50 protein-coding genes and 6 pseudogenes (1 of these 56 running past the window's edge) are annotated in these 56,015 nt (G+C 70.9%); 28 read left to right on the top strand and 28 right to left on the bottom strand.

What is annotated here, in order from left to right:
* Window positions 1-77: 77 nt before the first annotated feature.
* Window positions 78-197: pseudogene (locus tag ACFZDK_RS49580) on the bottom strand (IS5/IS1182 family transposase); the annotation flags it as partial.
* 260 nt (window positions 198-457) lie between these two features.
* On the opposite strand from ACFZDK_RS49580, the gene ACFZDK_RS49585 reads away from it, so the two are divergent.
* From ACFZDK_RS49585 to ACFZDK_RS49600, 4 genes and pseudogenes are all read left to right on the top strand, one after another.
* Entirely contained in the window at window positions 458-1,600 is a 1,143-nt protein-coding gene (locus tag ACFZDK_RS49585) for an ABC transporter substrate-binding protein (protein WP_390984262.1), read from the top strand.
* A 95-nt stretch (window positions 1,601-1,695) separates the two neighbouring features.
* Complete coding sequence (locus tag ACFZDK_RS49590; RefSeq protein ID WP_390984264.1) at window positions 1,696-2,892, top strand: histidine kinase; 1,197 nt, start codon at window positions 1,696-1,698, stop codon at window positions 2,890-2,892.
* A complete protein-coding gene (locus ACFZDK_RS49595) occupies window positions 2,889-3,551 on the top strand; it encodes a response regulator (protein ID WP_390984266.1) in 663 nt (220 codons plus the stop codon). The genes ACFZDK_RS49590 and ACFZDK_RS49595 overlap by 4 nt, the downstream gene beginning before the upstream one ends.
* 156 nt (window positions 3,552-3,707) lie before the next feature.
* Window positions 3,708-3,848 (top strand): annotated as a pseudogene (locus tag ACFZDK_RS49600) (cellulase); the annotation flags it as partial.
* A 367-nt stretch (window positions 3,849-4,215) separates the two neighbouring features.
* On the opposite strand, the gene ACFZDK_RS49605 reads toward ACFZDK_RS49600, so the two are convergent.
* On the bottom strand, window positions 4,216-5,412 hold the full coding sequence (locus ACFZDK_RS49605) for a peptidase S8 (protein WP_390984269.1): 1,197 nt from the start codon (window positions 5,410-5,412) through the stop codon (window positions 4,216-4,218).
* Window positions 5,413-6,092: 680 nt separating this feature from the next.
* On the opposite strand from ACFZDK_RS49605, the pseudogene ACFZDK_RS49610 reads away from it, so the two are divergent.
* Window positions 6,093-6,248, top strand: a pseudogene (locus ACFZDK_RS49610) (integrase core domain-containing protein); the annotation flags it as partial.
* Here the strand turns inward: ACFZDK_RS49610 and ACFZDK_RS49615 are convergent.
* Window positions 6,213-6,887: pseudogene (locus ACFZDK_RS49615) on the bottom strand (FAD-binding oxidoreductase); the annotation flags it as partial. The pseudogenes ACFZDK_RS49610 and ACFZDK_RS49615 overlap by 36 nt on opposite strands.
* A 649-nt stretch (window positions 6,888-7,536) precedes the next feature.
* Between ACFZDK_RS49615 and ACFZDK_RS49620 the strand changes: the two are divergent.
* The 7 genes from ACFZDK_RS49620 to ACFZDK_RS49650 all read left to right on the top strand — a co-directional run bounded on the left by ACFZDK_RS49620 (window position 7,537) and on the right by ACFZDK_RS49650 (window position 12,400).
* Window positions 7,537-7,896, top strand: coding sequence for a zinc ribbon domain-containing protein YjdM (locus ACFZDK_RS49620; RefSeq protein ID WP_390984272.1), 360 nt, complete (start codon window positions 7,537-7,539; stop codon window positions 7,894-7,896).
* Between the two features lie 179 nt (window positions 7,897-8,075).
* Window positions 8,076-8,417, top strand: coding sequence for a metalloregulator ArsR/SmtB family transcription factor (locus ACFZDK_RS49625; protein WP_390984274.1), 342 nt, complete (start codon window positions 8,076-8,078; stop codon window positions 8,415-8,417).
* A complete protein-coding gene (locus ACFZDK_RS49630) occupies window positions 8,414-10,147 on the top strand; it encodes a SulP family inorganic anion transporter (protein ID WP_390984277.1) in 1,734 nt (577 codons plus the stop codon). The genes ACFZDK_RS49625 and ACFZDK_RS49630 overlap by 4 nt, the downstream gene beginning before the upstream one ends.
* Complete coding sequence (locus ACFZDK_RS49635; RefSeq protein ID WP_390984279.1) at window positions 10,144-10,554, top strand: pyridoxamine 5'-phosphate oxidase family protein; 411 nt, start codon at window positions 10,144-10,146, stop codon at window positions 10,552-10,554. Before ACFZDK_RS49630 ends, ACFZDK_RS49635 begins: the two co-directional genes overlap by 4 nt.
* On the top strand, window positions 10,554-10,979 hold the full coding sequence (locus ACFZDK_RS49640; protein ID WP_390984282.1) for an ATP-binding protein: 426 nt from the start codon (window positions 10,554-10,556) through the stop codon (window positions 10,977-10,979). The genes ACFZDK_RS49635 and ACFZDK_RS49640 overlap by 1 nt, the downstream gene beginning before the upstream one ends.
* Window positions 10,980-11,014: 35 nt before the next feature.
* On the top strand, window positions 11,015-11,428 hold the full coding sequence (locus ACFZDK_RS49645) for an anti-sigma factor antagonist (RefSeq protein ID WP_390984285.1): 414 nt from the start codon (window positions 11,015-11,017) through the stop codon (window positions 11,426-11,428).
* A 375-nt stretch (window positions 11,429-11,803) separates the two neighbouring features.
* A complete protein-coding gene (locus ACFZDK_RS49650; protein WP_390984480.1) occupies window positions 11,804-12,400 on the top strand; it encodes a right-handed parallel beta-helix repeat-containing protein in 597 nt (198 codons plus the stop codon).
* Between the two features lie 366 nt (window positions 12,401-12,766).
* Here ACFZDK_RS49650 and ACFZDK_RS49655 read toward each other — a convergent pair whose 3' ends face one another.
* Complete coding sequence (locus ACFZDK_RS49655; protein WP_390984288.1) at window positions 12,767-13,687, bottom strand: LysR substrate-binding domain-containing protein; 921 nt, start codon at window positions 13,685-13,687, stop codon at window positions 12,767-12,769.
* Window positions 13,688-13,789: 102 nt separating this feature from the next.
* On the opposite strand from ACFZDK_RS49655, the gene ACFZDK_RS49660 reads away from it, so the two are divergent.
* Entirely contained in the window at window positions 13,790-14,281 is a 492-nt protein-coding gene (locus ACFZDK_RS49660; RefSeq protein ID WP_390984290.1) for a GNAT family N-acetyltransferase, read from the top strand.
* 159 nt (window positions 14,282-14,440) lie between these two features.
* Window positions 14,441-15,214: a hypothetical protein gene (locus tag ACFZDK_RS49665; protein WP_390984293.1), complete on the top strand. Its 774-nt coding sequence runs from the start codon at window positions 14,441-14,443 to the stop codon at window positions 15,212-15,214.
* An 898-nt stretch (window positions 15,215-16,112) separates the two neighbouring features.
* On the opposite strand, the gene ACFZDK_RS49670 is transcribed toward ACFZDK_RS49665, so the two are convergent.
* Complete coding sequence (locus ACFZDK_RS49670) at window positions 16,113-16,601, bottom strand: MarR family transcriptional regulator (RefSeq protein WP_390984296.1); 489 nt, start codon at window positions 16,599-16,601, stop codon at window positions 16,113-16,115.
* Here ACFZDK_RS49670 and ACFZDK_RS49675 point away from each other — a divergent pair.
* Window positions 16,594-17,046, top strand: coding sequence for a tautomerase family protein (locus ACFZDK_RS49675; RefSeq protein WP_390984298.1), 453 nt, complete (start codon window positions 16,594-16,596; stop codon window positions 17,044-17,046). The two genes, ACFZDK_RS49670 and ACFZDK_RS49675, sit on opposite strands and share 8 nt — an antisense overlap.
* 560 nt (window positions 17,047-17,606) lie before the next feature.
* Here ACFZDK_RS49675 and ACFZDK_RS49680 read toward each other — a convergent pair.
* Entirely contained in the window at window positions 17,607-17,885 is a 279-nt protein-coding gene (locus ACFZDK_RS49680; RefSeq protein WP_390984301.1) for a DUF6191 domain-containing protein, read from the bottom strand.
* Window positions 17,886-18,306: 421 nt separating this feature from the next.
* On the opposite strand from ACFZDK_RS49680, the gene ACFZDK_RS49685 reads away from it, so the two are divergent.
* From ACFZDK_RS49685 to ACFZDK_RS49700, 4 genes are read left to right on the top strand one after another with little or no spacing between them, the layout of a single operon-like run.
* Window positions 18,307-18,564: a YlcI/YnfO family protein gene (locus ACFZDK_RS49685; protein WP_390984304.1), complete on the top strand. Its 258-nt coding sequence runs from the start codon at window positions 18,307-18,309 to the stop codon at window positions 18,562-18,564.
* Between the two features lies 1 nt (window position 18,565).
* A complete protein-coding gene (locus ACFZDK_RS49690; RefSeq protein ID WP_390984306.1) occupies window positions 18,566-18,937 on the top strand; it encodes a toxin Doc in 372 nt (123 codons plus the stop codon).
* Between the two features lie 34 nt (window positions 18,938-18,971).
* A complete protein-coding gene (locus ACFZDK_RS49695; protein ID WP_390984309.1) occupies window positions 18,972-19,262 on the top strand; it encodes a hypothetical protein in 291 nt (96 codons plus the stop codon).
* 22 nt (window positions 19,263-19,284) lie between these two features.
* Window positions 19,285-19,443, top strand: coding sequence for a hypothetical protein (locus ACFZDK_RS49700; protein ID WP_390984311.1), 159 nt, complete (start codon window positions 19,285-19,287; stop codon window positions 19,441-19,443).
* Between the two features lie 543 nt (window positions 19,444-19,986).
* Here ACFZDK_RS49700 and ACFZDK_RS49705 read toward each other — a convergent pair.
* The 7 genes and pseudogenes from ACFZDK_RS49705 to ACFZDK_RS49735 all read right to left on the bottom strand — a co-directional run bounded on the left by ACFZDK_RS49705 (window position 19,987) and on the right by ACFZDK_RS49735 (window position 29,186).
* On the bottom strand, window positions 19,987-21,267 hold the full coding sequence (locus ACFZDK_RS49705; protein ID WP_390984314.1) for an alpha/beta hydrolase family protein: 1,281 nt from the start codon (window positions 21,265-21,267) through the stop codon (window positions 19,987-19,989).
* Window positions 21,264-21,464: a DUF6191 domain-containing protein gene (locus tag ACFZDK_RS49710; RefSeq protein ID WP_390984316.1), complete on the bottom strand. Its 201-nt coding sequence runs from the start codon at window positions 21,462-21,464 to the stop codon at window positions 21,264-21,266. Before ACFZDK_RS49710 ends, ACFZDK_RS49705 begins: the two co-directional genes overlap by 4 nt.
* A gap of 185 nt (window positions 21,465-21,649) precedes the next feature.
* Window positions 21,650-23,902, bottom strand: a complete 2,253-nt coding sequence (locus ACFZDK_RS49715) for an FtsX-like permease family protein (protein ID WP_390984319.1) — start codon at window positions 23,900-23,902, stop codon at window positions 21,650-21,652.
* Window positions 23,899-24,585, bottom strand: a complete 687-nt coding sequence (locus ACFZDK_RS49720; protein ID WP_390984322.1) for an ATP-binding cassette domain-containing protein — start codon at window positions 24,583-24,585, stop codon at window positions 23,899-23,901. The genes ACFZDK_RS49715 and ACFZDK_RS49720 overlap by 4 nt, the downstream gene beginning before the upstream one ends.
* The gene (locus ACFZDK_RS49725; protein ID WP_390984325.1) at window positions 24,582-25,106 is read right to left on the bottom strand and encodes a helix-turn-helix transcriptional regulator; all 525 of its coding nucleotides are present in this window, start codon (window positions 25,104-25,106) and stop codon (window positions 24,582-24,584) included. The genes ACFZDK_RS49720 and ACFZDK_RS49725 overlap by 4 nt, the downstream gene beginning before the upstream one ends.
* 566 nt (window positions 25,107-25,672) lie before the next feature.
* Window positions 25,673-27,638: pseudogene (locus ACFZDK_RS49730) on the bottom strand (SpoIIE family protein phosphatase).
* 270 nt (window positions 27,639-27,908) lie between these two features.
* Entirely contained in the window at window positions 27,909-29,186 is a 1,278-nt protein-coding gene (locus ACFZDK_RS49735; RefSeq protein ID WP_390984328.1) for a site-2 protease family protein, read from the bottom strand.
* A 118-nt stretch (window positions 29,187-29,304) separates the two neighbouring features.
* Between ACFZDK_RS49735 and ACFZDK_RS49740 the strand changes: the two genes are divergently transcribed.
* On the top strand, window positions 29,305-29,601 hold the full coding sequence (locus tag ACFZDK_RS49740) for a hypothetical protein (protein ID WP_390984331.1): 297 nt from the start codon (window positions 29,305-29,307) through the stop codon (window positions 29,599-29,601).
* A 651-nt stretch (window positions 29,602-30,252) separates the two neighbouring features.
* The gene (locus tag ACFZDK_RS49745) at window positions 30,253-30,741 is read left to right on the top strand and encodes an SDR family NAD(P)-dependent oxidoreductase (protein WP_390984333.1); all 489 of its coding nucleotides are present in this window, start codon (window positions 30,253-30,255) and stop codon (window positions 30,739-30,741) included.
* Window positions 30,742-31,059: 318 nt separating this feature from the next.
* Here ACFZDK_RS49745 and ACFZDK_RS49750 read toward each other — a convergent pair whose 3' ends face one another.
* A complete protein-coding gene (locus ACFZDK_RS49750) occupies window positions 31,060-31,821 on the bottom strand; it encodes a maleylpyruvate isomerase family mycothiol-dependent enzyme (RefSeq protein ID WP_390984336.1) in 762 nt (253 codons plus the stop codon).
* Between the two features lie 159 nt (window positions 31,822-31,980).
* Here ACFZDK_RS49750 and ACFZDK_RS49755 point away from each other — a divergent pair.
* From ACFZDK_RS49755 to ACFZDK_RS49770, 4 genes and pseudogenes are all read left to right on the top strand, one after another.
* A pseudogene (locus ACFZDK_RS49755) lies at window positions 31,981-32,758 on the top strand (IS5 family transposase); the annotation flags it as partial.
* A gap of 315 nt (window positions 32,759-33,073) precedes the next feature.
* Complete coding sequence (locus tag ACFZDK_RS49760) at window positions 33,074-34,054, top strand: S8 family serine peptidase (RefSeq protein WP_390984483.1); 981 nt, start codon at window positions 33,074-33,076, stop codon at window positions 34,052-34,054.
* A gap of 542 nt (window positions 34,055-34,596) precedes the next feature.
* On the top strand, window positions 34,597-35,847 hold the full coding sequence (locus ACFZDK_RS49765; protein WP_390984339.1) for a tetratricopeptide repeat protein: 1,251 nt from the start codon (window positions 34,597-34,599) through the stop codon (window positions 35,845-35,847).
* Window positions 35,844-36,461: a flavin reductase gene (locus ACFZDK_RS49770; RefSeq protein ID WP_390984341.1), complete on the top strand. Its 618-nt coding sequence runs from the start codon at window positions 35,844-35,846 to the stop codon at window positions 36,459-36,461. Before ACFZDK_RS49765 ends, ACFZDK_RS49770 begins: the two co-directional genes overlap by 4 nt.
* A 115-nt stretch (window positions 36,462-36,576) precedes the next feature.
* Here ACFZDK_RS49770 and ACFZDK_RS49775 read toward each other — a convergent pair whose 3' ends face one another.
* Both ACFZDK_RS49775 and ACFZDK_RS49780 read right to left on the bottom strand, forming a co-directional pair.
* Window positions 36,577-37,833, bottom strand: coding sequence for a glycoside hydrolase family 88 protein (locus tag ACFZDK_RS49775; protein ID WP_390984343.1), 1,257 nt, complete (start codon window positions 37,831-37,833; stop codon window positions 36,577-36,579).
* A 331-nt stretch (window positions 37,834-38,164) separates the two neighbouring features.
* Window positions 38,165-38,560 carry a contact-dependent growth inhibition system immunity protein gene (locus ACFZDK_RS49780; RefSeq protein WP_390984346.1) on the bottom strand — a complete coding sequence of 132 codons (396 nt, stop codon included), beginning with the start codon at window positions 38,558-38,560 and terminating at the stop codon, window positions 38,165-38,167.
* 483 nt (window positions 38,561-39,043) lie between these two features.
* Here ACFZDK_RS49780 and ACFZDK_RS49785 point away from each other — a divergent pair, with 483 nt between their 5' ends.
* Entirely contained in the window at window positions 39,044-39,715 is a 672-nt protein-coding gene (locus tag ACFZDK_RS49785) for an ATP-binding cassette domain-containing protein (protein WP_390984485.1), read from the top strand.
* Between the two features lie 149 nt (window positions 39,716-39,864).
* Window positions 39,865-40,830: an ATP-binding cassette domain-containing protein gene (locus ACFZDK_RS49790; protein ID WP_390984487.1), complete on the top strand. Its 966-nt coding sequence runs from the start codon at window positions 39,865-39,867 to the stop codon at window positions 40,828-40,830.
* Window positions 40,831-40,927: 97 nt separating this feature from the next.
* Here the strand turns inward: ACFZDK_RS49790 and ACFZDK_RS49795 are convergent, their stop codons facing one another.
* The 4 genes from ACFZDK_RS49795 to ACFZDK_RS49810 form a co-directional block, all read right to left on the bottom strand.
* Entirely contained in the window at window positions 40,928-44,629 is a 3,702-nt protein-coding gene (locus ACFZDK_RS49795) for a 2Fe-2S iron-sulfur cluster-binding protein (RefSeq protein WP_390984349.1), read from the bottom strand.
* A gap of 367 nt (window positions 44,630-44,996) precedes the next feature.
* On the bottom strand, window positions 44,997-45,188 hold the full coding sequence (locus ACFZDK_RS49800) for a hypothetical protein (RefSeq protein ID WP_390984352.1): 192 nt from the start codon (window positions 45,186-45,188) through the stop codon (window positions 44,997-44,999).
* A 94-nt stretch (window positions 45,189-45,282) separates the two neighbouring features.
* A complete protein-coding gene (locus tag ACFZDK_RS49805; RefSeq protein ID WP_390984355.1) occupies window positions 45,283-45,411 on the bottom strand; it encodes a hypothetical protein in 129 nt (42 codons plus the stop codon).
* A 132-nt stretch (window positions 45,412-45,543) separates the two neighbouring features.
* Window positions 45,544-46,944, bottom strand: coding sequence for a protein kinase (locus tag ACFZDK_RS49810; RefSeq protein WP_390984359.1), 1,401 nt, complete (start codon window positions 46,942-46,944; stop codon window positions 45,544-45,546).
* 339 nt (window positions 46,945-47,283) lie between these two features.
* Between ACFZDK_RS49810 and ACFZDK_RS49815 the strand changes: the two genes are divergently transcribed.
* Complete coding sequence (locus ACFZDK_RS49815; protein WP_390984362.1) at window positions 47,284-47,475, top strand: hypothetical protein; 192 nt, start codon at window positions 47,284-47,286, stop codon at window positions 47,473-47,475.
* A 389-nt stretch (window positions 47,476-47,864) separates the two neighbouring features.
* On the opposite strand, the gene ACFZDK_RS49820 is transcribed toward ACFZDK_RS49815, so the two are convergent.
* From ACFZDK_RS49820 to ACFZDK_RS49855, 8 genes are all read right to left on the bottom strand, one after another.
* Window positions 47,865-49,271, bottom strand: a complete 1,407-nt coding sequence (locus tag ACFZDK_RS49820) for a DUF2637 domain-containing protein (RefSeq protein WP_390984365.1) — start codon at window positions 49,269-49,271, stop codon at window positions 47,865-47,867.
* Window positions 49,268-52,759 carry a hypothetical protein gene (locus ACFZDK_RS49825; protein ID WP_390984368.1) on the bottom strand — a complete coding sequence of 1,164 codons (3,492 nt, stop codon included), beginning with the start codon at window positions 52,757-52,759 and terminating at the stop codon, window positions 49,268-49,270. The genes ACFZDK_RS49820 and ACFZDK_RS49825 overlap by 4 nt, the downstream gene beginning before the upstream one ends.
* On the bottom strand, window positions 52,759-53,211 hold the full coding sequence (locus tag ACFZDK_RS49830) for a pilus assembly protein TadG-related protein (RefSeq protein ID WP_390984371.1): 453 nt from the start codon (window positions 53,209-53,211) through the stop codon (window positions 52,759-52,761). Before ACFZDK_RS49830 ends, ACFZDK_RS49825 begins: the two co-directional genes overlap by 1 nt.
* Complete coding sequence (locus ACFZDK_RS49835; RefSeq protein WP_390984373.1) at window positions 53,211-53,663, bottom strand: TadE/TadG family type IV pilus assembly protein; 453 nt, start codon at window positions 53,661-53,663, stop codon at window positions 53,211-53,213. Before ACFZDK_RS49835 ends, ACFZDK_RS49830 begins: the two co-directional genes overlap by 1 nt.
* Window positions 53,664-53,990: 327 nt before the next feature.
* Window positions 53,991-54,470, bottom strand: coding sequence for a TadE/TadG family type IV pilus assembly protein (locus ACFZDK_RS49840; protein ID WP_390984376.1), 480 nt, complete (start codon window positions 54,468-54,470; stop codon window positions 53,991-53,993).
* Window positions 54,470-54,709 (bottom strand): hypothetical protein, encoded by a 240-nt coding sequence (locus ACFZDK_RS49845; protein WP_390984378.1) that lies wholly within the window; start codon window positions 54,707-54,709, stop codon window positions 54,470-54,472. Before ACFZDK_RS49845 ends, ACFZDK_RS49840 begins: the two co-directional genes overlap by 1 nt.
* Window positions 54,710-54,751: 42 nt before the next feature.
* Window positions 54,752-55,636 (bottom strand): type II secretion system F family protein, encoded by an 885-nt coding sequence (locus tag ACFZDK_RS49850; protein ID WP_390984380.1) that lies wholly within the window; start codon window positions 55,634-55,636, stop codon window positions 54,752-54,754.
* A protein-coding gene (locus ACFZDK_RS49855) for a type II secretion system F family protein (RefSeq protein WP_390984383.1) crosses the window boundary here: on the bottom strand, window positions 55,633-56,015 show its final stretch. 571 nt of this gene lie beyond the right edge of the window; the window shows 383 of its 954 coding nt (coding positions 572-954); the start codon falls outside the window, past its right edge; the stop codon is at window positions 55,633-55,635. The genes ACFZDK_RS49850 and ACFZDK_RS49855 overlap by 4 nt, the downstream gene beginning before the upstream one ends.

Genomic DNA, 56,015 nt, shown 5'->3' on the forward strand with positions numbered 1-56,015 from the left:
CCCCGGCCGAGCACGCCCGCATCCCAACGAGCAGCAGGAAGGACCCGGACAAGCACCGCACTTGACCGGCCCCGCCCCTTCATGGATGACGTCATTCGATTCGGGCTGCATCGGGACCTGCGGAAGATGCGCCAGGACTTCAAGCGCGCGACGCCGCGTTCGACCGGCGCTCGGGCAGCGGCCAGTGCCCGGGTGAGGTCTGCTTGGTCTCGGTACTTTTGCCCTTCCGGTGACCGGCTGATGGCGCACGAATGCCGAAGGCGCCGGACCGTCGCAGACACAGTCACTACCGGTTACGGCTGTAACGTCTGTGAGCCTCTGAGTCCATCGAACGGTTGAATCCGGTCTCGGCGTACGGGCGACGCGGAACAGGACTGCGCCCGGCGAGACTTGGCGGGCCGTGGCGCCCGAGTCGCCGACGGCATCGCAGATGAGGCACGAGGAGAGGATTCCCACCATGTCCACGGACTTCAGCAGGCGTCGGCTGCTCGCCGCAGGCGCGGGCGTCGCGATCGCCGGGGCTGCCGCCGGCCAGGCGTCAGCCGCACCGGGCGCCCGGAGTTCCGGGGCTTCCCTGCTCGGCGCCCGCGAGGAGACGCGGTCGCTGGAGGAGCTGTACGAGGCCGCGGTAGCCGAGGGCGGCAAGCTCGTCCTCTACCAGGGTGGTGACGTCGACAGCCAGGCCGTGGGCGTTCGGGCCGCCTGGGCCGCCGCCTTCCCCGAGGTCGACCTCACGGTCGTCGTGGACTACAGCAAGTACCACGATGTCCGCGTCGACAACCAGCTCGCGACCGGCACCCTGGTCCCGGACGTCGTGCAGCTGCAGACCCTCCAGGACTTCACCCGCTGGAAGCGCCAGGGCAAGCTGCTGAGCTATAAGCCCGCCGGGTTCTCCGAGGTCCACAAGGGCTTCAAGGATCCCGAAGGCGCGTGGACGGCGTTGATGGTCATTGCCTTCAGCTTCATGTACGACATCCAGGTCGCCGGTGCGAACGCGCCCAGGACCCCGGCGGACCTGGTCGACGCCCGGTGGAAGACCGCCATCGCGTCCTCCTACCCGAACGACGACGACGCGGTCCTCTACCTCTACTCGCTCTACCAGCGCACCTACGGCTGGGACTGGGTCGCTCAGTTCGCCGCGCAACAGCCGCAGTTCGCCCGCGGCACCAACACCCCCGGCGCCGCGGTCACGGGCAGGCAGAAGACCATCGGCGTCGGCGGCTCCGGCAGCGCGATCTCCAGCTCCACCACCCTGAAGTGGGTGCTCCCGGAGCAGGCCCCCTTCATGGCCTGGGGCCAGCGCGCCGCGATCCTGAAGCAGGCCGCCCACCCGGCGGCGGCCAAGCTCTACATGAACTGGCAGCTGTCCGAGGCCCGCCAGAAGGCCGCCTTCAACGGCTGGTCCGTCCGAGAGGACATCACCCCGAACGCGAGCCTCAAGCCTGTCTGGGACTTCCCGAACGCCCACGTCGACGGCTTCCCGAAGTTCATGGAGGACCGCGCCGAGGTCGAGCGGCTGAAGCAGACCTTCGCCCTGTACTTCGGCGAGGTCAAGGGCGACCCGTCGCCGGGATGGCTGGGCCTGCACCCGGGACGGTGACGGCGGCAGAACGCTGTTTACCGGGGACGTACAGGGCACGCCTTACACTTCTGGCACCGTTGTCAACTGCGTCCGGCCCGTCGCAGGGAGCCAGAGTGTCCCCCACCACCCCCGTCGTACGAAGTCGGCCGGCCCTGCCGACGCGGCGGCTGCCCCACCTGGTCTTCCTGGTCCCGGTCGCGGGTACCCTCGTGCGGCTCGTCGAGCTGAACAGCGAGCTGTGCTGGGCGGTCGCACCGCCCATCGCCGCCCTCGGGCTGCTCTACCTCGCCGGGCCGAGCCGTTGGGACCGTTTCGGCGTCGCGGGACGACCGGCCTGGCTGGGGTTACTGGTGCTGCTGTGGGCCTGGGTGTCCCTCAAGCTCCCGGTACCGCTCGCCTTCGCCTACACATGGCTGGCCGTCCCGCTGGCAGTGCTGGCGCTGCGGATGCCCGGGCGCCGGGTGACGGTGTCGGCGATCGGCGCGATCGCGGCCGGGCTGCTGGCCTCGTTGGTACGGATCGGTGGCGGAGTCGACGCCGACGTGCTGGCGCCCCCGCTCGCCGCTCTCTGCGGCACAGTGGTCCTCTACCGCTCCCAGCAGCGCCTCAACGAGCAACTAGCGGCAACTCGGAACGAGTTGGCGAAGCGTCAGCGCGAGGCCGGGCGGCTCGCCGAGCGGACCCGGATCGCCCGGGACCTGCACGACACCCTCGCCCAGGAACTCGCGGGCAGCCGCATGCTCTTGCAGGCCGCCGAGCGGGACTGGGAGCGCGATCCGGACGTGGCCCTGCGCCAAGTCCGCGCTGTCTCCCAGGCCCTCGGTGCCCACCTGGAGGAGACCCGCACCATCATCGGTGACCTCACCCCGCCCGCCCTGGAGCGGGACGACCTGGAATCTGCCCTGCGCGGCCTGTGCAGCCGCCCCCAGCCCTTTGCCGGTGCGGCGCACACCACCTTCCGCACCGAGGGAGACCCGTACCCCCTGCCCACCGAACGGGCCGTCACCCTGCTGCGTGTGGCCCAGGGCCTCCTTGCCAACGCCCTCGAACACGCCCGGGCAACCCACGTCCACCTCACTCTGGCGTACCAGGACGACAAGGTGATCGTCGAAGTTCGTGACGACGGACGGGGCTTCGACCCGCGGGCCACGCAACCCACCGGCCTCGACCGGGGTTTCGGGCTCGCCGCCGCCCACGACCGCCTGAGCGCCCTCGACGGCAGGCTCACCTTGGACAGCGCAATCGGGCGCGGCACCCGGGTGCGGGCCGAACTGCCCGCTGCCGAGCACGTATTGGCCAGGACACCGTGACCGGGGGCGCCCTGCGGATCCTGGTCGTCGATGACCACGCCGTCGTACGGGCCGGCCTGCGCGCCCTGTTGGACGGAGAACCCGGATTCGACGTGATCGCCGAGACCGGTGACGGCCGGGATGCCGTCCTCCTCGCCCAACGCCTGAGGCCCGACGTGGTGCTCATGGATCTGCGTCTGTCGGACGCCGCCGCCCCGGACGGTGGCTTCGGTGGCATCGAGGCCACTCGCCGGATCACCGCGGTCGTACCGGGCGCCAGTGTCGTCGTCCTGACCAGCTACAGCGGCCGCGGCGATGTCGTCCGCGCCGTGGAAGCCGGCGCCCGGGGCTATATCCTCAAGGCCGGCCCGCCCGAGGAACTGTTCCGCGCCGTGCGTGCGGCGGCGGTCGGCGGCATGGGCCTGGCCCCCGAGGCGGCGGCCCGCCTCGTCGGCCGGACCGCCGACCCGGGACCGGCGCTCAGCAAGCGGGAGACCGAGGTCGTACGCCTGCTCGCCCAGGGCCACAGCAACCGGGCCATCGCCTCGTGCTTGTTCCTCACCGAGGCCACGGTCAAGTCCCACCTGGTCCGGATCTACCGCAAGCTGGGCACCGAGAACCGGGCCGGTACGGTCAGCGAGGCCCTCCGGCTCGGACTGCTTGAACTCGACGCGGGCTGACCGCTCGACGCGTGCTGGCCGCTCGGGGCGGATTGCCGTGCTTGCGGACGTCGGTGGTCACGGTTCATCGGGCGGCGGGTTCCGACGCCACTCTCGGCGCGGACGTGCTCCACAGGTCGGTCGCGCCAGTCCTGGTGGGGTGCCTACAGGGGCGCTATCGATGCGGCGCTCGCCGACGGCATGAAGGTGGTCATCAGTGCCTGGACCGAGAAGATCAGCGTCGGGACGGTCACCGACATGACGGTCTGGAAGGCCATGTGGTCCACCGTGGTCGGTGCCTACGGCAGCAACGGCAACGTGTACTTCGAGCCGCTGAACGAACCCTACGGTTACTCACTGAGCCAGTGGGTCTCGGTCTGCTCCTCCTGGCTCTCCCAGTTCTCCAGCGTCCCGAGAAGCCGGGTCGTCATCAGCGGCACGGGCTACAACGACAACGTGACCGGCGTCGGAGCCTTCTCCGCCCTGAACGGCACACGGCTGTCGCTGCACTGCCGCGGTCGAGCTGATGCCCGACAGTCCGGGAGGTGCTGTTCGCGCTGGAGGCCGGAGTCGGCATGTTCGCCGACTCCGGCCCGGTGGCGCGGCGCGGGTCGGCCAGTGCCGCGGCGAGGCGGTGGTCCTCCGCGCGGTGTACAGAGCCAACCGGCTTACTTCATAAGGCTGTTCAGCCGGTGAAGGCGGTAGTGCCGTTCGGGACGCCGAGGCCGGACGGGCCGTCGTATCCGGTGGTGCCGGTGCAGAGGTAGGAGCCGCCGCAGCTGCCGTTGGAGCCGCTGATGACGTCGTACAGGGCCGAGGTGTGGGCGTACGGGAAGGACGCCGGGTAGGAGCCGGAGGACGGGGCGCCGCCCAGCGCGTAGGTCGCCGCGATCAGCGGTGAGGAGGCGCTGGTGCCGCCGAAGACCATCCAGCCGGTGGCCGAGCGGTAGCTGTCGTAGACCGCGACGCCGGTGTTCGGGTCGGCGACGGCGGAGACGTCCGCCACGGTGCGGTCGGCACAGCCGGTGTCCTTCTGCCAGCTGGGTTTGGCGTCGTACTTGGAGCAGCCGGAGCCCGCCCCGCTCCACACCGTGTCGGTCCAGCCGCGGGAGTTGGAGGCGGTGTTCAGGGACGTACCGCCCACCGCCGTCACGTACTTGGACGCGGCCGGGTACTCCACGCCGTAGCCGCCGTCACCGGAGGAGACGGTGATGGCGACGCCGGGGTGGTTGAAGTAGCTGGAGTCGTAGGTCGCGTCGCTGGAGGACTCGGAGCCGCCGTAGCTGTTGGAGACGAACTTCGCGCCCAGACTGACCGCGGTGTTCACGGCCGTTCCGAGGTTGGTCATGGACGCGGTCTTGGCCTCGACCAGCAGGATCTTGCAGTTCGGGCAGGCCGCACTGACCATGTCGAGGTCGAGGGAGATCTCCTCGGCCCAGCCGGAGTCGCCGCGCGGGTAGCTGGTGCCGCCGTTCTGGTCGACCTTCGTGAAGCAGCCGTTGGCCGTGGTGCAGGCGGACAGGCCGTACTGGGAGCGGTAGACGGCGAGGTCGGACTCGGCGTTGGGGTCGTCGTAGGCGTCGACGATCGCCACCGTCTGGCCCGAACCGCTACTCGCGGAGGGCAGGTTGTACGCCGACTGGAGCGAGGCGGGGCCGTATCCGGAAGGAGCGGCGGCGGCCGCGGTCAGCGCGCTCTCGGCGTGCGCCGACTTCGGGGTGCCCGCAGTGACCTGCAGGGCGTTGCAGGCCATCTCGTCTTTCTTCGTCGGGGCGGTGCAGGCGCGGGCGACGGTGACGCCATGGGCGGGGAAGGCCGTGGCCTGGGCCGCTTGGCCGGCGGGAGCGGCCAGGGTGAGGGCGGCCGTGGCGAGTGTCGCCACGGCGGGGAGAGAAACGATTCTGCGCAACGTACGTCCTCCACGTGGTGGATGAACCGGGAAGGGCTGTGGGGGGTGCGCGGTACGACCTCGGTGCGGGGTGCGCGCCGTGGCTGGGCAGACTGTACGGATGTCGCGATCACGTCAACAAGGTGGATGTTGAAGCAGGGACATTTCTTTGCCTTTTCTGGGAATTGCATGTGCAGTTCCTGGGTGGGTCATGGCTGAAATTCGGGCCGCCATGTCTCGACCGACCTGGGTGACGGTTCGCCCGAGGTTCCGTGGAAGCGCCAGGCCCCTGACGGACAGCGCAATGCGCTCGTGGCTGAGCTGGAACAGCGGGTGTGGACTTGGGGGTTCGACACGCTGCGCGTTGCTGCCCGACGAACTCCGGGACGCCTTGGTCGGCATGGAGCGGGAGAAGCAGGTCGTCGTTGAGCGTGTCGTGCTCCCGCTGGCCGAGTCGGCTCCGCGGAACTCACCCAGCTGTCAAGGCCGGCGAGCTGATTGGACCCGTCAAGAAGAGCGATGTGGGGGCTCTCTCTTGGATTCGTGGCGTGCGAGGTCGAGCGCTCGACGGTAGGCGTGGTGGGCCTCGTCGTCGCGGCCGGCGCCACGCAGGAGCCCGGCGCGGGTGGAGTGGAAGTATCGGTAGTGGTCGAGGCGGTCGAGGATGGCGGTTGCTCTACGCCTGCACCTGGCTGTCCGAAGACCAACGCCGCGAAGCACTCGCCGTCTGGAACATCCACTACAACTACCACCGACCCCACGGCGCAGCCGAAGGTCAACCGCCGGCATCCCGGCTACGCCATGGCGTAACTAACGTCCTGGCCTCCTACAGGCGAGCCAGGCCAGGACATCGGCGACGGTGCGGGCCTCAACCTGTCCGAGCAGCCCGCCGTGGCCGAGGGCGTCGACGAAGCCGGTGTGCCACCGGTCCCGGAACAGGCGCCACTTGCCGGTCTGCGCATCCTGTTCCCAGCGAGGCCGTCCGCGGCGGGTCTCGTCGATGCCCAGGACTGTGACCTGCGGCAGAGGTGCCTCGCCGCCCGCCCCGCCCCGGCAGGCCCAGAAAAGGTCGGCGTTCTCGTCGTCGGCTGCGCGTACCAGGGTCCGTCGGCGAGGACGACACGGGTCTCGGGGAGCCGGTCGCACGTCAGGCCCCACTTGCGATCGTTGAAACCGAGTCCGCCGCCGAGGGTGAGCCCGGCGACGCCCACTCCCGGGTAGCGCCCGCCGGGGAAGTACAGGTTGGCCGCACGGGCCGCGTACACGTCCGAGTTGGTGGCGCCGCCGCCCAGGCGCAGCCGCCGTCCCTGTGGAACCACCGCGTTCAGCGCGCGCAGACCGATCACGAGCCCGGGGGTGGTGGAGTAGCCCGCGTAGTTGTGGCCGCCGGAACGAGCCGCGAACGGCACCTGGTGTCTGTCGCACCACCGGATCGCTGTGGCCACATCGCCCTCGCTCGCACAATCTAGGACACCTGCCGGACGGACGCGTAACGCTGGTTATCGGGCGCCGCCTTCGCCGAGTACTGCGCGGCCCCCGGGCGATACAGAGCGGCGGCCGGGCTGAGACTCCGCCTCAGTTCGCGCCACGCCCCCCGGTTCGACAACCGCGCCTGCGAACGGCGGTAGGGCGGCGGGTGCCGGGGAGAGGGGGCTGGCGGTGGCCCGACCGATGCCGGCCCCCAGCCCGATCAGGCTCCCGTAAGCCGCGACGGCTGCTCCGGTGCACAGTAGTTCTCGTCGGCTTGTCTTCACAGGCGAACCCCTTCGCGGCGGGCCCGGCACCGGACGGCGGGTCCGGACACGAGCGGTCGAGGCACTGATCAGCGGGTCCGGACCCACGATGAGGACGCACGGGGACAGGCACCGACCGTGACACCCGGACGCGCTCGCGATTCACGCAAACGGAGCGAGACACCCGTTGTGCGCGAGACGTACTGGGTGTGGCGGTCCTTGAGACCTCCTGCGGTTGATCCCTGCCTCGCGGCACGCGGCCGAGTTGCTCATTCCCTCCGCCATGAGGCGAAGGCATTGATCCCCCGGTTCGCGGGCCGGAACACAGACCGTTGTCACCCAGCCACGGCCGGTCGCCCCGCCGGGTGCCGGATAGCCTGACGTGATGAACGAGAATCCTCCGCCCTGCCCGAAGTGCTCCTGTGAGTACACGTACGAAATGAACGCCCTGATCGTGTGCCCGGAATGCGGCCACGAATGGGTTCCGGCCGAGGACGTCGCCGAGGGCGGGGACGCCGCCGGGGAGCGTGTCGTCAAGGACGCTGTCGGCAATGTGCTGCAGGACGGCGACAGCGTGGTCGTCGTGAAGGCGCTCAAGGTCAAGGGCAGCCCTTCGGGGATCAAGGCCGGTACGAAGGTGCGCAACATCCGGCTGGTCGACGGCGTCGACGGGCACGACATCGACTGCAAGGTGGACGGTTTCGGGGCGATGCAGCTGAAGTCCAGCGTGGTCAGGAAAGCCTGATCCCAGAGCGAGATTGCGCCGCCGCCGTCCATGACGGGAACACCGCAGCAGACTGATGCTGAATTGCAAAATTTCGCAATTGGTTAGATGCTGTGCTGGCTGTGTTCGCAGGTAGCCGCAGGCGCAGCCTGTCGCGCTCCGCCCCTCAGGGTGGAGCTTGTAGGGGAAGCCGAGGGGTTGTGTCCGTTCCGCTGTACCAGGCCAAGGCCGAGTTCTTCCGGATGCTGGGGCATCCCGTCCGGATCCGGGTGCTGGAGCTGCTCCAGGACGGACCGATGCCGGTACGGGACCTGCTGGCGGCCATCGAGGTGGAGCCCTCCGGCCTGTCCCAGCAGCTGGCGGTGCTGCGCCGCTCGGGGATCGTCACCTCGGCCCGCGAGGGCTCGACCGTCGTCTACGAGCTGGCCGGCGGGGACGTGGCCGACCTGATGCGGGCCGCGCGGCGGATCCTGACCGAGATGCTGGCCGGGCGGAACGAGCTGCTGGCCGAGCTGCGGGAAGCCGAGGTCGCCGCGCGATGACCTCGCGGATCAGCCGGGCCAGGTCCCGGATCACCTCGCTGCTGCCTGCCCGTGCCGACCTGGCGGAGATACGGCGCGACCCGCGCCGGGATCTGCTCGCCGGGCTGACCGTGGCCATCGTGGCCCTGCCCCTGGCGCTCGGCTTCGGCGTCTCCTCCGGGCTCGGCGCCGAGGCGGGTCTGGCGACCGCCGTCGTCGCGGGCGCACTCGCCGCACTCTTCGGCGGATCCAACCTCCAGGTCTCGGGACCGACCGGCGCCATGACGGTGGTCCTCGTCCCCATCGTGGGCAAGTACGGGCCGACGGGCGTCCTCACCGTCGGACTCATGGCCGGCGTGATGCTGATGGCGCTGGCCGCGCTGAAGGCCGGCCGCTACATGCAGTACATCCCCGCCCCCGTGGTCGAGGGCTTCACCCTCGGCATCGCCTGCGTGATCGGCCTCCAGCAGATCCCGAACGCCCTCGGCGTACCCAAACCGGAGGGTGACCGGGTACTGGTGGTGACCTGGCGGGCGGTCCAGGAGTTCGCCAAGTCCCCGAACTGGACCGCCGTCGGCCTCGCCGTCGCCGTGGCCGCCCTCATGCTGATCGGCGCCCGCTGGCGGCCGACCGTACCGTTCTCCATCCTGGCCGTGATCGCCGCGACGGTCGTCGCGCAGGCCGCCGGACTGGACGCGGCGAAGCCGATCGGCGACCTGCCCTCAGGGCTGCCCGCGCCCTCGCTCGCCTTCCTCGACCTCGGCTCCCTGGGCACCCTGCTCGCCCCGGCCGTCGCGGTGGCCGCCCTGGCCGCCCTGGAGTCCCTCCTGTCCGCGTCGGTCGCCGACGGCATGACGGTCGGGCAGCAGCACGACCCCGACCGGGAGCTGTTCGGCCAGGGCTTGGCCAACATCGCCGCCCCGATGTTCGGTGGCGTACCGGCGACCGGCGCGATCGCCCGCACCGCGGTCAACGTCCGCACCGGAGCGAGCTCCCGGCTCGCCGCCCTCACCCACGCCGCCGTCCTCGCCGTGATCGTCTTCGCAGCGGCGCCCCTGGTCTCGAAGATCCCGCTCGCGGCCCTGGCGGGCGTGCTGCTGGCCACTGCGATCCGCATGGTCGAGGTCGGCTCGCTGAAAGCCATGGCGAAGGCCACCCGCTCCGACGCGCTGATCCTCGTCCTGACCGCCGCCGCGACCCTCGCCCTCGACCTCGTGTACGCGGTCGTCATCGGCCTGGCCGTGGCGGGCGCCCTCGCCCTGCGCGCCGTCGCCAAGCAGGCCCGCTTCGACCAGGTACCGCTCGACCGGGGCGACCACAGCGCCGAGGAACACGCCCTGCTCGCCGAGCACATCGTCGCCTACCGCATCGACGGGCCGCTGTTCTTCGCCGCCGCCCACCGCTTCCTGCTGGAGCTGACCGAGGTGGCCGACGTTCGGGTCGTGATCCTGCGCATGTCCCGGGTGTCGACGATGGACGCGACCGGTGCCCTCGTCCTCAAGGACGCGGTTCAGAAGCTGCGGCGCCGTGGCGTCACCGTCCTCGCTTCCGGTATACGCCCTGGCCAGCGCCGGGTCCTGGACTCCGTCGGCGCGCTGGACCTGCTGCGCCCCGAGGGCCGGGAGTACGCCACCACGCCCGAGGCGATCCGCGCCGCCCGCGACCACCTGGAGACGGCCGGAGTCCTGCCCGCCCTTCCCGTCCAGCGGCCCCGAACCGCCGGCACCGCCACCGAGGAAGCCCTGCGATGAGCACACCCTCCGCAACTCTCCGCATGGTCGAGGTCTCCGGTGCGGAGGCCCTGTGGCTGCTGGAAGGCAGCAGCCTGGGCCGGCTCGTGTACGCGCAGCGGGACCTGACCGTGATCCGGCCCGCCCGGCACGTGTGGGATTACGGCCGCCTGATCGTTCGTACGCCTGCTGCGGCGGCAGCAGTGACCGCGACGGCGACCTACCACGCGGAGGAGATCCGCGCCGTGACCGGCACCGGCTGGACGGTCACCGTCTGCGGCCCGGCCGAGGTCGTCACGGACGCTGACGAGGCCGCCCACTACTGGCGCACCCTGACCGGCGGCTGGTCCCACGGCCCGCACGACACCCTCCTGCGCCTGCACCCCAAGACCGTTGCCGGATTCCGCCTCGTCCGCGCGGAGGCGTGATGTCCAGGCAGCTCGAAGCCCTGCCCCTCCGGCACGTGCTGACCCTGCCCACCGAGCCGTCCGCCGTCCGCATAGCCCGAGAGACGGCCGAGCAGGCCCTGGTCGAGTGGGGAATCGGGTTACGCCATCCCACGGTGGACCCTGCCCTGCTGATCCTCAGCGAGCTCGTCACCAACAGCGTCCGGCACGCCGCCGTCCTCTCCCCGACCGTGACCGTGATCTACGCGTCGGGACCGGACTGCCTGGCCTTCGCCGTCCACGACCGCCACCCCTACCAGCCCCCGCTGTACGGGGCGATCACCGGCACCAGTACCGGCGGCCTGGGAACCGTCATGGAGCTCACCCTCGCCCTGGGCGGCACCGCGGTGGTCCGCGCGGATGCCGACGGCCGGGGCAAGAGCATCTGGATCACCCTTCCCCTCTGACTTCGACGAGCCGCACACGCAAGGAAGTTCCCCCCATGACCATCGACTGGCGCTACACCGTCGAGGAGAACCTCGGCATCCTCTCCGTCGCCGGACACCTCGGCCCGGACGCGGTCCGCCGCTTCACCGGCGCCGTCGGCTGGACCCTCGCACGGGGCACCGGACCGGTGATCGTGGACCTGACCGAGCTGCGCGGCTGGTCGGCCGAGGGCCAGCTGGCGATAGCTGAAGCCGCGCGCCGCCTGACGGAGGCCGGCCGTAGCCTGGAGCTGGCCGCCATCCCCGCCGACGGCTCCCTCGTCCCGACCGGGGACGGCCCGCCGATCCCCGTGCACGCCGACCTCGCCGCCGCGCTCGCCACACACCACGCAGAACAAGGGAAGCAGGTGCAGGGGCATCACGAATGGCGCACCACCGGATGGCCCAGCGGAGAGCAGGCGGACACATAGCCCGCAGTCGCGCACGCCGACGGGGTCGAGGACTCGGGACTTGAACTGCCATGCGATGCCTGGCAGTTGACGGTACCGAGAGGTAACCGCCGTGTCGTGGGTGGATCCTGTGCCGGTCCCCTGGAAAGCCGCCCTCGCAACGCTCGGCGCTGCGTACACTGCGTGACCGTTGCAGGACCACGTGCGCACGTGGTGGGGCGAGGAGTGTGGCGGTACTCGTGACACCGAAGACTGGGGACCGGATCGCGCGCCGGTATCTGTTGCAGGACACCCTCGGCTTCCCGCGCGACCGCATCCCCCCGACTGGTCATCACCCGGGGCGGCACCGCCGGCCACTCCGCCGTCTACCGCGGCTACAGCCGCACGGTCACGGGCATCACCGTCGAGGCCGATCACGTCGTCGTCGAGGGCTACACACTCGACAGGCCGACGGCACCGGGCATAGAGATCACCGGCCACGACATCACCGTAGAGAACAACACCGTCACCCGCCCGCCCGGCGGCGACGGCCTGCGCTTCTTCGGCACCGACCTGAAGATCCTGCACAACACCATCCTCCGCACCTCCAACCGCTACGGGCACGCCGACTGCATGCAGACCTTCGCCGACGACACTCCGCCCAGCCGCCGCGTGCTGATCGAGGGCAACCGGTGCGAGGGCATCGACAACATGTGCCTCATGGCGGAAAGCCCCCACGACGGCGAAGGTGACGGGCACGGCCATAGCTCGGACCTCACCATCCGCGACAACTACTGCGAGACGCTGAAAGCCTCGCGGACCCTGATGTTCGAGGACGTCCAGCACGCCACCGTCACCGGCAACACCTTCGGCGCCGCCATCGGCCTCGCCATCCACTCCACCGGCGCCCACGTCAGTGGCAACAAGGCCAGCCCCCGCATCCACTACGAGGTCGGCATCGATGCCTCCTCCCGGCCGGGCTGCACCGGCCCACGACCGGGGGGCGCGCCCTGAAGCTCCGGGGAGGGTGACGGCCGGGGCCTTCGAACGACGGCGGCACGTCCCGCGTCATGTTCCGACACGGCTGCCCGCCGAGACGTCCCACCGTCGCCGATGAAGTCCGTCTCGGCCTGGCGAACGGCCAGGAGAACGCCCTCGCGACATCGAGTCCCCTCCCGGACGAGGAACGTCGTTCTGTTCCGTGGCCAGTTCGATCAACTCGTCGGCGGCGTCCGGGTCGCCCCGATCGATGCGCTCGCGCAGAGCGGTCACTTCGGACCGGTAGGAGTGGTGGGGCTGGTCGGCCTCGGTCGTCATGGGACTCTCCCTGGCTTTCGGGGCTACGAGTCGGAGTGGGGCAGCTTGCCGGCGGCGCGTAGTTCATCGCGGTGCGCGTGCCAGGTCGTGGCCGCGACCTGTCACGGACTCGGATGCTGCGATGAAGGCTCGTACCAGGGGACGGTTGTCTCCTCGGCGGGTGACCATGAAGATCCGGCTCGCTGTGGGAGGCCCGTCGAGTTCGAGACGTCGGGCGCCTGGGGGGAGCAGCGTCGTGACGCTGTAGGGGGCGATGGTGACGCCAAGGCCGGCGGCGACGAACATGATGATGGTGTGCCAGTTCGAGCACTCCTGCGCGACCTGGACGTCGATGCCGGCATCCCGCAGTGGCTGCGTGTTGAGGTCGAACGCCTGAGCTCCTGCTGTACGCGGGAACAGGATCAGCGGGTCAGTGGCCAGCGCCGTTGCTTCCACATGGTCACCCCGTGCGGCGGGGTGCTCGGTGGGGATGACGGCGACAAACCGTTCCGTCGTCAGCAGGGAAAGGTCGATATCGTCTCGCTCCTCGGCATCCCGCACGATCCCGACGTCGGCTGTGCCCCGCTCCAGGGCTGCCAGGACGTCGACGGTGAAGCCGTCGTGCAGCTTGATCTGGACGTCTGGGCGGCGGCGGGAGAATTCACGGAGCCGTTCGCTGACGATCGCGGTGGCGGAGGTGATGAAGGCGACATCCAGGCGGCCGGCCTCGCCGCGCCCGACACGGCCGGCCTCGTCGAGGTCGGCCGCCAGACGGCCCAGAAGGTCGCTCGCCCGTGGCTGGAACGTCGCTCCCGCCTCTGTGAGGCGGACGCTTCGGGAGGTCCGCCGGAACAGCTCAACCCCGACAACCTTCTCGAGCTGCCTGATCTGCTGGGACAGAGCCGGCTGGGCGATGTTCAGCCGCTGGGCGGCACGGCCGAAGTGGAGTTCCTCAGCCACGGCCAGAAAGTACCGCAGATGGCGGAGCTCGATGCGCTGATCCATAGTTCAAACTTATCAATAGAGGCTATCGCTTGTATTGGACATATGAGTGAGTGGGGCTGGAGGCTGCTCACGGGAAGCTGCACCCGAAAGGAAACCCGCCTCATGCCGCGCACATCTGCCCCGACCGTGGTCTCCTCGATCGCCTCACAGAGTGATGCCGACGCGTTCCGCGCGTTGAACGAGGAATGGATCTCGCGCCTGTTCGCCCTGCAGGAAGAGGACCGGGCGGTTCTCGGAGATCCGTTCGGCCGCATCGTGGGCCTGGGCGGCGACGTGCTCCTGGCCCACGAGCCCGGCAGCGGCACCGTCGTCGGATGCGTCGCGCTTCTGGCCCACCCGGACGCCGTGCTCGAGTTGGCGAAGATGGCCGTGGCCCCCGCCGCGCAGGGCCGCGGCATCGGCCGCCAGCTCATAGCCGCAGCGATCGACCGTGCCCAGGCACTCGGTGGGGCTCGGCTGTTTCTCGGCACGAACAGCAAGCTGGCTGCCGCCATCCACCTCTACGAGGAAGCCGGGTTTGTCAGGATCAGCCGCAACCGTCTCCCGGTGGCCGACTATTACGCCCGCGCCGACATCCTCATGGAACTGAAGTGACGCCCCGGCCCAGAGCCCGGAATCTGCTTCGCCACGGCTGTCTTCACCAGCACGTCGGTTCCCTTGTTTCGATCCCAGCCCCAAGTACCGGCCCCATAGCCGATCTTGTGGGGCCGACGGCCCAGCTGCATGGTTTCCCCCGTGACTGAAGGAGCAGACATGTTCAGCGACCTCGGCCCGGTGGTCAGCCGGCACGCGGTGGACCACCGGAAGCGATGGGAGAACGCAGGCCGCGCACTGCTTATAGCCATCCCGTCCGGCTGGCTGGGCGTGTGGGGCTGGTCGGCAACCGGCGAGGGGTCGGCAGGCAGCAACAAGGCGATCGGTCTATTGCTCGGCCTTGCGCTGGGCGCCATAGCGATCGCGGCGACCCAGATCGCGCGGGCCCTGCGCGGCGAGCGCGGCGAGTACTTCGAGGTGCGCCAAGGGGGCCTGATCCACGGATCCCAGCGGGGAGCCGCGGGCTGGTCCTGGAACCGCGTCACCTCGCTTCACGTCGACGGCGACGCGGTGAACGGCCTCGCGACCCGACTCGGCAACGGCTACCGCATTGAGATCGACCTCGACGACGGGACCCGGCTGTGGGCTGACGGGCTCACCGAACGCGCCGACGACCTGGGACGCGCCCTGCTGACGCAGTGCCCGCACGTCGCTCTGAAGCCGCGGATCCCCTGGTACGGCCGGGCGGGCAGGTGGCCGCTGGCAGGGGCCGCGGCCTGCGCGACAGCGATCACCGCGATGATCTTCTACATCGCGGATCACCCGGACAAGGAACACCGGATCTCCGCCGGTGAGGGCATGACCATGGTGCAGAGCACCGAACCGGGCATCAGCGAGGCAGGCTACGCCTTTCTGACCTTCGGCATGCTGGTGTGCGCCATCACCGCGATCACCCTCATCGTCGCCTACGTACGCGGCAGGGCGTATCGCTGAACCGCATGGTGCACAGCACCGCCTCCTCGTGGTTACACGGGAGCCGCCGGAAGAACCCTGCCGCGGCTGTACACAGGGCGCGCGATGAGGGCCGTCTCGTGCGGACAAGGCAGGTCGGCCACCTGCGACGCTCAGAATGGCCAACTGAAGCACTCAGTCACAAGATTCTGAGCCGAGGCACGGCAGTTGTCACATAGGCAGGCTTGTTGTCACCCGCCACGTTCCGCATCGCTCCCGAGCACGTCGTCGGCGTGGCTGGTTTCACGTCCGTGGCATCCTCCGGATCGCGCTCGGCCTCATGCGATCCAAAGGAAAGCGGATCCTCCGGGCTGTTGGCAGAGGGGTCCGACACATGGGCGAGTAGACGACGTACGAGCTCGCGGTCCAGCTTTCTACGGTTCCTGGTCAGGTCGGCGAGGTGCCCTCGGACCTCGCTTGTCTCTTCAGCGGTCAGCGACCGGTCCGGCGTGGCATCAGGAGCTGACGCGGAAGCTGCGGCGCCGGGGGTAGCGCCCGCCGCACCAAGATCCGGACACAGCACAGGCCCTGTCACGCTCCCTGAAAAAAGTGTGCCAGGCTACCTCGAATACATCCGCGTATTGTCCTGTCTCAGTGAAGTTAGTCGTCCGCACCTCGCTGATCTGCGTGGACTGCATTGGGTAAGACGCGGGGACTTGGTTCGTTGAGGCAAATCTCGGGGACCGGGACCGAACAGGCTGAGTGCTGTCCGGTCTCAGGTCGGGCTTCCGCTGTACTGGTCGGGCCGTCAGGTCCTGTCGCTGGCGACTTCTGAGCCGTCCATGTCGTCACGGACGGACTCGCGTGATCAGTCCGTTGTTGGTGAGAAGCGAGAGCGGCTGTGTCGGCAGGCCATGCTATGCAGACTCCGCCAACCCCGCTAACGCGGCTGCGCGTTCCGATGCTGGTCGCCCGCCTGCTCCAGGGCGGCCTCGTAGGCGTGCAGGGCGGTGATGACTGTGGCGCGTTCCGCGGGGTCGAGACCGCGCATGACGCGTTCCCAGGCAGAGGCGCTGCCGGAAAGCCATTCGCCGATCGGTGTGGCGTAGGCGGGGGCGATGGCGACGATGCGGCGGCGGCGGTCGACGGGATCGGCAGTGCGCTGCAGGACGCCCAGCCGCGACAGCTCGCTGACCATGAGGCTGACGGTTGTCGGGGCCACCTCCAGCCGGGCGGCCAGGTCGTTGACGCTGGTGGGGCCGTCGTACTCCAGGTGGGCCAGCAGCGCGAGATGTCGCGGTGCCAGGTCCAGGCCCTGGAGCGCCGGAGGGATGGGCAGGCGCTTGGCGCGGCCGACAAGCCGTGGCATGAGCAACAGCAGGGTGCGGACAGCCTCATTGACGGCTGGACCGTCCGATTCCGTGGACATCGGCGACCTCTTCCAGATACCTTTAAAAGCAAAGGCTTTGGATTCAAAGGGAACGAGGTCAACTATGCCGCATCTGACCGTCCACCTTCCGGAGAACAGGCTGACCGGTAAGGAACCCATGCTCGTCGCCGCATTGACCGACGCTGTCGTCGACGTCTATGGCGAATGGGCCCGCGACCTCGTAAGTGTCCGCCTGGCCGGAGTCCCCGCGGGCCGTTTCGCGCGGGGTGGCAAGGCCGTGGATACAAACGCCTCGGTGATCTTGGGCGTCCGCGCCGGCGTCTTCGAACGCCCCGACGCCGCTCAGATCACTGTGCGCCTCGGCACCGCGCTCACCGACGCGATTACGCGCGTTGTCGGTGATGACCTGCGCGCCGGCACCATGGTCGAACTCGTGGCGTCACCGCCAGAGCGTACGTTCGTCGGCGGTGCCCTCGCCGTGTGACTCTCCGGCCTGGGCGCAGCGCAGGCGCGTCACCTCGAACGCCTCGACGTCCTTCGGATCAGCTCGTCCGCACGAACATCGACCACCACCGCCGAGCTTTCCGTGCAGCGCACGAAGTAACCCGGGGCGCGCCGACGCTCCCGCTCCAGCCGCGACTCGAGGCCGACGTACCGCCCGGTCGTCGCCGCCCAGTACCAGCCCGGGAAGTGACGCTCACCGCGCGACCAGCGAAACGTACGTACAGGATCAACATCCTCGAACCGGCCCGTCACACAGCCCCGCAGCGGACGCCGGCGACGCCCATGCGCCGCGTCCACGTTCGACAACTCGACGCGCGGCCCTGCCTGATCCACCTCAGCCGGTTCAGCCATCCAGCACCCCCGGCGCGCTCAACCGCGCGACCAGGTTCGCTGAGACGGAAGCCCGAACGACTCGGTTCGTTGAGGAAACGACTCGGTTGAGTGAGACAGGACACGTATGTCCGACTTACAGGCCGATGAACCCCCCTGTCCTGTGGCAGCGAACCTTGAGTTTGTGGCATCGGAGGTTGAGTGAGCCTTCTACTGGCTGGAGCGAGGCATCCGGACGACCGCGGTCCCTCCGTCCAGATCGACCGTTGTCCTGTTCGGCGGAGCCCCGTCATCCTTGTTGTCCGGTAGGACCAGGGCCGCCTGCCGCTCCTTCAGCTCGTTCTGCTTGCCCGGCGAAAGGCTCGCGTGCAGCTGCTCGAACCCGGTCGCTGATATCTGGCCCTGACGTCCGCTGTTCCGCCATGGCAGCACTCCGGCCCGTCCCGCGCGCAACAGCAACTGGTCAACAAAGGCCAGCAGGGTCAGCACGACGACGAGCCGGACACCCCCTCTGTGGGCGGATTTCGCGGACGGAGCTTGACACTCGTGATCTTGCTTCGCGTGTCCTCGTGTGCGATACGGAACGAAGTCAGCCCGGGGCCGTGAAGGTCCTCACGTCCTGCTCCCGCAGGGGGCAGGCACTGATCAGTCCGGCGATCTGTGTCATCGACCCCGTGTTCTGCCTGGTGGACACGCCTTCTGTGTCACTGATCAGCCGATCTGTGTCATGTCCGCCAGTGAGACCCAGCACTGGGGGGCGGGCCTGGGGCCTGGGTCCGGTGATTTCCCTGGTCGACGCGGTCCGGCTGGGCGGCTGGCCCCTGGGTCCGCGTTGGCTCGGGGCAGTCTCTTTCGGAGTGATTCTGCGGAATCCGTACCCGTGCTGTACGCCCTGCTGTACGTTCGGGGTATGTCGAAGTCAGTGACGATCCGGGTCCCCGAGGACCTCCACGCGCAGCTGCAGGAGCGGGCCGAGGCCGAGGGCACCACGGTCACCGCCCTTATCACCGAGGCCGCGCGTAACGCGGTCCGCGACCCCCGTCTCGAAGGTGCCGCGGACGTCTTCCGCCAGTTCGTCGCCAATAACGCGGACGCGTTCGACGCGGCGTTCCCCGACGACGCCCCCGCCCGCCGGGACGCTGCCGAGGCCCCGGGGCGGGCGGCCTGAGGTGGAACTCCACATCGACATCCGCTGGCTGCTGGAGCGCCAGGCGGAGGTGCTGCCCAAGCACCCTGAGGTCCACGACTTCTCCAATCTCGTGGCCGCCATCGCCCGGCACCGCGTCAACACCCCGCAGGTCGGCGCCACCGTGGACAACGCCTGGCGCGCGGCCGCGCTGATGCACGCCGTCATCCGGTTGCGCCCGCTCCCGGCCCGCAACGCCCTGTACGGCGCCGCGATCGTCGTGTCCTACATGGACGCGGCGGGTGAGGCCGTCGACCCGCCGTACGGCGCGTTGATCGACCTCGCTCGGGACATCGACGCCGGCCGCGCCGACGGGTACGACGCGGCCGACCGCATCCGCTCCTGGCAGATCTGACACCGGCCCGGCGCCGGGAAGAGGGGGAACGGTCGTGGCGGACCAGGACGACCCGCAGGAGGTCGCGCGGCTGCGCTACCGGCTGTACGTCGACGCGCTGCGGGCCCGGATGCCCCAGGCGCAGTTCGACCTCCTCATGGAGGCCATCCGGCTGTGGGCCGCGCACGGCGGCGGCACGGCCCGGCTGCGCTTCGACACCGAGGAGGAGAGGGAGCTGTCCACCCCCGAGGTGCAGCAGGAGCTTGCTCAACCTCATGGGGCTGCTCGGTGCGCTGCAGCCCGGGCACGAGAACCGCGCCGACCACGTCGTCGCGCAGCTCGGTGACGGCGAGCACACCAAGGGCGCCATGTCCCTCGTGCCGCCCGATGTCGCTGCCGACGCCGACCAGCTTCGTGCCCTGCGCGACCGCATCGACGCCCAGCAGCGCCAGCGCCGCCTGGACCAGCAGGAAGTGGAGGGCATCGCCCGCGCCTCGGGGATGCCCGAGGCTGAGGACGACGCCTGAGGGCGTACAGCAGGCCGCAGACGGCCTTGCACCCCAATAGGGGTTAGTACAGGTAGTACCTATGTGCGGGTTGTAGATCGCTCCCCTTGAGAGCGAAGCTCGCGACGCGGGACCTGATCATCTGGTTCACCTGTGACGACGACCCGTCGGCGTCCGGCGCGCATGATCCTTCCCGGCCTCGTACGGCCGCCTGCGGCGTTCTGAGGCCCTTCCGGCTCTCGAGAGCGGTGATCACAAGGCCCTCCGAGGCGCTGTCAGCGCCATACAGCGCCTCGGAGGGCCGGAAGCCCTGCTGATCCCTCGTGGCGAGTCCACGATGGGTGCGGTTCCTGAGCTACACCCTTCCTCATTTGGACCTCGCGGCGCATCAATGTCCACCCATGTCCACCCACTCCTCGTGCCGTACAGGCGGCCGGCAGTCCCCACCGCTGTCCGTCTTCGCTGACGTGTTCGGCGGGGACAGCAAGAGGTTCTTCACCGTGGTTCTTCGCCACCGGGGCGCGTGGACCGCGGCGCGGGACGTGAGCGCCGCGGTCCACGGTTTCATCGAAGGAACTTCACCTCTGGGAAGGCTGCGCTCGGGCCGTCGAGCAGATGCCTTTGGCGGTGTCGCAAGTGTAGGTCGAAGAAGGCGAGCGGGTATGCCTGTTGGATCCGTACCGACCGGGCCGGGGCGAGGGTGCCGATCATGTCCTGGACCTGCTGGTCGGTCATGCCGAGGATTTTGCCTGCCTGCGGGATCAGCGTCGCGTTGTCGCCGTATGACTGGTGGATGGCCCCGTCGGCCTGGATGTTGAGCCGCCAGCCGCGAAGGTGCGTCCAGAACTTGGCGACGTCCGGCATGGCGGCCCGGGTGAAGATGGCGGTCATCATCATGAACGGCCGGTCCAGGTCGGCGGTGATGGTCGGCTGCATGGGGCCGTCGATGCTGAGCCCGGCTCTGACGCGTCGGTCGGCGAGCATGGTGAGCGCGGTGGCGGTGCCGCCCTTCGACCAGCCGAACGCGCCGATGCGCCGCGGGTCGAGGGCGCCGAGCAGGCCGGGCGGCAGTGGTTTGCCGTCGAAGTCGGGGTTGCGGCCGGCGGCGAGGTCCTCCACGCAGTCGAGCAGGAACCGGAGGTCCGCGGAGTAGTCCTTTGGGAACATCGGGACGTCGTCCGGGGTGAGGACCCGGCCGTCGGGGAACTCGGTGAACGCGTCGTGGGTATGGTCGACGGTGACCACGGCGTAGCCGTGGCTGGCGAGTTCCTGGACGATGATGGTGTGGTCGGCGCGGTGGCTGCCCGAGCCGTGCGAGTACACGATGATGGGCAGGCGGTGGCCCGTACCGTGCACGGGCGCGCCCACGCGCCCGGCGGTGAGCGGGCCGAGGGCGGGGTCGAGGGGGAAGCCGGCGTCTGTCAGGAACGCCCGCAGCGCGCCCTCGGTCATCCAGGGGGCACGCGGCAGGTCCTCCGTCCTGCGGGAGGGGTACCAGACGCTGGCCATCAACTCGCGATGACGCCCCGGGCCGGCCACGGGATCCGGGCGTGAGGTGTCGACGAGGTGGAGCGGCACCATGCCCACCGGGTGCGGTCCGGTGGGCGGAGGCAGGGTGAGTTGCACCGGGCCGGAGGCGGTCTGAGCCGCCCACGCGCGGGATGCGACGCCGAGCGGCACGGCAGTCCCGATCCCAGCGGTCAGCGCTGCCCCGAGCATGCGACGGCGCGTCATTGGTTTTCGGCTGTTGGACGCCGTGACGGTCATGAATCCTCCCGAGTCTGGGTTTCTTGGTCGGAACCGGGCTCGCAGCCCGTGGCGCTGGGTGTGGGACGGCATGGTCATGGCCTCGCGTCCGGTCCTCGACGTCGCTCTGCCGAGGCGGCTGTTTTCGGGCCGATCCTGATGTGGACGATGCCGCTGTCGAGGTCGATCGGCCCGCGGTAGGGGTCGCCCTCGTCGTCGCGCATCCACTCCAGGCGCTGTCGCTCCTCCTGAAAGTGGCGGGCGCTCGGCAGGAAGACCTCTTCGAGGATGTTCACCGCAGGACACTGCCTTGATCGGGCCGAGGTTCCCGACGCCGACCAGACGGATGGTCTGAAGGGACGCACATCATCAAGGCTCCTGGCTGTGGATTCAGAGACAACCGTTGTCGTGCTGCGAAGAGCTCCATCAGGCCCGGACGCCGATGGGAGGGATGTCCAGGGCGTAGCGGGGAGTTGGCGCGTCAGCCGTTGCGGGCGGCCTCTGGGCCGGTGATGCGTTTGAGCAGGGGGAGAGTCGAGGCGATGATGCCCAGCGCGGCAACGAGGCCGAGGACGACGAGCGCGTAGTACGCCACACCTGGCGACACCAGGTCGTAGTGCATCTGCGATTTCAGGAACAGGGCGGAGGCGGCGAAGGCCGTACCGATCGAGATCGCGGCCACCGCCAGCAGCGGCAGTGTGCTCTCCAGGCCGATCACCCTCTGCAGCAACCGCAGCGGCGCGCCGGTGAGCCGCAGCAGCGCGAACGGGCGTCGGCGATCCGACAGGCCCGCGACGACGCTCACCGCCAGGCTGCAGCCTGCGATCGGCAGGGTGGTCAGCAGCACCACGTTGGCCAATTGCCGCCAGCCGGCCAGCTCTTGCTGCAAGTCGGTGCCCCAGTCGCCCACCGTTTGGGCCTGTTGGTGCGGGTAGGCGGTGGTGAGCACGGTCCGCACGCGTTCCATGGCGGCTGTCGAACCGTCAGTGGCCACGTAGACCAGTTGTACGGGCAGCTTGGCGACGGCTGCGGTGCTGATTGCGGCGGCGGGCCACGGCAAGCTCGGGTGCGACTGCAGGCTGACGAACGCGTAGAAGTCGACGGCCGTGACGCTCGCCCCGGCTGGGCAGCGGCCCACCATGGGAGTCTGCGCCAGGTCGGAGCAGGTCACCAGTGCAGGCGCGTCCGGGCCGGGATCACCCGGGTGGACTCGCCGGTGTACCACCTTGCCGACGTCGTCGGGGTTGGCATGGACGACGGCTACGCCCCGCACGCCCGGGATCGCCCGCACCTCGGTGAGCAGCCGTGTCGGGATGGCCCCGGCCAGCGACGCCTGGCCGTCGCCGCCGTCCTCCACCACGGTCCGGGTCTGCCGGTCGCCGTTGAGGGTGCCGCGGTAGTCGTTGATGGTGCCGATGATGCTGACTGTCGCGGTGGTCACGAACAAGGCCAGGACGAGGCCGCTGACCGCGCGGAAGCCGGCCTTCGGGTCGTCTGCGAGTCGGCGCACCGCGATCAGGGCGGCCGGGCGGCGGGTGCGCCGGGCCACCGCCCGGGCGACGGTCATGGTCAGCCACGGCCCGGCGATCACCAGGCCCAGCATCACCACCAGGAATCCGGGGAGGTAGGCCGCCGTCTGGCCGTTCCCGGTCGCAGGGCGGCGGCCGACGAAGACGAAGTACGCCAGTTCGGCCAGGCCCGCCAGCAGCGGGATCAGCCGCCAGGCGCGCGGCGGGCGCGGGGTCACCCGGCGGGTCACGCCGAGCGGGGAGATGGCGACCCGGCGCAGCGCGAGGCGCGCCGCGATCGCCGCCGCCACCGGCACGCCGACGATGACGCCGAGGGCCTGCGGGGCGCTGAGTGTCAGATCCGAGAGGAAGAACCGCTGCTGCCCGGTGAGCGGAATGGTGGCGACCAGCGGGCGCAGCGCGGCGTAGAGCCCGAAGCCGATCACTGTCCCGGCGGCCGCCGCCAGCGCGGACTCCACCGCCGATAGGAGCGACACCTGCCGGGGAGTGGCGCCGACCAGCCGCATCGCCGCGTACCGCTGTTCGCGCGTGGCGGCGGACAGTCGGGTTGCGGTGGCGATGAAGATCAGCACCGGGAAGATCAGGGCCCCGGCCACCACGGAGGAGATGAGCGTCAGCGCGTCGCCGCGCACCGCGTTGTCCCAGCACTCGTTGTCGCAGGTGGATGGCCGGCTGGTAGCGATGGTGGTGACTGCTCTCGCCCCTGGTGCGCCCTTGATCTGGGCGGGGGTTCGGCCGATGACAGCGATCAGCGAGTCCGGGGAGGCCAGGGCGGCGTCGCCGATCGTGCCGGTGAGCCGCCCGGGGAAGCGGTCGCCCAGCTGGTCGGCCGGGGTGTCGCGGATCAGCTTGGCCAGCGAGGGTGAGGCGTAGTACTCGCCGGGCGCCGGCAGGTGCGTCAGGCCGGGCGGGACGGGCGAGGTGGGGCCGGTCGCGGCGACGTCGACCTCGGTGAGGGACTTGCCGTCGTAGTAGTCGCCGTGCGGCCACCACCACAGCTGGTCCGCCGACGCCAGCTCGGTACGGCTGGCGGCGCCGGTGTCGAGCCAGACCTGCCGCTGGTTGGTCCGCTCGACGGCGTTCATGCTGGCGAAGGTCGACAGCAGCAGCCCGACGCCGATGGCGACCGCGGCGGCGATCATGGCGAGCCGGGCGAGGGCCTCCCGACCGCCGCTGACCGCGAGGCGGAGCGCGAAGGCGATCACGAGGCGATCCGTCCGGTCGTGAGCAGGCTGGCCTTGCCGTCGCGGACGATGGCCTCCCGGTCGGCATGTGCGGCGACCCGGGGCTCGTGGGTCACCAGGACGATGGTGGTGCCCTGTTCGTGGGCCGCGTCCACCATCAGGTCCATCACCTGCTCGCCGGTGAGCGAGTCCAGCGCTCCGGTCGGCTCGTCGGCGAACAGTACCTTGGGCCGGGCGACAAGACTCCGGGCCAGCGCCACCCGTTGCGCCTGACCGCCCGACAACTCCCCGGAGCGGCGGCGCTCCAGGCCGTCCAGGCCCAGCCGGGCGAACCAGGGCCGGGCCTCGGCGAGGGCGGCCGCCCGGCGCAGGCCGGAGAACAGCAGCGGCAGGGCGACGTTCTCCTCGGCGGTCAATTCGGGGACGAGTTGGCCGAACTGGAAGACGAAGCCGAACGTGTCCAGGCGCAGGGCGCTGCGCTCGGTCTCGTTCAGGGTGTCGATGCGGCGTCCGTCGAAGTGCACCTCGCCCGAGTCGGGGGTGAGGATGCCGGCCAGGCAGTGCAGCAGGGTGGACTTGCCCGAGCCGCTCGGGCCCATCACGGCGAACACCTCGCCGGCCTCGACGGCCAGGCTGGCGCCGCGCAGGGCGTGGGTCTCGCCGAAGGAGAGGGTGATGTCGCGGGCCTCGATGAGGGCGGTCATGTGCGCACCGCCGCTGCCAGCGTGTCCATCCGGGCCGTGGTCAGCTCGATCCACCGTAGGTCGGCCTCCAGGTGGAACAGGCCGTGGTCGGCGAGCAGGGCGTCGATGATCGGACCGGTCCGGCGCAGCTTCGTCAGCTCGTGCATCCGCTCCAGGTGGGCGGCCCGCTGGGTGTCGAGATACTGCTGGGCGTCGCGGCCGAGCATCAGGGCCAGCACGACTTTGGTGAACAGCACGGTCTGCAAATTGGGCTCGGGGGCCACCGGCTGGGTGAGCCAGGTCTCGAACTCCGTCGCCCCCGCCTCGGTGATCACATAGCGCTTGCGCTCGGGGCCGACCCCGGGCTCCGCCTCGCCGGCGATGACTTTCCCGTCCCGCGCCAACCGGCCAAGCGTTGTGTAGACCTGCCCGTACGGCAGCGGTTTGCCGCGGTTGAAGAAGGCGTCGTAGTCGCGCTTGAGGTCGTAGCCGTGGCTCGGCTCCCGCTCCAGCAGCCCCAACAGGGTGAGAGGAACACTCATGCGAGGATCATACACCGCAGATATACTCCGAGTGTATATCTGCTGAGAGTTCGCTCTGGCGCTGGGACATCGCATCCGGTTGCCGGCCTGTCACCAGCGACCAGCCCTCTCCCTGAGCCGACTATTACGGACGCTGGTTCAGAGCTTTGGCCGGCTCCCGCTCGACGGCTCCCACAGCGGCGGGTGTCGGCAGCCGATAGCACGCGGTTTCGCCTGGCCCGGCGGCCGGTAACCCGCCGGATTGAGCAGCGCACGGTGCAGGGCCAGAGGTTGCTGGCCGACCGCGTCCTGCGACGGCTGCACAGCAGCCTTCCGTGTCCGCACAGGTGCCGGCGCCCGCCCGCCGGCCCGCCGGCCCGCCCGGCCGTGCCGGGTGGGTTCTCCTCACCCGGCCCAGCCGCCGACCAGAGGACGCCTGCGCGGCGTTCGCGTCGCGCCGGGCAGGGCTTTCGCCGCCGTCCAGGGCAGTGAGGGGACGCTTCGGTGTGCCTTCTGGAGGGCGGACGGGCGGCCCGCGGCAGAGGCTGCCTGCAGCGTGACATGCTGCCGTACCCGTCGGCGCCCGGTCAGCCAGGAGGGCCGTCCAGCTTTATCTCGAACCAGACGACTTTCCCTCCCACCAGCCGGCTGACGCCCCATCGATCAGCCAGTTCATTGACTACGTACAGGCCGTGACCGCTTTCCTGCAGACTGTGTACCTGAAGCTGGCGAGGCATCTGCGTTGCCCTGTCCTGTACCTCGCACCGCAGTACGTGCGTGCGCAGCATCCGCACCTCGATCGGTTCGAGAATCGCCGCTGCCGCGTTCACTGCGTTGGTTACCAGTTCGCTGACCAGCAGCTGAGCACGATCCGACAAGTGCGCGAGCCCCCACCCGTCAAGCGCCTGACGGGTGAGCTGCCTGGCTATGTGCGGCGCTCTGTGGTCGCTTTCGATGGACCACTGGGCGACATCGCTTGCCGTAAGTCCTTCGAAGCGGGCCGCGAGCAGCGCGATGTCGTCGTCACGGTCACCGGGGCCGAGCATGTCCAGGATTTCGTCGCAGGCAGCTTCCAGCGGCGGTGGGTCCGAGAGCTGCGCTGTTGCGGCCAGTCGCTCACGGAGCTGCTCGATGCCCGTCCAGATGTCCCGGATCCGCGATTCGACCAGGCCATCGGTGTAGAGCACCAGCGTCGATCCCGCTGGTGCTCCCAGTTCCACCGCTTCGAAGTCCACTCCGCCGACACCGATGAGGACACCGGGTGGCACCTGCAATACCTCGGCCTTGCCGCCATGGAGCAGCAGGACGGGCGGCGGGTGACCGGCATTGGCGAAAGTGATGCGGTGGGCGACCGGGTCGTAGACGGCGTACAGACACGTGGCCGGGCGGTCGGTACCCAGCCGCTGTGCCTGTTCGTCGAGGTGGCGCAGGACCTCCTGCGGAGGGAGGTCGAGGCCCGCAAGGGTCTGCGCGGTGGTGCGTAACTGGCCCATTATGGCCGCCGACGCCATGGAATGCCCCATCACGTCGCCGACAACCAGCGCGACCCGGCTGCCCGGCAGCGGGATCGCGTCGTACCAGTCACCGCCGACGCGCGCGGTCTCTGCGGCCGGCAGGTACCGGGAGGCCAGCCGCACCCCAGGGGGGCAGGGCAGAGTGTGGGGCAGCATGGTGCGCTGCAACTCGTCCGCCTGGTACGCCTCGCGGTGGTAGAGCAGAGACTTGTCGATGCCCAGAGCGCTCTGCGTGGCCAGCTGGGCGGCGACCTGCAGGTCGGCCGCTTCGAAAACGGGACGGTCGGGCTGCCGGAGGAACACAGCGGTGCCGACGACCCGGCGTCGCCCCCGCAGCGGCGCAAAAATGACCCGCGAGCCGGACGGTCCGCCGAAACCTTCTCCGACCAGCTCGGACAGGGTGTCACCGTTCGCCATGTCACCGAAGACCGGACGTACCCCCCCGCAACACGTGGGCAAGAGGGCCGTCGGCGCGTACGACAGTCACCTCCGGCGGCCTGGCACGGCCGAAGTCACTGCCGGCAGAGTGACCAACCTCCGGCACGAAAGCGAGCGTCGCCGCCTCGTCGGATATCCGCTCGATGCGGCGCAGCCGCAGGACGGCCTGCCCTGGCACAGGTTCGTCTCCGACGGGCAATGGCTCACGCAGGTAGACCAAGACCAAGTCGGCGAACACGGGCACCGTGGCCCGGCACAGCGCGAGCAAGATCTCGTCCAGATCCATGCTGCGCGAGATGCGGCGGGTGGCTGCGCCCACGAACCGCATCCGGTCCTCTCCACGAACCACGACGTCGGTCCCGGTGGCCCGGGGGTTGTCTGGAGTTGTTCCGAACAACCCTCCGGCAGACGGCTCCTGTACGTCCCCACCCGCACTCATCCGCACGATGCGCGCAGACACGGCGGTGCCGGCGCCCCCGCCAGGGGCGTACTCGGCACCGAGTTCGTCGGCGATCTCCTGTACGGTCTCGGGCCTGGGCCCGAGGCCAGGGAATGAGCGTGCCGTCCCAAGGCAAGCTCCGCCAGGAGATCTGGGACGCATGGCACACAGCTCACCCAGAGCAGGGGCAAGGCGCTACGGCTCCGTCTTGACCGCCAATCGCAGGTGTTCGCATGCTCAAGCCGCGCAGTACCACGGCCTCCGGGGTGCGGGACCGAGGTCGCTCGGGGCGCGATCGAGCAACCGGACGGCGACGGCACCTCAGGCGTGACCTGCCTGCCGCCAGCACAGTCCCGCCGCCCTCGGCCAGCTCGGCGAGCCCCTCGCTGCGGCGACGCGATGCCCCCTGCCGGCAGGGCAACTCCGTCCGGTTCACGCAGGCTGATCCCCGTCACCCGGGTCCGGCCGGTGCCGGGACCGCCGCAGGCCCGGGTCGGCTGCGCGGCGGCTGCCTGGGGGCTGCAGCCGCGGCCCAGAGTGTGGGGAGGGACGCGGGCGTCGGCGAGCCCGGTCGATGTCGTGTGCGGTGATGATCCCGTGCGGCCTGCCGTCGTCCAGGATCAGGACGGGCAGTGCGCCTCCGGCCCCGACGCGCTCCAGCACGGAGGTCAGGAGTTCGTCGGGTGCGGCGAGCGTGCACGCGGACAGCGGGGTCGCGACGTCGCGTACGCGCACCGACTGCCGGCGCCGGGGCGGCAGGCCGGTCAGCCGGCGCAGCTGTACGACACCGCTGAGGCGGCCGTTGAAGTCCAGCAACGGCAGCACCGAGTGCCCGGACCGGGCTGCCGCATCGGACAGGAAGTCGTCCACGGTCAGCCAGTCGGGACCGGTGACCACCGGAACGGTCATCGCCTGCTCAACCCGGGCCCCGCGCAGGGCTGTGACCAGCTCCGCCCACCGTCGTTCGGCCGCGGCCGCGCCGCCGACGAACACGCCGACGACGATCAGCCACAACCCGCCGGTAACCCCCCTCGCGAAGGCAAGCCATCCCAGGACGGCCAGCGCGATGCCGACGACCTGACCGCTGCGCCCGGCGGCCCGCTGCGCCCGCTCGCGGTCCCCGGTGCGCCACCACAGCGCCGCCTGGAGCAGCCGGCCTCCGTCCAGGGGTGTGGCGGGCAGCAGGTTGAAGACGCCCAGCAGCAGGTTCATGGCGCCGAACCAGCCCAGCACGGCGACCAGGATCCGCCAGCCCGGCGTCGCCATAACCGCGACCGCCGCGCCCCATCCGATGCCGCCGAGGAGCAGGCTGGCGAGCGGCCCGCTGACGGCGACCGTGAAGGCCGCCCGGGCTGTCGTCGGCCGGTCCATGCGGGTCAGTCCGCCGAGCGCCCACAGCGTGATGTCCCGCACGGGCATCCCCGCTCTGCGGGCCGTCAGCGCATGCGCCGCCTCGTGCGCCACCACACTCGCCAGCAGCAGCACGGCGCCAGCCACTGCGGCGACCGCGTACACCACCGGCGCCAGTCCCGGCGCGTAGGCGGGCAGCGTCCGGTCGGCCAGGCCGTACGCGAAGAGCAGCATGATCAGCGGCACGGTCCAGTGCGCCCGCACCGCCACGCCGCGGACACTCCCGAACTGGACCATGCCCTTCATCGCTATCACCGCCGACTGCCGCATCCTGCGACCGCACTCCGTCTCCTTCTTCAAGTGTCCGCCTCCGACTCTCACCACCGGAAACATCTGATATCAGGCGCAAGCGGTGTTTCGGACCTACGGTGGTCGAGGCGGGCCCCCGGGCCGAACCGGTGTCGTGAAGGAGGCGGCGATGCGGAAAGACTTCGTGTGGGTGACGACGCGCCGCCTTCGGCCGGGCACCCAGGAGGACTTCGAGCGGGCATGGCGGCCGGACCCGTACCCCCAAACCCTGCGTCACGCTTTCGCCTACTGGTCCGAGGACGGGCAGGAGATCACCGGGGTGTCGTTCTGGGACTCCGAGGAGGCGTGCGACGCGTGGCGGGCCTCCGAACCGGAGGCTAAGCGGCGTGCGGCCATGGCCCCGTACGTCGTCGAGGAGCGGGAAGCCTTCTACCGAGGCCGTGAACTCACCGTTCCCCACCGGTAGCGGCCGGCAAGCGGGGCCGTCAGTCCGCCGGCGCGGATGGATACTACCGGCGCCTGCGCGGTCGGGCGCCGCGCGGTCGATGCTTCGCGGTGTCAAGCGCACGCCGGGTACGGAAGAGGCCGCTGCGACGGTGGTCTTCGTATCGGCTTGTGCGCGGGCTGTGGGTCGCGCAAGGCATGCGGACGGGTACGGCGAGCGAGCACATTGTGACCGCGCGTTCCCTCAGGATGATGGCCGTCCGCACTCCTTTCGGAGCGCAGGCAGCGGGATGTGCTCGTCCAGGAGTTCTCCTCGGGTACCGGAAGCGGCTGTCGGCACGGCGTGGATGTGTCGATGTCCGGTGCGGTGCGGTTGAGCCATTGCGCCGTGGTCCTGGCCTCCTCGCGGGACGGCGCCGCTAGCTTGTCCTTTAACCCGCTGCGTCCTGTGGGCCGAGGTCTGAGAGGGCGGTACGTGACTTGATGTCTGTATTGCCCTGTTGGCTGGGGTAGGCAGGCTGCTCGGGGGGCCGCCGCGCGGCTATGGTCGCGGCTGGCGGACATTCCCTGGGGTCAACACCGCGCCCGGCCCGCTGCGGCGGGCGGTGAAGACTGCGGCGCGGTGACGGCCGTACGCCCTGGCGCGGGCGGCGAAAGCGGTCGCGGCCGGACAATGCGGGCATCGTCGTGGTCACCCCCCCAGGGCGCGCTGGGCCCCACGTACACCGATGCCTTGCGTGCGGTCTTCGAGACCAACTACTACGGCACGGTCCGGACGAGCCAGGCCTTCGTGCCGGTCATCTCGGGCAGCGGCGGTGGCGCGATCATCAACGTGCTGTCGGACGCGACCTGGTTCGCCCCGTCGTTCGTCGCGGCCTACGCGGCCTCCAAGTCCGCCGTCTGGGGCTATACGAACGCCCTGCGTACGGACGTACGGGACCAGGCCATTCAGGTGCTCGGCCTTCATGTCGGGATGCTCGACACCGACATGACCCGGGGCATCGACGCGAAGAAGAGCGACCCCCTTGACGTGGTGGCCGTGACGCTCGACGGGCTGGAGAACGGCGACGAGGAGGTGCTCGCCGACCACAAGGCGCAGGAGGTCAAGAGCACGCTCTCCAGTGCGCGGCCCTTCTACTTCGATCCGGTCTTCGCAGACTGACAGCCCTTGAGACCTGCCGCTCGTGTTGCCGACGCGAGCCGTCCGTGTCCTGTCGCCATTGCCCCTCCCCGCCCCCGCGCTCATGCCGCGGGCCTCACCGTCGCGGCATGTCCGTCGTTGGACGAGAGGGAGGAATGTCAGCGCCGCACGTACGGTGCGTCCGCCCTGGGGATCAGCTCCAGCGCCGACCGGGCCGTCTGCCGGAGCGTCGTGCCGTCGACACCCGCCTTGGCCATGTTGTCGATGCCCCTGATCACGCTCAGCAGCAGATATCCCAGGGCCGTGGCGTCGGCATGCTCGGCCGGCGGTGTTGGCTGGCTATTCTTCGGGCTCCCAGGCGATGAGTTGTTCGAACACTTGCTGGTTGCCCTGGGTCTTGAGGTCGTTGAGTGTGAGGCGGCCCCAGACGAAGAGGAGCAGTTGTTCGGCGGTGCCTGTGGCGGAGGCGGAGGGGGGTGCGGTGTGGTCCGTGAGGGGTGCGGGCCAGGCGCCGGTGGCGTTCAGTGTGAGGAGCCAGGAGCGGCCCTCGGTGGCGTGGTAGTGGATGGTGGCGGCCTGGTGTGGCCAGGGGGCGGGGGTGGAGTTGCAGGTGTCGAGGAACTCGGCGACGCCGTCGATGGCGAGGTCTGCCGGTATCGGCTGCACGGTGCCTGCGGTGAGCTGGGCGTCGTAGGTGTGTACCAGCGTCTCGTGTACCCGGCGCCGGGCAACGCCCCGGGTGTTCGCCGGTGACACGCCGGCGCTCCACCACGTCCAGCATTCGCGCTCCGGGCCGGCCTCGCGCAGCGCACTCAGGAGCAGTTCGTTCGACTCGGCGTACCAGGCGAGCAGCGCCTCGGGCTCGTCCGGCACCTCTGCGGCGTCCTTGGCCGGCGGGGCCTGGGCCGGGCCTGCGGCGACGATCGCGGCCCACCAGCGCTGGCCCGTACCCAGGTGCTGCACCAGATCGAACAACGTCCACTCGGGGCAGGACGGCACCGGCGTGTCAAGGCTGGGCGCGGCGGCGACCGCGCTGCGGAACGCGGCCGACTGCTCGTCGATCAGTTGCAGCAGGGCGGAATACTGAAGACTGTCTGTCACATCGCTTGCCTATCACCCCAGTTCAGCCGACCGCACCCAATTTTCCGGGCCGTCGGCTGCGGGCGTGGGAGCACCTGGTAGGAAGCCTGGTCGTAGCCATGTCGCCTTCCTGGACGGCTCGTTGAACGAGTCACGGGGAAGGGGAACGGTCCTTCGTGGATGGTGCCGGATGACCTGTGGGGGGCGGATCGAGCCGTTGCTGCCGGTCGGGCGGCGGCGTGTGGGCCGTCCCGGCCGGCTGGCACCGGACGACCGTGGTTGCCTGCAGGGCGTCCTGTTCGTGCTGCGCACCGGGATCCAGTGGGAGTGGCTGCCGCGGGAGTTCGGCTTCGGGTCCGGAGTGAGGTGTTGGCGCCGGTTGCGGGACCGGCACGAGGCCGGGGTGTGGGACCGGCTGCACCAGGTGCTGCTGACCGGGCTGTAGCGTGCCGGGAAGCTGGACCGGTTGCGGGCGGTGGTCGACGGCTTTCACCACTAGGCGCGCCGGGGCGGCCCAGGACCGGGCCGTGTCCGGTCGGCCGTGTCCGGCCCGGCTCGAAGCAGCACGTCATCGCCGGGGCAGGGGGCACTCCGCTCGCCATCACCGTGACCGGTGGCAGCCGCCACGGCATCACCCGGCTGCTGCCCCTGCTCGACGCGGTCGCGCGGATCCGCGGGTTGACCGGTCGCCCCCGTGGCCGGGCCGCGGCGGTTGTTCGCCGACCGGGGCTACGGCTTCGACATGTGCCGTCGGCTCCTGTGCAAGGGCGGCATCAAGCCGGTCATCGCCCGACGCGGAGTTCCGCACGGCTGCGGCCTGGGCTCGGTCCGCTGGGTGGTCGGGCGGGCGAGCGCGTGGTTCGACGGCTTGCGACGGCTACGGGTCCGCCGGGAGGTCCGCGACGACATCCACGAGGCGTTCCTGAAGCCCGCCTGCTGTGTGATCACCTGCAGGCGAGTCCGGGCATTGTGTCAGCTCCTCCAAGTGGTGGTGTGGGGTTGTGGGGTTGTGCCCGGTGGTGTGTGGCTGGCGGTGGATGAGCCCGCGTGCGCACCGGGCTGGAACTGTTGGCTTGTTGCGGTCGTCTTGTGTGCTGACTGTGTACGGAGCGGGGTTGTGGGGGATGTTGTGACGCGGAACGTGACGAAGGCCGGTCTCGTGGCGGTGGCCGTGGCGGCGGTGCTCGGGGTCTTGGCCTGTGGCGGGGGAACAGGGTCGGCTGTCGGGGACAGTGGTGGGACGCTTGCCGCGCATGGGGCGGGGGAGTCCGTGGTGCTCTCCGGGGACGGGGCGCCGTCCGGCTCGATGCCGGTGTCTGCCGCCACCGTGGGGACGTTGTCCGGGGTCGCGCGGACCACGGCGTCGCCCCTCACTCGGCATGTTCCGTGGAACCTGGACATTCTGGACCAGCGGTCGCGGCCCCTGGACGGGAGGTTCACCACCACCGCGACGGGCAGGGGCGTGCACGTCTATGTGATCGACACCGGGATGGACATCGGCCACAAGGAGTTCGGCGGACGCGCCAGCCTTGGGGCCGACTTCGTGGGGGCGAAGGACTCCGGTGACTGCTTCGGTGAAGCCGGCACCGGGCACGGCACGTTCGTCGCGGGCATCATCGGCGGGGCGAAGTACGGGGTGGCACCCAGGGCGCAGCTTGTACGGGTCCAGGGCATCATGTGTGAGAGCGAGGGCGGCGGCTCCGCGGCAGCGGCCGAGGCGGCCCTGGTCAAGTCGGTCAAGTGGGTGACCGCGCACGCACAGAAACCCGCGGTGGTGAACATGTCGCTCAACCTGGACCACCGCTCGGCGGCCCTGGAGGCGGCCGTGAAGAAGATGGTCGACGCGGGTATCTTGACCGTGGTATCGGCCGGCAACTTCCATGACGACGCCTGCAAGCACTCTCCGGCCGGTGTCCCTGGCACGATCGTTGTCGCGGCCTCCACCCCGGACGACCGCCCATGGAGCGACGGCGGTTCCTACGGGTCGGGGTACGGACGGTGCGTGGACCTGTACGCCCCCGGCCAGAAGGTGACCGCCGCTCTCGCCGGCGGCGGTTCGGTCACGGAGGACGACGGTGCCACGTCCTGGGCCGCGCCGCATGCGACCGGTGTGATCGCGCTGTACCTGTCGGCACACCCGCACGTCACGGCCAGGCAGGTCCATGTCTGGCTCGACCACACGGCCACGCCCGGTGTCCTGCGGGGCGTCCCCTCCGGCACCCCCAACCGGCTGCTCAACACCGGCGGCATCTGACCCGCTGCGGTGGCCCCGGTCTCATGGCCACCCCTGCGCGAGGCCGCACCGTAACGGCAGACGCAGGTCGCACGACAACCGCGCTCGCGCCAGCGTCTCCCCGGTGCAGCACCCGACGCGCCCCGGCCGGGCGAGCGGCTCTCGGCACCCGCCCCTGCGCTGGGCGGGGGACGGCATCAAGTTCACGCGCGGTGTGAGGGCGCCGCGCACCGTGCCGCCACGGCCAGTGGGGTGGTCTCGGCCGTGCCGCCCCGGGTGCCCGCGCACGGGGGTCCGGCGCTTGCCGTCCGACGGGGCCGGAAGACGAGCGACACGGCGACTCCCGGCCGTACGCGCAGTCGCAGTCGCCCCCCGGGGGGCGCCGTTGGCAGGCGTGTGCTCGGTGGGGCAGTCGGCTGCCGGGGGCGGGGGCGGGGGCGCTGGAGCGCGGCAGTGATCGTGCGGGTGCCGGTGGTGAGGCCCTGTTCGAGGCGGTCTATTACGCCGCCGGTCTGGGGTTGCGGCATGCGGTGCTCGTCTGCGGCGAGCGGGGCAGGGCTGTCGTGGGTCCTGAACGGGCGGAGCGTTACGGGGACTTCAGCGGCAAGATGTCCTCGGCCCTGGCGCTGCTGGGGCGTACCCGGGAGGCGGAGCGGCTGTATCTGGAGGTACGGGCCCGGTACGCGCTGCCGATGGCGCAGATGTTCACCGGTTACGCGCTGGCGACGCTCTGCACCCGGCTGCACCCGGCGCCGCTGCGCGACCGTCAGCCGGCCAAGAGCTGTCTGAGCAGCACGATCACGCTGGCGTCGCTGCTGCCCGGTGCCGAGGAGCGCAGTTTCCACTCGGTGTTCCAGAGCAGCGGCATGGCCCTGGTGGAGATGCACCTGGGCAATCTGCCCGAGGCGCTGCGGCTGGTGGACACGGGACTTGCGCGCCTGGACGCGGAGCTGCCGGCCGGCACCGGCTGCACCGCTCGGTCCTGGTCCACAACCGGGGCCGGGTGCTCGCGGCGCTGGGCCGGCTGCCGGCGGCGCTGGAGGACCTGCCGACGGTCATCGGGCTCGGCCCGAACTGTCCCGACTACTGCTTCGACCGGGCCGGCCTGCTGCACCGGCTGGGCGAGGACACGCGGCGCTGGCGGACTACGACACGGCGGCCTCGCCCAGCCCCCGTTCTGGGAGGTGCACTTCGACCGGGCCGACCTGCTGGCCGCGACGGGGGATGCGGAGGGGGCGGTCGCCGACCTGCGGCGGGTCGTGGAACTCGAGCCCGGCGAGGCGGACGCCCGGGTCGACCTGATCGGCCTGCTCCTTCAGAGCGGGCAGGCCGGGGCCGTGGAGCCGCTGCTGGAGGAGGGGCTGCGGCTGGCTCCCGGGGATGCGCGCCTGCTACAGGTGCGGGGCCGGTTGGCGTGGGACGAGGGCGCGGCGGATGCGGCCCGCCATGACTTCGGCCTGGCCCTTCAGAGCGATCCCGGGTGCGTCGCGGCGCTGGCCGGCCGTGCCGGGCTCGCCTTCGAGGCCGGGGACGTCGAGGGGGCGCTGCGCGATCTGGACCGGGCCGTCGGGCTGGACCCGGGCGATGCGGACCTGCGCTGCAACCGGGCGTATGTGCACCAGGCCGCCGGGCTGTGGCAGGCCGCGGTCGACGGCTACACCCTCGCGCTCGGGCTGCCCGGCGCGGACCGGGCCGAACTGCTGCGCGGGCGTGCGGCGTGCCACCGGGAGCTGGGCGACGGCGAGGTTGCGCGGGCCGACCTGGACGCGGCCCGTACGGCCGCCGGTGCGGTGGTGCCGGCCGGTGCGGCATGAGCCGCCTCGGCCTGCCGCGGGACGTGGCCCCGGCGCACCCCGCCCGGCACGACCCGCACGCCCCGGAGGGACCGGACCGCGTGGACCGGTTGGATCGGCTGGACGTGTCAGGGGATCCGGAGACGCTGGAGGGGCCGGACGGGTTGCGCCGGTTCATGCGGACGTGGGGCACCGGCATCACCGTGGTGAGCAGCCGGTGCCAGGGGCGGTCCGTGGGCTGCACGGTGACCGCGTTCACCTCGGTGTCGTTGTGCCCTGCCCTGTTCCTGGTCTGCCTGGTCTGCCTGGCCTCCACCGGCCGGACCCTCGCGGTGTTCCGGGCGCGGGGCGTGTTCGGGGCCGGCGTATTCGCGGGCGACCAGAGGGAGCTCGCCGGCCACTTCGCGACTGCGCCGGGGGACCGTTTCGCCGCGGTCGGCCACCACCTGGCCGGCGGCGTGCTTTTGCTGGATGCCGCGCTGGCCACGGCCGTGTGCCGGGTGGAGCGCGTCCGGCCGGTGGCCGGCCACACCGTGGTGCCGGGCCGCCCGGGCCGCCCGGGCCGCTACGGCGCTCCGTGCGCGGCCGCGCCCCTGATCCGCTTCGACGGCGCCAGCGGCCCGCTCGGTACCTGAACACCCCGGGCCCCGGACACCCGCCGTCTGGCACGCCGTTCGCCCGGGCGGAGGCGGTCCGGCGTTCGCGGTCCGGCACCCGGCCCCGGGGGCGGGTGCGACGGGGTGTCGGGGTTCAGGGTTGGGTGAGGTCGATGGCGTGGTCGAGGTCGTGGGGTTTGAGGATGCGGAGGATGCCTTCGAGGAGGTAGTAGTCGGCGTAGGGGAGGGAGACCTCGATGCCGTCCTCGGCGGGCCGGTTGCGGGTGCAGCGGGCGACGACGGCGTCCGCGCGGGTGGAGGCGCGGGTGAGGCAGGTGCGGGCCAGCGCGGTAAGGATCTTCAGGGCCGTGGTGCGGTAGTGGGTGCGGCCGGTCGCGGCGGCGAGGTCGATCAGTCCGCAGGCCATGACGGCTCCGGCGGACGCGTCCTTGATGTCGTGGGGCTGCTGGGGGGCGCGGTAGTCCCAGACGGGGACGTGGTCGGGGGTGAGCGTGCTGAGGGCGTAGTCGGCGAGGCGGGCGGCGGTGTCCAGGAACCGGATGTGGGCGGTGCGGCGGTAGAGGGTGGTGAATCCGTAGATGCCCCAGGCCTGGCCGCGCGACCAGCAGGAGGTGGGGCTGTAGCCCTGGACGGTGCCGGGACCGATGGGGGTGCCGGTTGCGGGGTCGAGGTCGAAGACGTGGGGGGTGGACCCGTCGGGCCGCGGGAACAGGCGCCGGGTGGTGTCGGCGTGCGCGACGGCGATGTCGAGGTAGCGGTCCTCGCCGGTCTGCCGGCCGGCGAAGGCGAGCAGGTCGAGGTTCATCATCGTGTCGATGATGATGCGCCCGGCGTTGGCGGGGTCCTCCAGCGCACCCCAGGCGCGCAGGAAACGGCCGTGCGGGTTGTAGCGGCGGCTGAGGGAGTCGGCGGCCTGCACGGCACCGTCCCGCCATGTGGTGTCGCCGGTCAGGCGCCACGCGGTCACCCACGAGGGGGTGAACAGGAAGCCGAGGTCGTGGGTGGTGGTGTCGCTGCGCCGGGGGGCGAGCTTGTGCGCCCAGTCGAGGGCGAGCGCGCGGAATTGGTCGTCCCCGGTGTGCAGCCAGCACATCCACAGGGTGCCGGGCCAGAACCCGCCGACCCAGTCGCCGCTTTGGGAGTAGACCCATTTCTCGGACTTCGTCGCGAGAGGGAATCCGTTCACGCGGGGCGCGACGGCGCGGACCTTGTCCGCCGCGTAGTCGGCCGCGGCCCTGAGAACGTCTACGGTCGCGGCCGGCACCCCGCCCGCCTGCGCCCGAGCCTGCGCCTGCGCTTGTGTCTGCGCCTGCGCGGGCCGGGGTGCACTGGTGTAGGCGGCCGCGGCGCCGCCTGCCGTGGCCAGCACGGCCCGCCGGGAGATGGTCATGACTGCCTGCCCCTCCAACTGGACTGCGGTGCAAGGGAGTTGAAGGAGTGTGGCACGCCCGCCCATACCGTGTACATCCACGTGTGCGAAGTTCATCCATATGAACATCTGGGGGTGTTGGGCGCGGAACGCGGCGCGGTTCAGAACGTGGTGCGGTACGCCGGGAGGAACAACTCCCGGGAGGCCGCCGGTTGCCGGTGCGGTTCTTGGCGCGCCCCGGCCCGAAGGACCAGGCAGCAACCAGTTGCTGGTGATGACAACGCCGGGCCGGGACGGCACCCCGGCGCCGGGCACTGCGGCCGGGCGCCGGCCCCACGGCCGGAGCGCGGCCTCACCGGGCCAGGAACCGCTCGGCCTCCTGTGCCAGGCCCCGTGGCAGGCCGGTCAGCCCGGAGACGATCACGCCCAGTTCCCGCCTGGCCCCGGGCAGTTCGTTCCAGGCCGCAGGCCTCCTGGTCAGCACCGCGGACAGCAGATCACCCTCGTACAGGTCGCCCTGCGCCATCGGGTCGTCGTGCAGTATCTCCACGGCGAGCGGCAGGAGATGAGCAAGCCCGACGTCCTGCCCGATCATCAGACGCAGGTCCTCGACCGACAACTCGCCCACCGGCCTGCGCCGGAGCGCGTGCACCGTCGCGGCCAGACGGCTCGCGCCGGCCGGCGGAGCCGGCCAGCGGTCGCGCTCGAGCTCCTCGAGGCAGCGCTCACGTTCTGCGGTCCGGGTCACCGGCCGATCGTCCCACGCGGCCGGCCCCGACGCGGACCGGGACGTCGGACCTGACCGCACGCCGGCGGCGGAGCGGCCGCCCGGCGCCAAAGGACGCACAGACACGGGATCCCCGGATCCGATGGGGACGCCTTCCTCACCTGCCCCGTCGGGTGAGGGCCACGGTCTGTGGAAGCCTGGGTGTCTGGGCCCTTGCTGCCCGTCGCCATCCATCTGCACACGGTGCTGAGGTCCTCTGCGGCCCCGTTCGGTCGGTGGTCCGGCTTGTGCCTCAGCGTCTCCCGGCTACCGGGCGGTTGCTGGGATGTCGGTGCCTGCGGGGCGGGGTGGTTGGATGTTCCGGTGGGGGTACGGCGTACCGTACGGTGCGAACCGTGGGGGCACCCCGGTCGACCGGGGTGAGGCGGGGGCGGGAGGAGAAAATTGCGCGAGCGGCCCATCGGGCACCGCGCTGTGGCGGACGTCGGGAGGCCGGCCGGCGCGATGGTGGTGGTCGAGGACCTGCGCCGCACCTACGGCACCGGCGACAGTGCCGTCCACGCTCTGCGGGGTGTCTCGTTCACCGTGACGCGTGGCGAACTCGTCGCCCTCAAAGGACGTTCCGGCTCCGGCAAGACCACCGTGCTCAACCTGGTCGGCGGCCTCGACACTCCGGACGGCGGCCGGATCACCCTGGACGGCACCGACCTCGCCGACCTCGACTCCGACGGCCTGCTGGCGCTGCGTCGTGACCGCGTCGGCTTCGTCTTCCAGTCCTTCGGGCTCATTCCTGTTCTGACCGCTGCCGAGAACATCGGGGTGCCGTTGCGCCTGCGGAAGGTCCCGGCCCGTGACCGCGAAGCCCGCGTGAGTCTTCTGCTGTCTCTGGTCGGCCTCTCCGGCCATGCCGGCCAGCGTCCCGGCGAGCTGTCCGGCGGTCAGCAGCAGCGGGTCGCGATCGCCCGGGCGCTGGCCAACAACCCGGCCCTGATCATCGCAGACGAGCCCACGGGCCAACTCGACGCCGACACCGGTCTCAGTGTGATGAACCTGCTGCGCGCCGTCGTCCGGAGCGAGTCCGTCACCGCCCTCGTGGCCACCCACGACACGCAACTCCTCGCGCTGGCCGACCGTGTGCTCGAACTCCGCGACGGCCGCATCGTCCAGGACGCCTGACGGACCTGTCCGGAGGTCACCGTCACAGATCCCGCCCCTCGTACGGGCGTCCGCATTATCCTGGCGGCCGTCTGACAGTGTTGTCCGCAGAGCTCACCTCCTCGGGGGACCGTGTGCCGCTTGACGAACAGCCCACCGGGGCACCGGACTTGGCCGAGCTGCGTCGGCGGGCTGTGGCCGGTGTCCCGGGCCGTGAGGCGGGGATGGTCGTGTGCGAGAACCTGGTGCGGATCTACCAGACCGGGGGTGTCGAGGTGCAGGCCCTGCAGGGTCTGGACCTGACCGTGGCCCAGGGGGAGATGATCGCGGTGGTCGGGGCTTCCGGCTCCGGCAAGTCCACCCTGCTGGGCATACTTTCCGGGCAGGACGTGCCCACCGCGGGTGCCGCCGAGGTCGACGGACACGACCTGCTGGCGATGAAACGCCGTGAGCGGCTGGGCTACCGGCGCCGCACGGTGGGCTTCGTCTGGCAGCAGGCCTCCTGCAACCTGCTGCCCTATCTCTCGGCGGCCGAGAACGTGATGCTTCCGATGACATACGCCGGGATCAAACGCGCCCGGCGCCGGGCCAGGGCGGAGGAGCTCCTGGACCTGCTGTCCGTCGGCCATTGCCGGGACCGCACCCCCGACACGCTCTCCGGCGGTGAGCAGCAGCGCATCGCCATTGCCGTCGCCAATGCCAACGAGCCGCGGGTGCTGTTCGCGGACGAACCCACCGGCGAACTCGACACCGCCGGCAGCGACGAGGTCTTCGCGGCGCTGCGCCGGGCCAATGAGGAGCTGGGTGTCACCGTGGTCGTGGTCACCCACGACGCGCTGGTGTCCGAGCAGGTGCAGCGCACCGTACGGATCCGTGACGGCCGTACCTCGACCGAGGTGCTGCGCCGGGTCGCCACGGGCGAGGACGGTGTGGAGGTGCGCACCGCCGAGGAGTACGCGGTGTTGGACGGCCGTGGTCGGCTGCAGCTGCCGGGTGAGTTCACCGAGCGCCTGCAGCTGCGCAAGCGGGTGCGGCTGGTCCTGGAGAGTGACCACGTCGGGGTGTGGCCCGACGACGCCGCCCGCCGGGCGAGGGCCGACGCGCAGGACGCGGCGGGCGGTGGCACGGAATGCTGAGTACGTCGAGCGGTGGCACCGCACCCTGAGTGCGCCGTGAGCGAGTCGTGAACGGGTCACCGGGTTGTTGCCCGTGCGGTGTGCACGTGCCGGGCTGTCACGCGAGGCGCAGTACGGTTCCCAGTCCCCGTCGGCGGGCGAGGACGGTCTCGGTGACCGCCGCGGCCAGGACCAGCGCGGTCACGCCGGCGACGAGGGCGACAGTCAGTGAATAGTCGGTGTGCAGCGCTGGTTGGGCGGGTCCGCCGGTGAACTGCCGCAGGTCCAGTGCCCGTGCCACAAGCCGCGGTTCGAGCAGCCCGAGCAGGGTGCCGCCCACCGCTGAGGCGAGGGCCAGCGGCAGCAGCTGCAGGAAGTGCAGCGCCCCGGCTTCCTTGCCGCCGAGTCCGAGTGTGCGCAGGAACGAGGTCGTGCGGCTGCGTTCGTGGGAGGTGAGGGTCAGCTCGAGGATGAGCGCGAGCAGGCCCGACAGGGCGGCCAGGATCGAACTGGTGGTGTAGATCGTGCCGAGTCCCTGGGTCAGGCCGTCCGTGCGCAGGGTGGCCAGCGTCTCGGAGCGGACGCGGATCCGGGCCGTCGGCCCGAGCGCCTTGGCCGCCGCCGACCGCAGTGCCGCGGGTCCGGCGGTGACGGGACCGTCGCTCTGGAGGAGCAGGACGGTGCTTCCCGCGGACTGCGGGGGCAACAGACGCTCCGCTTCGACGGTGGTGATCAGCATCGGCGTCCCGGCGGCGATCTGCGCCGTGACCGGCCCGAGGAGAGGGTCGCGCAGTTGCGCGACGGTGAGGGTAGCGGCCGGATGGAAGACCAGGTCCACGGGGCGCTGCCCGGGCGGCACGACGGTGGCGGTGAAGCCTCCGGCGCGCTCTGCGGCCCGAAGGCCGGGAGAGAGGAGCGAGGGCAGCGGGGCGTGCGCGCCGTCCCGGGTTCCCGCCGGGGCGGCCAGCCGGGACAACAGGGTGCGGGCCAGCGGTGACTTCGGGGCGAGGACGGCCAGTTGCCGGGGATCGACGGTGATCACTGCGACCGGGGAGATCACCGCGCCGTCGGTCTGACCCGCCAGATCGAGGGTGTACAGATGCTGGGGGGCGGTCCGTATTCCGGTGGTGGCGGACCCCGGTGCCAAGGCCACGGTCCCGGCCACGGTCGCGCTCGCGTCGGCGCCGGTGGTCCAGGCCGCCCCTGTGGCCAGGCCGTCGCCGATCGTACGGTGCACGAGGCCGCCGAACACAGCCGTTCCCAGGGTCAGGATCAGGACGAACAGGGCCAGGCCGGTCGCCGGGGCGTCGTGGGCGGCCCGGGCTGCGCCGACGAAAGCGACCGTTCCCCGGCCGTGCCGGGTCCCCCGCACCACCGGGCGCAGCACAAGGGGGTAGATCCGCAGCAGGACGAGTACGACGGTCAGCGCCACCAGCGCCGGCACCGCGCCCAGCATCCCGTCGGGGCCCTGTGAGCGGAGCGCGACCACGCCCGCCGTCGTCGTCACCAGCACCGTCAGCTCCAGGACCACGCGTCGGCCGACGGCGACGTTGCGGCGCGGGCGCCGCAGGCGGCCGGGTCTGCGCGGCTCGCGGACCGCTGTCCAGGTCAGCAGCGGCACCGCCAGCGCCACCACCGCTACGGCGAGGGCGGCGGTCGTCGGCTGCGGCGATCCGGACGTGCCGGTGGGAGCGAGAGCCCCGCCGGCCGCCCAGCCCAGCAGCGCGGCGATCACTACCACCGGCCAGGCCACCGCGCAGCGCAGCAGCACCAGCCGCAGGGTGGACGCGCCCCGCGCGCGCTGCAGCCGCAGGTGCGCCTCCCTTCGGCGCAGCAGCAGCCGTATTGCGACGGTGACAGTGGCCAGCGCGACCGCGGCCAGTGCGTCGACGGCGAACGTCGCCAGCTCCCTGGCCTGTTGGTCCTGCGACATGAAGGCGGCGAGCAGGGGAGTGAGGGAGTCCGTCACCAGCAGGGACCCGGTGGCCTGGCCGCCGACACGGCAGGCGGTGTCACCGGTGAGGGGATCGGCCCCCTGGCACAAGGCGGTGCTGAGCTCCGCGCTGTAGTGGGACAGCGGCCCGGTCAGGGCGCGGGCCCGGTCGAGCGCCGCTCCGGACAGGTCGGCGCGCAGCTGCCAGGTCACCCGCGGGCCGCCCACCCCGGCTGCGGCCAGCAGGTCGGCGGCGTCGCGGCCCACGAGGCCGCGAACGGCGAGCACCGTGCCGGCGGAGTGCTCGGCCGGGTAGCGGGACGGCTGGTCCAGCGTCTCCCGGCCGGCCCAGAAGCCGTCGGTCGCCGCCGTGGTGCGGTAGACGCCGCTCACCAGCAGCCCTGCGCGGGGCGGGGCGTCCTGCACCCCGAGCGTCTTGGCGAACTCGACGGTCAGGCGGCTGCCGGTCTGGACACCGAGCGCCTGTGCGCTGGTCTGCGACAACCCGATCTGGGGTGCAGTGCCCAGCGGCGTTCGGTTAGCCGGCGCGTGGCCGCTGACATAGTGCAGGTGGGCCCGCGTGGACGGCAGGTGGCTGACCGTCAGTTGGATGCTGGTGTCCGCCATCCCCGGTGGGCGCGGTGAGATCAGGGATGCCTGGTTGTAGTCGTAGCTGCCTGCGGTGACGGTCACTTGTCGTGAGGCGGCGCCGCTGAACTGCTCGGTGAGGGCGCGGCCGGCGTCGAGCAGGTCGGCCGTGTGCAGGGCCGGCGGGACGCTGTCGAATACCTCGGGTGTGGTGCTGACGCTGATCAGGGGTGCTTGGGCCTGTGCGGTGTCGACGCGCTGTCGCAGTGCCCGATCCTCCTGGCCGCCCGCGAAGGCGGGGGTCCAGGCGCACAGTGCCGTCAGTACCAGCGCGCCATTCTCCTGGCGGGCCTGCGCGATCCGCCGCTGGGCCGTGCCGCTGCGCCAGTTCAGTTGCGAGGGCCCGCGTACGTTACCCACCCACTTGGCCGGCATGAGCGGGTTCTCGGCCGAGCTCGGGGCGGCCTTGCGTTCGTCTCGGGTGCGGTAGACGGCCGTGCTCTCCGGGCTTTCCGCCATCCCCACGTCCACGACGGCCGGAAGAATCTCGTAGTCCACCGCGACCCGGTCGGCGACGGCCTGGGCCTCGGTGAGTGTCGCCGCCGCGACGGCCGCTATCGGCTGCCCGACGTAGCGGACGATGCTGTCCGCAGGGAGCAGATCGGCCAGAGGGGTGTCGCTGGCTACGGACCGCACGCGGGCGTGAGGATGCCGGGAGCGCACGATCACGCCTTCGAGGAGGCCGTCGGGTCGGATATCCGTGGTGTAGAGGGCCTGACCCGTGATCTTTTCCATCGCCTCCACTCGCGGAGGTGACACGACGTCCGTCTGCGAGTCATGCGCCCCGGTGCACGCCGCGGCAACAGCCGCGTAGATCCCCTCGTACGCACCGCAGCGGCACAGGTGTCCGGCCAGGGCCGCCGCGATCTCGTCCCGGGGTGGGACGCTGTCGCCGTGATCGGCCCGCCACCTGTCCACGAAGCTGACGGCTTCCATGACGAACCCGGGGGTGCAGTAACCGCACTGCAGGGCATCATGGGCGGCGAACGCCCGTTGGACCGGATGCTTGCCTTGCAGGCCTTCCACCGTGGTGACGGACTTGCCCGCCAGCGCGTCCGCCGGCGTCAGACAGGCGACCTTCGGTACACCATCGACGTGCACCGTGCATGCCCCGCACGCTCCGGCACCGCAGACCAGCTTCGTGCCCGTCAGCCCCAGCGACTCGCGCAGAAACTCGACTGCCGTGGCCTCTGGGGCATCCTCTGCCTCGAGTGCAGAGCCGTTGACCGTAATGTCCATGCCGATCCTTTGTGGAGAGTGGATCGGGTCGCCATGATGCGCAGCCCGCGTGGCCCCAGTTCGACCAACCCTGCACGGCGCCCGTGCTGCACGAGCTGAGTAGTCATTGCTCATTTGGGCCAGGCCAGCCAAGCGATGCCGCTCTCCCTTGGAGGCCCGAGCAACAACGCTGGATCACGGCTCGGCCTCTACTTCAGCCGGACTTCTGTATTTCTCCTGGTCAACGGCTTGGCGGTGGGGGAGTGCAGCGGGGGTTGGGCATGGGCGGGACGGTCTTGGGCCGGCCGTCCCACCAACATGTGCCCGCGCCGCATGTAATGACTGTGTCGGGCACGTGACTGGTGGCGACGCCTCCATCGGGACCAGTTCACCGCGTGGTCGCGGCGTGCAGGATGGCGGCGGGGTTGAGCCGCCAGCAGACGACGGATCTCGGCTGGTGTGAGGTCCACGAGGTCGGGTGTGTCGGCCTCGGCACCCCTTTTTCGCGCTCCTGCACGGCCATCACCGCGAGGAACGCGTGGGCGAGCATGGCAAGCGTGATGTGCAGGTACCAGCCCACGTAGCGGCGGACCTCAGCGTGCGGAACGTGAGCTCTTGTCCGTTTCGTGGTTGAGGTTGGGGAAGGACCGTTGGTCGCGGGTGGGGGGTGGCCCTCAGGCGTCGGGGCGGGCGAACAAGCCGGGTTCGGGTTCGATGAGGATGCCCCGGCTGACCAGGCGTTTCAGTTTGGAGCGGATGCCTTCGGCGTTCTTCGGGAGGATCGGCAGGTCGCGGGCGCGCATCGGTCGGCCCGTTTCGGCCAGGGCGGCGGCGGTGAGGGCAAGTTGGGCCCAGTCGTACCAGCGGTCGCCCTTCGCGCCGCGTCCGGCGGACAGCTTCTGCCAGGCTCGGCATGGGATGCGCTTGCTGGAGTACTAGCCGAGCGCGTCAAGCGCCGAGGTGATCCGGGTGGCGCCGGTGGCGGTGAGCTTGCCGGCGCGCTGGAGGTCGGCGAGGTGCTGGCGCATGTCCTGGACCTTGTGTTCGGCGTCCTCGGTACGGCCCTGGGCGCGCTGCTTGGCGATCTCCTTGAGCCGGTTGTGCAGGTCCTTGGCGGCGTCCTGGGCCAGGTCTCCGCTGAGCTGCTCCCGGGTGACGGCGCGCTGCACGTCGGCGACCGTGCCCTGAGGTGCGGTCGCCGCGGTGGGGGAGGTGGTGGTCGACTGGCTCGGTGTCGGCTCCGAGGAGGCTGTGATGGCGGTGGTGGCGGGCGTGGTGGCCGACGGGGTCGGACCTGCGGCTGTGCCCTTGCCGTCGGTGGAGCCGGACGTGTTCACGAGATAGCCCGTGAGGGCCGCCGCCGCGAAGAGCGCCGCGCCGAGCAGGAGGAGAGCTTCCCGGTTCCGGCGGCCGGAACGCGCGGCGCCCCGGCTCTGACGCCCGCGCGCACGGGTGCGGGGCCGCTCGGTACCGGCGTCGGGGGCGGCGGGCAGCGGCAGGGTGGTGAGCGCGGGGGCGATGGCCCCGGCATCGGCAAGGCGTATGCGCACGGTGCCGGCATCGGCCGGGCGGTCGAAGGGGTTCTTCGCCAACAGGTCGAGCACCAGCTGTTCCAGGTGCGCGGGGACATCGGGACGGTACTCGCGCAGCGGTCGCGGCGGCTGGTGCAGGTGCTGGTAGAGGACGGCCATGGGGTCCTCACCGGTGAACGGCGGCTGCCCGGTCAGCATGGCGTGCAGCACGCAGCCGAGGGCGTAGAGGTCGGCGCGGGCGTCCACCTGGGCGCCGGTCGCCTGCTCGGGCGACATGTAAGCGCTGGTGCCGACGACGGTGGCGACGGCCGTGAGCCCGGCGCGCGCTGTAGCGGTCGTACGGGCGATGCCGAAGTCGACGACCTTCACCACACCGCCCGGGCTCATAAGCAGGTTGGCGGGCTTGAGGTCGCGGTGCACCACCCCCGCCCGGTGCGCGGCCTCCAGCGCCGCGCTCACCTGGTCGGCCACCGCGACGGCGTGCTCGACCCGCAGCGGACCGCGTGAGATCAGCGCGCCCAGGTCGGCCCCCTCGATCAACTCCATCACCAGGAAGGGCAGATGACCGTGCACCCCGGCGTCGAAGACGGTGACGATGTTCGGGTGGCCCAGACCGGCCACCGTGTTCGCCTCGTGCCGGAACCGCTCGACCGCGGAGGCATCGTGCAGCGCTCCCTCGGCCATGAGCTTGACCGCCACCGCACGGCCCAGCACCTCGTCCCGGGCCCGCCACACGGTCGCCATGCCGCCGCGCCCCAGGGGCTGTTCGAGCCGGTACCGTCCTGCCACGAGTTGATCCTGCATGGGGGTCATTATTCAGCCATGTGAGGCAGCGCCTGTCCCCGCGTGCTGGCGGCCAGTCGTGATCGGCTGAGCGGGGTGTGAGGCCGGGGGCCTCGAAGGGCACGAGGGTGCCGCTGACGGCCGGGACGTTCCTCGCGGATACCGACCGTTCCCGTTCCCTGTCGCGTTCGATGCATAGCCGCAGCTCACGGCCATTTTATCGAAGATGACAACGGTCACCGGTGCAGCCTTTGCCGATTCCCGGCCATGCGTTTCACTGCCGTCGATACAACCCGATCCGAAGGGGAGGGCACTCGGCCATGAGCAGCGGGAACGGCCACGACGACCACGGTCACGACCATGGAGCGGGGCACGACCACGGCTCCGGAGGCCGAAGTCGTCAGGGAACGGCACCGGCAGGTCCGCGTCATCGGACTCCTGCAACCCGAACGCGTTGTACCCCACATCCGCATCGATGTGCTGCTTGCGGACAAGCTCGCCATGAGCGTCTCTTCGGCGTCACGCACCACTGGTCATCACCAGGGATCGTAGATCCCGTCCTGTGCCTACCGCGCGCAGACAGCCGGTCGCCCGGACGCGGTTGGTTGGCGGCCTTGATCCTCAGAGGGGCAGCGCGGGCACTCGTTGGTGGGACGGTCGGCCCAAGACCGCCCCACCCATGCCAAGCCCTCGCTACACTCCCCACCGCCAGGCCGCTGAGCAGGAGAAATGCAGAAGTCCGGCTGGAGTACTAGGGCGGGGGCTTATGTTGTGGTCGGGTGGGTTGTGAGGGTGTGCCAGCGTCGTTGGAAGTCGTTGGTGTGGGTGGTGATGTGTGTGGGGGTGATGGGTTTGTTGTATTGGGCGGTGATGCCGCGGTGGGTGCAGTCGTGTGCGACGTTGTCGGGGGAGGGTGTGGTGGTGTGGGCGCGGTGTTCGGCTCATACGGTGTAGAGGCGGAAGGTGAGGAGGTAGCGGCGGAGGGTGGAGGGGTTGATGGGCTTGTTGTCCCGGCCGGTCATGCCTTGGTCGGCGAGGAGGGTGGAGAGTTCGCTGGGGGCGGGTTCACGGCCGTGCCGGGTCTGGTAGTCGGTCCAGGCGCGGTAGTAGCGGTCGACGAGGGTGAGGCTTTCTGTTCTGGTGGGGTGGTGCGGCGGTCGCGGTGTTTCCTGGATGGTGGTGTCATTTGTGGTGCCGTGTTGTTGGTGGCCGGGGGCGGGCCGGGTGTGGTGGAGGCCGGCGGTGGGCTCGGGTGAGGGTGGCGCGGTGTGGGGTTGCTGCTGTTCTTGCCGGTGGTGCTGCCGTTCTTGCTCCGCCCGGGCCGCGTACTGCTGTTGTTCCTGCTCGTGCCGGGCCGCGTACTGCTCCTCGGTGAACTGCGGTTCGTACGGCGGCTCGAAGCCGGGGTTGTAGTCGCCGTGGTACTCGATCTGCTGGGGATCCCTGGCGTGCAGCCACTGGTTGACGTCCGTCTCGGGTTGCGGCGCCGCGGTCTGCCGGGGGACGGCCGGCTGCCCGGCGCCGGGGGCCGGCTCGGGGCGCTGCTTCGCGGGCGGCGCGGCCGCTGCGGCTGCCGGGGCCGGTGCGGCTGCCGGGGCCGGTGCGGCGGGTGCGGGGGCCGGCGGGAGGGCCGGGAGGTCGATGCCCGCCGCGGCCAGGCCGTCCGGTGCGGTGTCGGCGAGGGGGACGCCGTACTTCGCCAGGCGCAGCGGCATCAGGGACTCCACCGGGGCCTTGCGGCGCCAGGTGCGGCCGAAGCGGGAGCGGAGCCGCGCCTGGTAGACGAGACGTTCCTGCTCCAGCTTGATGACCTGGTCGTAGGAGCGCAGCTCCCACAGCTTCATACGGCGCCAGAGCAGGAAGGTCGGGACCGGGGAGAGCAGCCAGCGGGTGAGGCGGACCCCCTCCATGTGCTTGTCCGCCGTGATGTCGGCGATCCGCCCGGTCGCGTGCCGGGCCGCCTCGACCGCCACCACGAAGAGGACCGGGATGACCGCGTGCATGCCCACGCCCAGCGGGTTGGGCCAGGCCGCCGCGCCGTTGAAGGCGATCGTGGCGACGGTCAGCAGCCAGGCCGTCTGCCGCAGCAGCGGGAAGGCGATGCGGATCCAGGTCAGCAGCAGGTCAAGGGCGAGCAGGACACAGATGCCCGCGTCGATACCGATCGGGAAGACATAGGCGAAGTTCCCGAAGCCCTTCTTGATGGCCAGCGTGCGGACGGCCGCGTACGAACCGGCGAAGCCGATGCCGGCGATGATCAGGGCGCCGGTCACGACCACGCCGATGAGAACGCGGTGCGCCCGGGTGAGGTGGGGGCGGCGTGTTCCTGTCGGGCTGTGGCGGCTCACGGCTGGCCGGCCTTCACAGGGCTGGGGTGGGGGTGGGGGGTTGTGCTGGTGAGGAGGTGGTGGATGAGCTGTTCGGTTTCGGGTTCGAGGGAGCAGTCCAGCGCGCGGTTGATCTGCTGGACGCGGGTGATGGCGGTGTGGAGGCCTTGCCGGTTTCCGGCTAGGTGTTCGATGCGGAGCCAGTCGCGGTAGAGGAGTTCCGCGGTGTCGTCGACGTCGAGTCCGGTCGCGACGGCCTGGCGGGCGGCGCTGAGGTCGTGGTGCGGGCCGGCGGGGGTGCGGTAGGTGGCCACGGTGTGGGCCACGTCGATGATGCGGGTGGTCATGTCCTGCTGGTGGGGCTCGGCCCAGGGCAGCGGCCTGCCTCCGAAGGGCCGGCCTCGTACCAGTGTGAGTGCCTTCTCCAGGCCGGTCAGGCCTAACGGGCCGAGCGGCAGGGCCTGTTCGGCGAGCTGGAGGAAGCGGGTCCAGTCGCAGCGGACGCCGGGGCCGAGCCGGTAGGGGTCCTCGCCGGACTTGCGGCGCGGTACGTAGAGGGTGCCGGTGGGGTCGCTGCCGAGCTGGCTGCGCAGGCCCTGCATGCGGGCGTTGAGGGTGCTCGTTGACCACGGGCTGATCGGGTCCATGTCCCTGCACAGGGTGTCCGCGCTGCGCCCGGGCCGGAAATACAGCAGGGCGGCGAGTTGTGCCATGCGTGGTCCGTGGCCGGTGCTGTCCACGCCGCTCACCTCGACCGGTCCCAGGACCCTGATCTCCGGGGCGTGCAGATCGTGTGCCTCGCCGTCGCCGTCGCCGTCGCCGTCGCCGTCGCGGGTCTGCGGTGGCGTGGTCTTTTCGGCGGCTGCTGAGGGGGCAGCATCTGCTGTCTCTTCCGTGCCGGCGGAGGGCGTCGCCGTCGGAGCTGTCGAGGCCTTGGGCACGGCTGCGTAGGCGCCCGGGCCGGTGTCGCCGCCGGGCGGGGGTGGGGGCGTGGCGGCGGGCAGAAAGCGCAGTGCGGACGGGTCGGTGGCGGCGGCGAGCAGGGCGGGGAAGACCTCGCCGCTCACCTCTGCCGTTGCCGGCGCGGGGGTCGTGACGGCAGCGGCGGCCGTGCCGTCCTCCTGCGGAGCCGTCTTGTCGGGCGTGCTGTCGGGTTCGTCCGGGACGTTGTGCCAGGGGCCCTGGGCCGGGTGGGCCGGCTGCCCGGACACGGCCAGGGCTGTGGTGATCTGCGTGTAGGCGGCGTGTTCCAGGCGCTGGATGGTGATGTCGGTGCCGGCGTGGTCGAGGGTCTGCGGATCGCGCAGGGAGGCGTTCAGGATCTGCGCCTGGGGGAAGTGCGCGGCCGCTGTGCTCGCCGGGGCGATCAGTGTGACGGGCAGCGCCCCGGCCCGGTCGATGGCATCGGCGAACTGCCAGGCCGTGTCCGCGTCGAGAGCGGACGCGCACAGCAGCAGGTAGGGCTGATGGCGGGTCTCGGGCATCTGGTGTGCTTCCAGGAGCCGTTCGTTCAGGTCGCGCAGCGCGTGCGAGGCCTGGCGCATGGGGGTGATCCGCGCGGTGGGGAGCAGCTTGGGAAGGTCTTCGCCGAATCCGACGGTGACGATCTGGACGTCGGCCGCCCATGGGCTCGTTGCGAGTTCCAGAGCGAGCGAGGTGCACACATCGGTGATGTGGACCAGATTGCCGTCCAGGAGCAGAGCGGGTACCCGGGCGAGGTCGAGGAGAACCAGGTCGCCTTCGCCGGTGTGGCCGATCGTTGCCAGCCCCGGGTACGGTGCGGGCACCTCGCGGGCGGTTTCCTCGTCCAGGAGGACGGCGGCGGAGTCCAGGAGCCACCAGCCGTCTTCACCCGCGAGGAAGGGCGCCGCCGGCTCTGGGGCGCCGTCCTCGGGCAGGATCTCGACCGTGCGGGCGCCGAGCCGCGCGGCCTTCACCGGCGGCGGGACCCCACGGTCCTGGGCCTGGGCCACGGTGTGGGCCAGGGTCTTCAGGGCCGTGTCCAGGCGGGCGGCGCCGGCGGGTTCGGCGGCCGCCGCCAGTTTGGCCTCCGCCGGGGAGGTCTGGGCAGGGATGGCGATCGTCTCGCCGGGTGTGCGGCGGCGGCGCTGCAGCGTGCGCCGCAGCGCGAGCGCGCCGGTGATCGCGGCGGCCAGGAGGGCACCGGCGCCCAGAACCGTACGCAGGTCCAGCGGGCCGTCCAGTCTCGACACCGGTGTTTGAGACGGCGCGGCGGCGGGGGAGGAAGCCGCAGATCCCGGGGCCGGCGGCGGGGCGGCCGCGGAGGCTGTGCTGGTGCTGGGCTGAGGCGTTGCGGATGTCGTTTCAGACTCAGAGCCCTGTTCCTGTCCGGGCTGCTGGGCGGGCCGGCTGCTCGGTGCGCGGGGAGCCGGCGGTGTCGGAGCGGCGGTGTGGCTCGGCGCGGGCGTCTGCTCACCCGGGTCACTCGGTGTCTGCTCGCTGCCTGGCTGCTGGGCGTGCGGGGGAGTGGTCCGCTGACGGTCGTGCGCGTCACCAGGATTCTGCTCGGCGTTCGGCGCTGTGCGGCCGGAGGCGGCGGCGGGCACAGTGACCTGCTGTCCCGGATAGATCATGTCCGGGTCGGTGATCTCCGGAAGACCACGCGGCTGCGGCTTGCCGGCGCTGGCCTCGAACAGGGTGCGCCACTCGCTGCCGTCGCCGAGTTCCTCCTTTGCGATCTTCGACAGGTAGTCGCCCGGGTGGACGGTGACGACGTGATCGCTCGCCTCGTCAGCGGCCGCAGACCCTCCGCCCCACTGCGTGCGCACCCCCGGCGGGGCCTTGGCGGTGTCGGGCATCTGAAGCTGCCAGCCGGGCTGGAGAAAGCTGTTCGCGCGGAAGACCGTGCCGTCGGCCATGGTGTGGCCCTCGTTCAGGTCGGCGATCTCCCGCCACCGCTCGCCGTCCCCCAGCTCCCGCTCGGCGATACCCCACAGGCTCTCCGCAGGCCGCGTCTCGCGCACCGTGTACACCGGATGCGGCATCGACGCCTTCGCAGCGGAGGGCGAGGCCTGCTCGGACAGGGGCGAGACCGAAGCCTGGGTTGCCTGGCCGGGAACGTGGGCTGCGGAGGTGGCCGGCGCGGCCTGGGCGGGCGAGGCGAGGGCCGAACTGGCCGGCAGTAGAACGAGGATGCTACCGATCAGGAGGGCCGCGGCGCGCTGGGATGCGCCCAGGCCGCGCGGGGCGTGCCAGGTCCGGCCGCGTAGTTGAGCGGCCAGCTCACGCACGGCGCAGAACGTGAACTGGGCCCATCCGATCCAGCCCACCGCGACGAGCAGCAGCAGGAACGCCGCGCCGGTGTCCTGCCGGTCGAGCAGGTGGGTGAGGTCGTCGTGGGTGGATGCCCAGATGACCGGGGTGACCCAGGCGAGCAGCAGCGGCAGCCCGGCGACCGCGCAGGCCAGTACCAGCAGGCTCAGTGCGGCCGTGAGGACCCGGGCGAGGGCGTTGCCTGCCGCTGCGGCGGGGGAGGGGGCGGTGCGCATCAGTCTCCTTCAGGAGCGGTGACGCCGTGCAGGAGGGTCGCCGTGCCGTGGCCGGTCACCGACAGCGAGCTGATCCCGACCGCCGACAGGAACGAGGTGGCGTAGGTGCCGGTGACCGTGACGGTGAGGGTCTTGCCGTCGCCGGACACGCTGACTGTGCCGGTGGCGCCGGCGGAGCGCAGGTAGGACTGGGCTGCGGCGGCCGCGGCCTGCGGGTCGACGACGATCGCCTTGCCGCTGATCGCGTCGGCGGGGTCGATGGCCTGCCCGCCGGCCCGGGCGGCTTCGCCGGCGACGTAGTCCGCACGCTCGGTGGCGCGCATCGTGCTGCCGCCGTCGACGGCGATACCGATGATCCCGATGAGGGCGATCACGCAGATGGCGACGAACACGGTGACACCACCCCGGTCGTCCAAGCACTTCCGGCGCGGGTGGAGTTGACGGAAGAGCATCAGTCACCTCGCTGCCGGTATTGGTCCACTACCGAGGTGGCCGTCGACGTCAGCGTTTTCGACCCCGGCACGCCGGGAAGCAGGAGGTCGGACAGATTGACCGTGCAGGTCACGGTCGCGGTGACCGTGCCGACCTGCCCCACCGGCACACTGAGACCGCTCGTGTTGATGCTCACGCTGGTCGATGCGCACGTGATGCCCTGGTCGTTGAGGGATTCGGCGGCAGCCGCCCGGGCTGCGCTCTGGGCGGCGGCCGCTGTGCGGTGGATGGACGCCTCCCTCGCCGCGTCCTCGGCCGCCGAGTCGACCGTCGCGCCGCAGGTGACGATCCTGCCGCCGGCGATGGCCATACACAGGAACATGATCAATGCCGGGAGGACGATCGCGGCTTCGATCGCGGCACTGCCCTCGTCGCTGCGTAGTCTGCCTGCCCGATGGGCGACTGATCGCACGTGCCTCACCCTCCGGGTGTCTGAACTGTCGCGAGTTCTCGCAGTGGGTGAGATCCCTGGAAGGCATACGGGCCAGGTCGGCACGGTGCGGTCACACTCCTGCGAATTCCGTTCATCTGTCGCGTTTCCTGAAGGCCCGTCGGTATAGATGGCGTTGAGTCACTGGCAGTGAACCGAGGTGGGTCATGGCTCTCGCGATGGTGCGGTCCCTCGGCTCCGTCCGCGGTGCCAGGTCGGAGCAGGAACTCGAGGACTGACCACCCAGCAGGGCTGACCCCAGGCTGCTCACGCCGCCGGTTCGCGAACCCAAGGCCGCGGGCACCCGCATCACGGGGCACCTCCACCGGGGTTCCCGGCGCTGAGGGCTTCGGAATTCGTGAACCCACGAGCCACGACGGTCCAGCGCTCCACGGGGCCGGACGCCGACTGCGTGATCGTGAGCCCCGGCACGCCGGGGATCATTGACAGGGCCGTGCCGGACACCTGGACGCGCATCCGCTGCCCGGTACTGCTCGCGGCGACGCTGTAGCCGCGCAGGCTGTCACCCGCCGTGCGACTCAGTACATTCCGGGCCTGGGCGGCGCCGTCGGCGGGGCTCGACTGGTAGGCACGCGCGGCGGTGAGGCCCTCGCGGGCGGCGGTCAGGGCGATCTGCCGGGCGTAGTACCACATGGAGGCCTGGATGACGGCGACCGTGGCGAGCAGTACGAACGGGAACACGATCGCCATCTGGATGGAGGCGTCCCCACGGTCGTCACGCCAGCGTCGTCCCCGCCACCAGTCCGCCAGCCGCGTGGGGGGTCTCATCACAGGCCGCTGAGCTTGCCGTTGTACTTGGCGATCACGACGGCGATGGTCCCGGCGATCAGGACGGCGCCGGTGACGGCGGCCACCCAGATGATGACCGTCGTGGTGGAGATGTCGCCGCGGTCCGGCCGGCGGGCGGCCTCCTCAAGACCTTCCTGCACCCGGGTGGTCACGCGGAGGACCGCCCCGTTGGCGCGTGCCCACACAGCACGGCGGGTGCGGGCTGCGGTGTGCTTCATGTTCCGGTACCTCTCTGAAGCGTTGAATGAGTCGGGTCGGTGTCAGACGGTCAGCATGCGGATCACTGCGGGGAAGGCCATCAGCAGCATCACCAGGACGGCCAGGAGGGCACCCGGGGCGGTCATCTTTTCGCTGGCCGTGTTCGCTTCGGCGGCCTGGCCGGCCAGGAGTTCGGCGTTGAGCGCGGCGGTGCGGGCCCGCAGCGCTTGGTAGACGGCGGCGCCGTCGGTGGCCGAGCCGCGCATGATGTCGGCGACGTCGTCCAGGACGGGCAGCTGGTACTCGGCGGCCAGCTCGGTGAGCGCCTGGTACGGCGGGATCTTCTCCAGCCGGGCCCGGCGCAGCGCCCCCTGCAGATACAGGAAGGGCCAGCCCTCACCTACCGCGGCGGCCTTCTCCAGCGCCTCGGCGGGGCCGGCGTCGGCGGCCCGCTTGAGCGCGACCAGGTCGAGGTAGGCGGACAGAGCGTGCGCGAATTCCTCCCTCGCCCGCTCGGCCTGGTCCCGCACGGACAGATCCGGCGTGAGGAACAGAAGAGCCGCCAGGACGAGTCCGACGACACCAGGCACGTAGAACGGCAACCCGATGCCCGCGATGATCCACGGAACTGTCGCGATCACCGGGCAGAGCAGGCCCAGGGCGGCGAGCGCGGTCTTCTTGAGCATGAACTGGCCCGGCCCCTGCCCCAGCAGGGCCAGGTTGGTGGCCGGGACCCGCACGCCCGGCACACGTTCGAGGCGGGCCAGCAGCCACCGCCCCCACACCTCGTCGCGGTCCAGCTCCGGCTCGGGCATCGTCAGCGTCGCCGGAGCGCTGCGCGTGAGGGCTGGGCCCAACGCGGGCTGCGGCTGGAGGAGTTCCCGGATCAGCAGCGCGAAGCCGGCGCCGACGATGCTGCCGGTGAGGACAACGGGGATCAGGTTCACGGGGCGGCTCCTTCCGGCTCCCGGGCGACGATCGGCAATTCCGGATCGGGAGCGGGCGCGGGCAGCCGGACGGCGCTGGTGGGATCGGTGATCAGGAAGCGGGGGATACGGCGGAAGTGGCCCAGCTGCCGCATCAGGGCGAGCACGCCCACGAACCCGGCCGTCAGGAAGGCCAGGACGAGCTGGCCCAGGAGGGTGGAGTACGGCTTGGTGTAGCTGGGCACGAAGAAGCCCGCGACCACGACACCTACGGTGATGAGAGTCATCCACCGCACCGTCGTCCTCGGTTTGGCCCGGTCAGCCTCGATGGCACGCTTCCTGGCGACCTCATCGCGGACGGTGTTCGACAGGTCCTCCAGAGCCTGAGCCAGGCCCGGGC

It is taken from the genome of Streptomyces sp. NPDC007901 (genome assembly GCF_042959465.1).
GTDB lineage: Bacteria > Actinomycetota > Actinomycetes > Streptomycetales > Streptomycetaceae > Streptomyces.

What these genes read in the sequence shown, in the direction of transcription:
- ACFZDK_RS49825 (WP_390984368.1), bottom strand. Translation starts at nt 52,759, where the DNA reads ATGCGCACCGCCCCCTCCCCCGCCGCAGCGGCAGGCAACGCCCTCGCC.
- ACFZDK_RS49655 (WP_390984288.1), bottom strand. Translation starts at nt 13,687, where the DNA reads ATGGATCAGCGCATCGAGCTCCGCCATCTGCGGTACTTTCTGGCCGTG.
- ACFZDK_RS49830 (WP_390984371.1), bottom strand. Translation starts at nt 53,211, where the DNA reads ATGCTCTTCCGTCAACTCCACCCGCGCCGGAAGTGCTTGGACGACCGG.
- ACFZDK_RS49630 (WP_390984277.1), top strand. Translation starts at nt 8,414, where the DNA reads ATGACCTCGCGGATCAGCCGGGCCAGGTCCCGGATCACCTCGCTGCTG.
- ACFZDK_RS49745 (WP_390984333.1), top strand. Translation starts at nt 30,253, where the DNA reads ATGCGGGCATCGTCGTGGTCACCCCCCCAGGGCGCGCTGGGCCCCACG.
- ACFZDK_RS49700 (WP_390984311.1), top strand. Translation starts at nt 19,285, where the DNA reads ATGTCCCTCGTGCCGCCCGATGTCGCTGCCGACGCCGACCAGCTTCGT.
- ACFZDK_RS49645 (WP_390984285.1), top strand. Translation starts at nt 11,015, where the DNA reads ATGACCATCGACTGGCGCTACACCGTCGAGGAGAACCTCGGCATCCTC.
- ACFZDK_RS49665 (WP_390984293.1), top strand. Translation starts at nt 14,441, where the DNA reads ATGTTCAGCGACCTCGGCCCGGTGGTCAGCCGGCACGCGGTGGACCAC.
- ACFZDK_RS49805 (WP_390984355.1), bottom strand. Translation starts at nt 45,411, where the DNA reads ATGCGCGCCCGCGACCTGCCGATCCTCCCGAAGAACGCCGAAGGCATC.
- ACFZDK_RS49585 (WP_390984262.1), top strand. Translation starts at nt 458, where the DNA reads ATGTCCACGGACTTCAGCAGGCGTCGGCTGCTCGCCGCAGGCGCGGGC.
- ACFZDK_RS49815 (WP_390984362.1), top strand. Translation starts at nt 47,284, where the DNA reads ATGGAGCGGGGCACGACCACGGCTCCGGAGGCCGAAGTCGTCAGGGAA.
- ACFZDK_RS49845 (WP_390984378.1), bottom strand. Translation starts at nt 54,709, where the DNA reads ATGAAGCACACCGCAGCCCGCACCCGCCGTGCTGTGTGGGCACGCGCC.
- ACFZDK_RS49685 (WP_390984304.1), top strand. Translation starts at nt 18,307, where the DNA reads ATGTCGAAGTCAGTGACGATCCGGGTCCCCGAGGACCTCCACGCGCAG.
- ACFZDK_RS49775 (WP_390984343.1), bottom strand. Translation starts at nt 37,833, where the DNA reads ATGACCATCTCCCGGCGGGCCGTGCTGGCCACGGCAGGCGGCGCCGCG.
- ACFZDK_RS49635 (WP_390984279.1), top strand. Translation starts at nt 10,144, where the DNA reads ATGAGCACACCCTCCGCAACTCTCCGCATGGTCGAGGTCTCCGGTGCG.
- ACFZDK_RS49770 (WP_390984341.1), top strand. Translation starts at nt 35,844, where the DNA reads ATGAGCCGCCTCGGCCTGCCGCGGGACGTGGCCCCGGCGCACCCCGCC.
- ACFZDK_RS49660 (WP_390984290.1), top strand. Translation starts at nt 13,790, where the DNA reads ATGCCGCGCACATCTGCCCCGACCGTGGTCTCCTCGATCGCCTCACAG.
- ACFZDK_RS49785 (WP_390984485.1), top strand. Translation starts at nt 39,044, where the DNA reads ATGGTGGTGGTCGAGGACCTGCGCCGCACCTACGGCACCGGCGACAGT.
- ACFZDK_RS49705 (WP_390984314.1), bottom strand. Translation starts at nt 21,267, where the DNA reads ATGACCATGCCGTCCCACACCCAGCGCCACGGGCTGCGAGCCCGGTTC.
- ACFZDK_RS49620 (WP_390984272.1), top strand. Translation starts at nt 7,537, where the DNA reads ATGAACGAGAATCCTCCGCCCTGCCCGAAGTGCTCCTGTGAGTACACG.
- ACFZDK_RS49840 (WP_390984376.1), bottom strand. Translation starts at nt 54,470, where the DNA reads ATGAGACCCCCCACGCGGCTGGCGGACTGGTGGCGGGGACGACGCTGG.
- ACFZDK_RS49810 (WP_390984359.1), bottom strand. Translation starts at nt 46,944, where the DNA reads ATGCAGGATCAACTCGTGGCAGGACGGTACCGGCTCGAACAGCCCCTG.
- ACFZDK_RS49725 (WP_390984325.1), bottom strand. Translation starts at nt 25,106, where the DNA reads ATGAGTGTTCCTCTCACCCTGTTGGGGCTGCTGGAGCGGGAGCCGAGC.
- ACFZDK_RS49720 (WP_390984322.1), bottom strand. Translation starts at nt 24,585, where the DNA reads ATGACCGCCCTCATCGAGGCCCGCGACATCACCCTCTCCTTCGGCGAG.
- ACFZDK_RS49795 (WP_390984349.1), bottom strand. Translation starts at nt 44,629, where the DNA reads ATGGACATTACGGTCAACGGCTCTGCACTCGAGGCAGAGGATGCCCCA.
- ACFZDK_RS49640 (WP_390984282.1), top strand. Translation starts at nt 10,554, where the DNA reads ATGTCCAGGCAGCTCGAAGCCCTGCCCCTCCGGCACGTGCTGACCCTG.
- ACFZDK_RS49670 (WP_390984296.1), bottom strand. Translation starts at nt 16,601, where the DNA reads ATGTCCACGGAATCGGACGGTCCAGCCGTCAATGAGGCTGTCCGCACC.
- ACFZDK_RS49740 (WP_390984331.1), top strand. Translation starts at nt 29,305, where the DNA reads ATGCGGAAAGACTTCGTGTGGGTGACGACGCGCCGCCTTCGGCCGGGC.